The organism is Streptomyces pyxinicus (assembly GCF_024753135.1).
In the GTDB taxonomy this organism is placed as follows: domain Bacteria; phylum Actinomycetota; class Actinomycetes; order Streptomycetales; family Streptomycetaceae; genus Streptomyces; species Streptomyces pyxinicus.
Genome location: NZ_JANUGP010000044.1, coordinates 1 through 47,752, shown reverse-complemented (window position 1 = coordinate 47,752; position 47,752 = coordinate 1). Strand labels below are relative to the sequence as shown.

At 72.0% G+C, this 47,752-nt stretch carries 42 protein-coding genes; 19 read left to right on the top strand and 23 right to left on the bottom strand.

Going from position 1 to position 47,752, the window contains the following annotated elements; genetic code table 11:
• From NX794_RS33655 to mce, 8 genes are all read right to left on the bottom strand, one after another.
• The coding region (locus NX794_RS33655; RefSeq protein WP_258783474.1) for an ABC transporter ATP-binding protein at positions 1–1,362 on the bottom strand (1,362 nt) is incomplete at its 3' end.
• A gap of 134 nt (positions 1,363–1,496) precedes the next feature.
• On the bottom strand, positions 1,497–2,270 hold the full coding sequence (locus NX794_RS33650; RefSeq protein WP_258783473.1) for an ABC transporter permease: 774 nt from the start codon (positions 2,268–2,270) through the stop codon (positions 1,497–1,499).
• Between the two features lie 2 nt (positions 2,271–2,272).
• Complete coding sequence (locus NX794_RS33645; RefSeq protein WP_258783472.1) at positions 2,273–3,226, bottom strand: ATP-binding cassette domain-containing protein; 954 nt, start codon at positions 3,224–3,226, stop codon at positions 2,273–2,275.
• An 84-nt stretch (positions 3,227–3,310) separates the two neighbouring features.
• On the bottom strand, positions 3,311–3,571 hold the full coding sequence (locus NX794_RS33640) for a DUF3253 domain-containing protein (protein ID WP_258783471.1): 261 nt from the start codon (positions 3,569–3,571) through the stop codon (positions 3,311–3,313).
• 437 nt (positions 3,572–4,008) lie between these two features.
• Positions 4,009–4,407, bottom strand: a complete 399-nt coding sequence (locus NX794_RS33635) for a DUF6193 family natural product biosynthesis protein (RefSeq protein WP_258783470.1) — start codon at positions 4,405–4,407, stop codon at positions 4,009–4,011.
• A gap of 107 nt (positions 4,408–4,514) precedes the next feature.
• Positions 4,515–5,450, bottom strand: a complete 936-nt coding sequence (locus NX794_RS33630; protein ID WP_258783469.1) for a coiled-coil domain-containing protein — start codon at positions 5,448–5,450, stop codon at positions 4,515–4,517.
• A gap of 184 nt (positions 5,451–5,634) precedes the next feature.
• A complete protein-coding gene (scy, locus tag NX794_RS33625) occupies positions 5,635–9,648 on the bottom strand; it encodes a polarized growth protein Scy (protein ID WP_258783468.1) in 4,014 nt (1,337 codons plus the stop codon).
• Positions 9,649–9,854: 206 nt separating this feature from the next.
• On the bottom strand, positions 9,855–10,295 hold the full coding sequence (gene mce / locus NX794_RS33620) for a methylmalonyl-CoA epimerase (protein ID WP_037656464.1): 441 nt from the start codon (positions 10,293–10,295) through the stop codon (positions 9,855–9,857).
• A 146-nt stretch (positions 10,296–10,441) separates the two neighbouring features.
• On the opposite strand from mce, the gene NX794_RS33615 reads away from it, so the two are divergent.
• The 3 genes from NX794_RS33615 (at position 10,442) to NX794_RS33605 (ending at position 14,019) form a co-directional block, all read left to right on the top strand.
• Entirely contained in the window at positions 10,442–11,641 is a 1,200-nt protein-coding gene (locus tag NX794_RS33615) for an acetyl-CoA C-acetyltransferase (RefSeq protein ID WP_258783467.1), read from the top strand.
• Positions 11,642–11,673: 32 nt separating this feature from the next.
• Positions 11,674–12,630, top strand: coding sequence for a methylmalonyl Co-A mutase-associated GTPase MeaB (gene meaB / locus NX794_RS33610; protein ID WP_258783466.1), 957 nt, complete (start codon positions 11,674–11,676; stop codon positions 12,628–12,630).
• A 147-nt stretch (positions 12,631–12,777) separates the two neighbouring features.
• Positions 12,778–14,019, top strand: a complete 1,242-nt coding sequence (locus NX794_RS33605; protein ID WP_258783465.1) for an MFS transporter — start codon at positions 12,778–12,780, stop codon at positions 14,017–14,019.
• On the opposite strand, the gene NX794_RS33600 is transcribed toward NX794_RS33605, so the two are convergent.
• From NX794_RS33600 to NX794_RS33585, 4 genes are all read right to left on the bottom strand, one after another.
• Positions 14,020–14,496: a MarR family winged helix-turn-helix transcriptional regulator gene (locus tag NX794_RS33600; protein WP_258783464.1), complete on the bottom strand. Its 477-nt coding sequence runs from the start codon at positions 14,494–14,496 to the stop codon at positions 14,020–14,022.
• Positions 14,497–14,588: 92 nt separating this feature from the next.
• Positions 14,589–15,395, bottom strand: coding sequence for an AIM24 family protein (locus tag NX794_RS33595; protein ID WP_258783463.1), 807 nt, complete (start codon positions 15,393–15,395; stop codon positions 14,589–14,591).
• Positions 15,392–16,042 (bottom strand): AIM24 family protein, encoded by a 651-nt coding sequence (locus tag NX794_RS33590; RefSeq protein WP_258783462.1) that lies wholly within the window; start codon positions 16,040–16,042, stop codon positions 15,392–15,394. Before NX794_RS33590 ends, NX794_RS33595 begins: the two co-directional genes overlap by 4 nt.
• 1 nt (position 16,043) lies before the next feature.
• Positions 16,044–16,676: an AIM24 family protein gene (locus tag NX794_RS33585; protein ID WP_258783479.1), complete on the bottom strand. Its 633-nt coding sequence runs from the start codon at positions 16,674–16,676 to the stop codon at positions 16,044–16,046.
• Between the two features lie 182 nt (positions 16,677–16,858).
• Here NX794_RS33585 and NX794_RS33580 point away from each other — a divergent pair, with 182 nt between their 5' ends.
• From NX794_RS33580 to icmA, 5 genes are all read left to right on the top strand, one after another.
• Positions 16,859–17,209, top strand: a complete 351-nt coding sequence (locus NX794_RS33580) for a DUF3817 domain-containing protein (RefSeq protein ID WP_258783461.1) — start codon at positions 16,859–16,861, stop codon at positions 17,207–17,209.
• A complete protein-coding gene (locus NX794_RS33575) occupies positions 17,206–17,505 on the top strand; it encodes an MTH1187 family thiamine-binding protein (RefSeq protein ID WP_258783460.1) in 300 nt (99 codons plus the stop codon). Before NX794_RS33580 ends, NX794_RS33575 begins: the two co-directional genes overlap by 4 nt.
• Positions 17,506–17,609: 104 nt before the next feature.
• The gene (locus NX794_RS33570; RefSeq protein WP_258783459.1) at positions 17,610–18,119 is read left to right on the top strand and encodes a MarR family winged helix-turn-helix transcriptional regulator; all 510 of its coding nucleotides are present in this window, start codon (positions 17,610–17,612) and stop codon (positions 18,117–18,119) included.
• 57 nt (positions 18,120–18,176) lie between these two features.
• Positions 18,177–18,515: a DUF3817 domain-containing protein gene (locus tag NX794_RS33565; RefSeq protein WP_258783458.1), complete on the top strand. Its 339-nt coding sequence runs from the start codon at positions 18,177–18,179 to the stop codon at positions 18,513–18,515.
• A gap of 75 nt (positions 18,516–18,590) precedes the next feature.
• Positions 18,591–20,291: a coenzyme B12-dependent isobutyryl-CoA mutase large subunit gene (gene icmA / locus NX794_RS33560; protein WP_258783457.1), complete on the top strand. Its 1,701-nt coding sequence runs from the start codon at positions 18,591–18,593 to the stop codon at positions 20,289–20,291.
• Between the two features lie 606 nt (positions 20,292–20,897).
• On the opposite strand, the gene NX794_RS33555 is transcribed toward icmA, so the two are convergent.
• The gene (locus tag NX794_RS33555) at positions 20,898–21,530 is read right to left on the bottom strand and encodes a TetR/AcrR family transcriptional regulator (protein ID WP_258783456.1); all 633 of its coding nucleotides are present in this window, start codon (positions 21,528–21,530) and stop codon (positions 20,898–20,900) included.
• Positions 21,531–21,739: 209 nt separating this feature from the next.
• Between NX794_RS33555 and NX794_RS33550 the strand changes: the two genes are divergently transcribed.
• The 4 genes from NX794_RS33550 to NX794_RS33535 all read left to right on the top strand — a co-directional run bounded on the left by NX794_RS33550 (position 21,740) and on the right by NX794_RS33535 (position 26,029).
• Positions 21,740–22,711 carry a tetratricopeptide repeat protein gene (locus NX794_RS33550; RefSeq protein WP_258783455.1) on the top strand — a complete coding sequence of 324 codons (972 nt, stop codon included), beginning with the start codon at positions 21,740–21,742 and terminating at the stop codon, positions 22,709–22,711.
• A gap of 624 nt (positions 22,712–23,335) precedes the next feature.
• Positions 23,336–23,986, top strand: a complete 651-nt coding sequence (locus NX794_RS33545) for a DUF6230 family protein (RefSeq protein ID WP_258783454.1) — start codon at positions 23,336–23,338, stop codon at positions 23,984–23,986.
• Positions 23,987–24,102: 116 nt separating this feature from the next.
• Positions 24,103–24,660 (top strand): DUF6114 domain-containing protein, encoded by a 558-nt coding sequence (locus NX794_RS33540; protein WP_258783453.1) that lies wholly within the window; start codon positions 24,103–24,105, stop codon positions 24,658–24,660.
• A complete protein-coding gene (locus NX794_RS33535; RefSeq protein ID WP_258783452.1) occupies positions 24,650–26,029 on the top strand; it encodes a hypothetical protein in 1,380 nt (459 codons plus the stop codon). Before NX794_RS33540 ends, NX794_RS33535 begins: the two co-directional genes overlap by 11 nt.
• A gap of 88 nt (positions 26,030–26,117) precedes the next feature.
• Here NX794_RS33535 and pyk read toward each other — a convergent pair whose 3' ends face one another.
• From pyk to pta, 3 genes are all read right to left on the bottom strand, one after another.
• The gene (gene pyk, locus NX794_RS33530) at positions 26,118–27,545 is read right to left on the bottom strand and encodes a pyruvate kinase (RefSeq protein ID WP_258783451.1); all 1,428 of its coding nucleotides are present in this window, start codon (positions 27,543–27,545) and stop codon (positions 26,118–26,120) included.
• Positions 27,546–27,629: 84 nt separating this feature from the next.
• Positions 27,630–28,841, bottom strand: coding sequence for an acetate kinase (locus NX794_RS33525; protein WP_258783450.1), 1,212 nt, complete (start codon positions 28,839–28,841; stop codon positions 27,630–27,632).
• The gene (gene pta, locus NX794_RS33520) at positions 28,838–30,931 is read right to left on the bottom strand and encodes a phosphate acetyltransferase (RefSeq protein WP_258783449.1); all 2,094 of its coding nucleotides are present in this window, start codon (positions 30,929–30,931) and stop codon (positions 28,838–28,840) included. Before pta ends, NX794_RS33525 begins: the two co-directional genes overlap by 4 nt.
• A gap of 220 nt (positions 30,932–31,151) precedes the next feature.
• On the opposite strand from pta, the gene NX794_RS33515 reads away from it, so the two are divergent.
• Positions 31,152–32,177, top strand: a complete 1,026-nt coding sequence (locus NX794_RS33515) for an ATP-dependent 6-phosphofructokinase (RefSeq protein WP_258783448.1) — start codon at positions 31,152–31,154, stop codon at positions 32,175–32,177.
• Here NX794_RS33515 and NX794_RS33510 read toward each other — a convergent pair.
• The 3 genes from NX794_RS33510 to NX794_RS33500 all read right to left on the bottom strand — a co-directional run bounded on the left by NX794_RS33510 (position 32,174) and on the right by NX794_RS33500 (position 35,354).
• Entirely contained in the window at positions 32,174–32,881 is a 708-nt protein-coding gene (locus tag NX794_RS33510; RefSeq protein WP_428986011.1) for a helix-turn-helix domain-containing protein, read from the bottom strand. The two genes, NX794_RS33515 and NX794_RS33510, sit on opposite strands and share 4 nt — an antisense overlap.
• Positions 32,882–33,021: 140 nt before the next feature.
• A complete protein-coding gene (locus tag NX794_RS33505) occupies positions 33,022–33,711 on the bottom strand; it encodes a response regulator (RefSeq protein WP_258783446.1) in 690 nt (229 codons plus the stop codon).
• On the bottom strand, positions 33,708–35,354 hold the full coding sequence (locus NX794_RS33500; protein ID WP_258783445.1) for a sensor histidine kinase: 1,647 nt from the start codon (positions 35,352–35,354) through the stop codon (positions 33,708–33,710). The genes NX794_RS33505 and NX794_RS33500 overlap by 4 nt, the downstream gene beginning before the upstream one ends.
• Before the next feature lie 151 nt (positions 35,355–35,505).
• Between NX794_RS33500 and NX794_RS33495 the strand changes: the two genes are divergently transcribed.
• Positions 35,506–36,882 (top strand): cation:dicarboxylate symporter family transporter, encoded by a 1,377-nt coding sequence (locus tag NX794_RS33495; protein ID WP_309506060.1) that lies wholly within the window; start codon positions 35,506–35,508, stop codon positions 36,880–36,882.
• A gap of 158 nt (positions 36,883–37,040) precedes the next feature.
• Here NX794_RS33495 and NX794_RS33490 read toward each other — a convergent pair whose 3' ends face one another.
• Positions 37,041–37,667, bottom strand: coding sequence for a TetR/AcrR family transcriptional regulator (locus NX794_RS33490; RefSeq protein WP_258783444.1), 627 nt, complete (start codon positions 37,665–37,667; stop codon positions 37,041–37,043).
• Positions 37,668–37,782: 115 nt separating this feature from the next.
• Here NX794_RS33490 and NX794_RS33485 point away from each other — a divergent pair, with 115 nt between their 5' ends.
• The 5 genes from NX794_RS33485 to NX794_RS33465 all read left to right on the top strand — a co-directional run bounded on the left by NX794_RS33485 (position 37,783) and on the right by NX794_RS33465 (position 43,520).
• On the top strand, positions 37,783–39,456 hold the full coding sequence (locus NX794_RS33485; protein WP_258783443.1) for an MFS transporter: 1,674 nt from the start codon (positions 37,783–37,785) through the stop codon (positions 39,454–39,456).
• 94 nt (positions 39,457–39,550) lie between these two features.
• A complete protein-coding gene (locus tag NX794_RS33480) occupies positions 39,551–40,321 on the top strand; it encodes a DUF2127 domain-containing protein (RefSeq protein ID WP_258783442.1) in 771 nt (256 codons plus the stop codon).
• Between the two features lie 29 nt (positions 40,322–40,350).
• Positions 40,351–40,779, top strand: a complete 429-nt coding sequence (locus tag NX794_RS33475) for a MerR family transcriptional regulator (RefSeq protein ID WP_258783441.1) — start codon at positions 40,351–40,353, stop codon at positions 40,777–40,779.
• Positions 40,776–41,108 (top strand): thioredoxin family protein, encoded by a 333-nt coding sequence (locus tag NX794_RS33470; protein WP_309506059.1) that lies wholly within the window; start codon positions 40,776–40,778, stop codon positions 41,106–41,108. The genes NX794_RS33475 and NX794_RS33470 overlap by 4 nt, the downstream gene beginning before the upstream one ends.
• A 180-nt stretch (positions 41,109–41,288) precedes the next feature.
• Positions 41,289–43,520: a HelD family protein gene (locus NX794_RS33465; protein WP_258783476.1), complete on the top strand. Its 2,232-nt coding sequence runs from the start codon at positions 41,289–41,291 to the stop codon at positions 43,518–43,520.
• Here the strand turns inward: NX794_RS33465 and glgB are convergent.
• The 3 genes from glgB to NX794_RS33450 all read right to left on the bottom strand — a co-directional run.
• Positions 43,495–45,837: a 1,4-alpha-glucan branching enzyme gene (gene glgB, locus NX794_RS33460; RefSeq protein ID WP_428986010.1), complete on the bottom strand. Its 2,343-nt coding sequence runs from the start codon at positions 45,835–45,837 to the stop codon at positions 43,495–43,497. The genes NX794_RS33465 and glgB overlap by 26 nt on opposite strands.
• Before the next feature lie 21 nt (positions 45,838–45,858).
• The gene (locus tag NX794_RS33455; RefSeq protein ID WP_258783440.1) at positions 45,859–47,253 is read right to left on the bottom strand and encodes a maltokinase N-terminal cap-like domain-containing protein; all 1,395 of its coding nucleotides are present in this window, start codon (positions 47,251–47,253) and stop codon (positions 45,859–45,861) included.
• A gap of 279 nt (positions 47,254–47,532) precedes the next feature.
• A partial coding sequence (locus tag NX794_RS33450) for an alpha-glucosidase C-terminal domain-containing protein (RefSeq protein WP_258783439.1) occupies positions 47,533–47,752 on the bottom strand: 220 nt, incomplete at its 5' end.

The following is a 47,752-nucleotide window of genomic DNA, read 5'->3' as shown; positions in this document are numbered from 1 at the left end:
CGCGGGCTGGGTGGGGGCGGCGGGGGAGGCGGTGGGTGCCGGGGGAGCGGCGGGGGTCGCCGGCGTGGCGGGGGTGGGGGCGGGGGCGGGCGGCTGGTCCTGCGGTGCCTTCGTGGTGGCCGGCGTCGGCTGCTTGGTCAGCTGGGCGGTCGGGGCCGACGGGGCCTGCGGGGCCGCTGCGGGCGCCGGGGTGTGGGCCGGCTGGTGGGCGTACGGGTTGGCCGCCGGGGCGCCGGGAGCGCCGTAGGGGGCCGCCTGAGTGCTCCCGTAGGGGCCTGCCTGGACGTGACCCTGGCTCTGACCCGGGCCCTGCGGCATCGCGAAGGGCTGCCCGCCGTGCTGGGGCGACGGCGGGGCGTACCAGCCGGGCTGGCCCTGGCCGGGCACCGGCATGGGCGGCTGGGCACCGGCCGGCAGCGGCTGCTGGAGGCCGGCCTTCTGGTCGACGGTCGAGCGGTAGTCGACGGCGCCCTGCGTCATCCGCATGTACGCCTCCTCCAGCGACGCCTGGTGCGGGGACAGCTCCCACAGCCGGACGTCCGCCCCGTGCGCGAGGTCGCTGATCCGGGGCAGCGGCAGCCCGGTCACCCGCAGCGCGCCGTCCTGCTCCGGCAGCACATGGCCGCCGGCCTCGGTGAGCACGCCGGAGAGCTTCTCGCGCAGCTGCGGCTCGGCGTCCGGGGTGCGCACCCGCGCGAAGTCGGCGGAGTTGGCCGAGATGAACTGCGTCACGCTCATGTCGGCGAGCAGCTGGCCGCGCCCGATCACGATGAGGTGGTCGGCGGTCAGCGCCATCTCGCTCATCAGGTGCGAGGAGACGAAGACCGTACGTCCCTCGGCCGCGAGCGCCTTCATCAGGTTGCGGACCCAGAGGATGCCCTCGGGGTCGAGGCCGTTGACCGGCTCGTCGAACAGCAGCACCTGCGGGTCGCCGAGCAGCGCGGCGGCGATGCCGAGCCGCTGGCCCATACCGAGCGAGAAGCCCTTGGAGCGCCGCTTCGCCACCTCGTGGAGGCCGACCACGCCGAGCACCTCGTCCACCCGGCGGGCCGGGATGCCGGAGAGCTGGGCGAGGCTCAGCAGATGGCTGCGGGCGCTGCGGCCGCCGTGCACGGCCTTCGCGTCCAGCAGCGCGCCCACCTGGCGGGGGGCATTGGGCAGCCTGCGGTACGGGTAGCCGCCGATGGTCACGGAGCCGGACGTGGGGTTGTCCAGGCCGAGGATCATCCGCATCGTCGTGGACTTGCCCGAGCCGTTCGGCCCGAGGAAGCCGGTGACGGCCCCGGGCCGTACCTGGAAGGAAAGGTTGTACACGGCGGTCTTGTCGCCGTAGCGCTTGGTCAGGCCGACAGCCTCGATCATGCTCCGCACCCATCGAAAGGTTCAGGACAGCGGGGCACACGCCCCCGTAAGGGTTAGGAGGATATCGAGGCGCTGACGGTTCCGCCCAAAAGAAGGTAAAGGCAGGGCGGTGCGATGCGGTGGTGCTCCCGCCGCTACTGGGCGTCCCGGCGTTTGAGGAGCAGGTAGCCGCCCGCCAGCGCGGCGAGCACCCACAGCGCCATGATCCCGAGCCCGCCCCAGGGCCCGTAGGGGGTGTCGTCGGCGGCCCTCGGCACCACCTCCATGATCCGGCTGCCGGCCTGGTCGGGCAGGAAGCGGCCGATCTTCTTGGTGGCGTCGACGTTGCCGAGGATGTTGGAGACCAGGAAGAAGAACGGCATCAGGATGCCGAGGGAGAGCATCGGGGAGCGCAGCATCGCGGCGACGCCCATGGAGAACATCGCGATCAGGGTCATGTACAGGCCGCCGCCCAGCACCGCGCGCAGCACCCCGGGGTCGCCGATGGACGCCCGGTAGGGGCCCAGCATCGTCTGGCCCAGGAAGAAGGCGGCGAAGCTCGTCACCATCCCGACCGCCAGCGCCAGCGCGGTCGCCACCGCGATCTTGCCGGCCAGGAAGGTGCCGCGCCGCGGTACGGCGGCCAGCGACACCCGGATCATGCCGGTGCTGTACTCGTTCGAGACGACCAGCACCCCGAACACGATCATGGCGAGCTGGCCCAGGGTCATGCCCGCGAAGCTGATGACCGTCGGGTCGAAGGACAGCTGCTCCCGGGCCGGCATGCCGTCGTACTGGTTCCTCGACAGCGCGGAGATCAGCATCCCGAGGGCCACCGTGACGACCACGGCCAGCGACAGTGTCCACAGCGTGGACGACACCGACCGGATCTTGGTCCACTCGGAGCGGATGACCTGTACGGCCGCCATGCTCAGGCCTCCTTCCAGCCGGCGCCCCAGTCCTGGGGTTCGGCATCCTGGCCGGTGTGCGCGTGGTACTCCACCGCCCCGGCGGTCAACCGCATGAACGCCTCTTCCAGGGAGGCCTGCTGCGGGCTCAGCTCGTGCAGGACGAGGCCGTTGCGGGCCGCCAGTTCGCCGATCTGCTCGGCCTTGCCGCCCTCCACCTCCAGCGCCCCGCCGCCCGCCTCGACGACGGTGATCCCGGCCTGGTGCAGCACGTCGAGCAGCCGCTCGCGCTGGGGGGAGCGCAGCCGGACGTAGGAGCGCGAGTTCTGCCGGATGAAGTCGGACATGGACAGGTCCGCGAGCAGCCGGCCCTGGCCGATGACCACCAGGTGCTCCGCCGTCAGCGCCATCTCGCTCATCAGGTGGCTGGAGACGAACACCGTGCGGCCCTGCGCGGCCAGCGATTTCATCAGGGTCCGGATCCAGTGGATGCCCTCGGGGTCGAGGCCGTTGACCGGCTCGTCGAACATCAGGATCCGGGGGTCGCCGAGCAGCGCGGCGGCGATGCCGAGCCGCTGCCCCATGCCGAGCGAGAACCCCTTGGTCTTCTTCCGGGCGACGGCCGTGAGTCCGACCGTGTCCAGCACCTCGGCCACCCGGCGCCGGGGAATCCCGTTGCTCTGCGCGAGGCAGAGGAGATGGTGGTAGGCGCTCCGGCCGCCGTGCACGGCCTTGGCGTCCAGCAGCGCGCCGACGTACGTCAGCGGGTCCTTCAGCCGGTCGTAGTGCGTGCCGTCGATACGGACGTCGCCCTCGGTGGGATGGTCGAGCCCGAGGATCATCCGCATCGTCGTGGACTTCCCGGCGCCGTTGGGCCCGAGGAACCCGGTCACGACGCCGGGCCGCACGGAGAACGTCAGCCGGTCGACCGCCACCTTGTCGCCGTACCGCTTGGTCAGCCCCTCCACCTCGATCATGCGGCCACGCTAGGTCCGCCCCCGGGGGCCTGCCACTCGGGCGGGCGGCCGGGGTGAGGACACTCCGGCAGACGGTACGGGTGTTCAGACCGGCCGGCGGATGCGGATCGGGCCGCGGGCCTGGGCGGGGTCGACGGGCTTCCCGTGCTGCGTGACCTCCACCTGCCCCCGGGCCGCGAGCCGCCCCGCCGCCCGCCGCACCGGCTCCATCAACTCCCGCCACCCCTCGTCCCCGGACCCGTGCACCGCGCGCGCCACGTCCGAGGGACAGACCGAGGCGCCGTCCGCCCTGCTGTCGAGCAGATCGAGCACGGCGGCTTCGAGGGACCGGTCAGTGACTGCCATGGGACCACTTCCTCCACCGGGGCCGCACACACCGGCCCCCACCACACTGCTCCCACCAGGCTACGGGCCACCGGGAAGGCCCGGGGCCCGAGGCCTTCAGCGGCCGCGGAGGGCCTCGGGCCCCGGCCCGGAAGGGACAGCGGGGGCAGGGCGGGAGCACTTCCTCGCGCGGGACCTTCCGGGGTACACCGACGTGGCCGGGCCGGCGGGGCGGCCCGGTCCGGCCCGCCGGAGGACGGACCGCCACGAGGGGGACGCCGACGGTCAGATCCGTCGGGCCCCGGCCGCCCCTAGGGGGCGCCGGCAGGTGGGCGAGCGCCGCGCCGGCTGTCGCCTTGCGCGCGGCTCGAACGGGGGCGACTCCTGGCCCTGCTCCGCCGACTCCGCCCAGGCAGGCGGCGCGTTGCCGGACAGGGCGTCAGCCGACGGGCCGGGTGTCACAGCTCCATGGCGGCCGGCCCGTCGGCGGCGTCACGGGCGGCGAGCTCCTCGCGGGTGCCGGCGAAGGCGGGGCCGCAGCCGGCGGGGAGCCGTTCCAGCACCATCGCGACGGCCTGTTCCGCGGTCGCGGCCGGCCCCACGGTCTCGTTTCGTGACGGGCCGGAAACCCAGTACCGGCCCTCCGCGGCGGGCTGGATGTAGGGAATGTCCCACGTCCCGGGCCACCCCGTGCAGCGGCTGAAGTGCAGCTCTCCCATCCCGGTCCAGGGGAACAGCCGGCGCAGGCGTGGTGCGGCGTAGGCGAGGTCGAGCAGTTCCGGACGGACGCGGCCGTCGGCGCGAACCTGCTGCCAGCCCGCTTCGACGAGGGCGTGACTCGGGGATGGTGTGTCCATGGCGGCACATCATGCCCGGCGGGGTGCCATCGGGGCATGCCCATACGTCGAAAGGGGCGGCGGGACCCCGTCCCGCCGCCCCTCGCGGCACTGTTCGACTGCCCGGACTACCGGGACTGCTGCGCCGGAACCCCCCGGGAGACCGGCTCGTCGTCCGTGGTCGTGCCGGCCGCGGCCACCGCGGCGCCGGTCAGCGTGGCGAGCATCTCGCGGACGTTCGTCAGCTGGGCGTTGATGGAGTCGCGGCGGTTGGTGAGCGCCGCCAGCTCGCGCTCGGATTCCGAACGGATGCGGTCCGCCTTGGCGTTGGCGTCGGCCACGATGTCCTCGGCCTGGCGCTGGGCCGTCTCCACCGTCTGGCGGGCGCGGCGCTCGGCGTCGGTGCGCAGCTTCTCCGCCTCCAGACGCAGCTGCTCGGCGCGGTGCTCGATCTCCGCCAGCCGCTTCTCGGCCTTCTGCTGACGCGAGGCCAGGTCACGCTCGGACTGCTCGCGCCGCTTGGCCAGGTTCGTCTCGAAGTCGGCGGCGGCCTGCGCGGCCTTCGCGCGGGTCTCCTCGAAGAGGGCGTCCGCCTCCTCGCGCTTGGACTGCGCGTCCTTCTGCGCCTCGGAACGCAGCTGGGAGGCCTCGCTCTTCGCCTTCTCGACGATCCGGACGCCCTCGTCCTCGGCCTTCGCCTTGCGCTCGGCGGCGTAGGTCTCGGCGTCGTTGCGCACCTGCTGGGCCGCCGACTCCGCGAGGTCCCGGTGCTGTTCCGCCGCGCGCCGGGCCTCCTCACGCAGCTCCTTGGCCTCTTCCTCGGCCAGGCGCAGGATCTTCTCGACGCGCGCGCCGAGACCGGCGTACGAGGGTTCGGCGTCACTGACCTGGGCCTGGGCGTTCTGCGTTTCGAGGTGCAGCTCCTCGATGCGCTTCTCCAGGGCGGTGATCCGGGCGAGAGCGCTGTCACGGTCGGAGACGAGCTTGGAGATTCGTTCGTCCACCTGAGCGCGGTCGTACCCACGCCGCACAAGCTCGAAGCCGTAGGGGGAAGTGTCGCTCATGGGGTTCCTGTCGAATGAGACCGGTGAGGTGATAGAGGGAATCCTAGGGGCCTAAGCGGTGTGTCATCGAGCGGATACGGTTTTGATCTGGAGAATGGCACCTCTTTTGAGTGGCTGACCACCGGAGGGCTTGCCAACGAGCCGGACAAAGCCACCCAGCAGACACCGGAACACACCTGGAAGGCTAGCCCTCTGACGACTTGCCACCCGATCGGGGGGCACCGATCGTCGCGCCGGCCTTCACCCCGCCGTCCTTGCCGCCGCCCGGCGCCTCGAAGGACTCCAGCGCCTCCAGCACGTCCTGGACCCGCGAGATCTCGGTGTTGATGTCCTCGCGCCGGCGCACCAGGACCTCCAGCTCCCGCTTGCCCTCTTCGACCGTGCGCCGGGCCTCGCGGATCGCCTCCGCCTTCAGCTCCTCGGCCTCCTTGACCAGCGAGGCCTTCTTCTGCTCGGCCTCCTTCAGCAGGCCCTCGGCCTTCTTGACGGCGGCGATCCGCACCTTGCCCGCCTCCGAGTCGGCCTCCGAGACCAGCTCCTTCGCCTTGGCCTGCGCCTTGGCCAACTGCTCCTCGGCGGCCTTGATGAGCGCGTCGCAGCGGTCGCCGGCCGTCTTCATCGTCTCGGCGGCCTCCCGGCGGGCCCGCTCGTGCAGCTCCTCGATCTCGGTGGTGAGGCGCTCGCGCAGCTCCTCCGCCCGCTCCCTTATGGCGGTGGCGTCCCGGCGGGCCCCGACCAGCAGCTCGTCGGCGTCGGTACGGGCCTTCTCCACCGCGGAGTTGCCCTCGACGGTCGCCTCGGCCACGATCCGCTCGGCCTCGCTGCGGGCCGCCCCGACCATCGTGTCGGCCTGCGCCTCCGCGTCCGCGGTGGCCTTCAGCGCCTGCTGCTGCGCCTCGGTGAGCAGCTTGTCGGCCTCGGCCGTGGTCTCCGTGATGAGCGTGTCGACCTGCTCGGCCGCCTCCGAACGCCGCTTGTTGGCGTCCTGGCGTGCCTCGTCCAGGGTCCGCTCGGCCTCCTCGCGCGCGGAGTTGACGAGCCGTTCGGCCTCCGCCTCCGCGTCCGCCTTGACCCGCGCGGCCTCGGTGCGCAGCCGCTCCGCGTGCTGCTGGGCGGAGCCCACGGTCTCGGCGGCCTCGGCGCGCAGTCGCTCGGCGTCGCCGGTCGCCTCCCCGACGAGCTGCTCGGCGGCGGCCCGTGCCTCCGCGCGCACCCGCTCGGCCTCGGCCGCGGTCTCCGTCTGGAGCCGCTCCGCCTCGGTGAGCGCCTCGGTGCGCACCCGGTCGGCCTCCGCGGCCGTCTCGTTCTGCAGCAGCTCCGCCTCGGCGCGGGCCTCGGTGATGAGGGTGTCCGCCTGGGTGGCCGCGTCGGAGCGGATCCGGTTGGCGTCCTCGCGGGCGTCCGCCCGGGTACGGGAGGCGGCCTGGTCGGCCTCGGCCAGCTTGTCGGAGGCCTCGGTGCGGGTCCGCTGGGCGTACTCGGAGGCGTCCGAGCGCAGCCGCTCGGCCTCCGTGATGGCCTCCGCGACCGTACGCTCGGCCAGCGCCTTGGCGGCCTCCGTCTCCGCGTCGGCCTCCTGGCGAAGGCGCGAGACGTCCTCGCTCGCCTCCTGCCGCAGCCGCGAGGTCTCCTCGTTCGCCTCCTGCCGCAGCCGGGTGGCGTCCTCGGTCGCCTCCTGCCGCAGGCGTGCGGCGTCCTCGCCGGCCCGGTCCCGCTCGGCGTAGGCGTCGGAGCGGACCCGGTCCGCCTCCTCCTCGGCCTCCCGCTTCGTGCGGTCGGCGGCGTGCTCGGCGGCCGAGCGCAGTCCGGCGATCTCCTCCTGCGCCTGCTCGTGCAGCCCGGCGACGGAGTCCCGCACCTGCTGGGCGTGCTGCTCGGCGGCGGCAACCATCTCGGTGGCGCGCCGGTCGGCCTCCTCCACCAGCCGGGTGGCCTCGGCCTGCGCCTCCTCCACCCGGGTGCGGGCCGCGGCCAGCAGCTCCTCGCTCTGCTCGCGGGCCCGCTGCCGCTCCTGGCCGGCCTCCTCGCGGGCGGCGCCGAGCAGTTCCTCGGCCTCGCGGCGGCGCCGGGCGGCCTCCTCCTGGGCGGCGGCCAGCGTCTCGGACGCCTCGGTGCCCAGCCGCTCGGCGGCGGCCTGCGCCTCCGCGCGCACCCGGTCGGCGGTCTCCTGGGCCTCGGTCTTCAGCCGCTCCGCCTCGGCGGCGGCCTCGGACCGCAGCCGTACGGCGACGGCCTCGCCCTCGGCGCGGGAGGCGGACGCGTCGGACGCGGCCTCGTCCCGCAGCCGCTCGGCCTCGGTCTCGGCCTGCTGCTGGAGGGCGCGGACGCGTTCGGCGGCCTCCGTGCGCAGCCGCTCGGTCTCCTCGGCGGCCTCCTTGCGGATCCGGGCCGCTTCCTCGCGGGCGTCGGTCAGCGCCTGCTCGGCCGACTCCAGCCGCTCCCGGGCCTCGGCCTGGAGCCGGGTCAGCTCCTCGGCGGCCTCGGTACGGCGGCTCTCGACGGCCCGCTCGGTCTCCTCGCGCAGCTCGCGCGCGGCCCGCTCGGCGTCGTTCTGGACCCGCTCGGCCTCCTCGGCGGCCTCGGCGCGCAGCCCCTCGGCCTCCGTACGGGTGCGCTCCAGGGTCTCCTCGGCCTGCCGGCGCAGCGAGGTGGCGCGCTCGATGGCCTCGGTGCGGACCTTCTCGCTGTCCGCGGTGGCCTTCCGGCGCAGCTCGTCCGCGTCCGCCTTGGCCTTGGCGAGCAGTTCCTCGGCGGACTTGGCCGCCTCCTCGATCTGCGTGACCGCCTCACGGCGGGCCTCGGCCCGGATCGACTCGCCCTCGGCGACCGCGTCGGCGCGCAGCTGCTCGGCCTCGCCGCGCAGCCGGCGGGCCTCCTCCTGGAGTTCGACCGTCTTGGCGCGGTACTCCTTGGTGTCGTCCTTGGCCGCGCCCTTGAGCTGTTCGGCGATGTCGTGCGCCTCGGCGCGCAGCCGGTCCGCCTCGGTCTCGGCCTCCGAGCGGATCCGCTCGGCCTCCTCGGCGGCGGCCTTGGTGGTCCGGCGGGCGTCCTCGGAGGCCTTGTTCAGGACCTCCTCGGCGGTCCGGGCGGCCTTCGAGAGCTGGGTGGCCGTCTCCTCGGCGGTGATCGTACGGGCCTTCTCGGCGGCCTCCGCGACGATCTTCTCGGCCTCGGCGCGGGCGTCCGCGACCAGCTGTTCGGCGTCCGACTTGGTGCTCTCGGCCTCCTTGGTGGCCTCCTGGACCAGCCGGGCGACCTGCTCCTTCGCGGTGCGCGTCCGCGTCTCGTTGGCGGCCTCGGCACTGGACAGCGCCTTGGCGGCGGCCTCCTTCGCCTCCGCGACCACCTTGTCGGCCTCGGTCTGCGCCGTGCGCAGCGCCTCCTCGGCCGCGGTCATCCGCTCCTCGGCGGCCCGGCTCAGCTCGGCGGCCTGCCGGCGCGCCGCGTCCGCCTCGCCGGCGGTGCTGGTGCGCAGCCGCTCGGCGTGCTCGGTGGCCTCCTGGGCCTGCGTGGAGGCGGCGTTCAGCAGCCGCTCGGCGTCCGTGCGGGCGCGGCGCAGCAGCTGCTCGGCCTCCGACCGCGCCGACTCCGCCTCGCTCTGGAGCCGCTCCCGGGCCTCCCGGGTCAGCCGCTCGGCCTCCGCGCGGGCGGCGGCCATGGCCTGCTCGGCCTCGGCGCGGGACTCGTCCAGCAGCCGGCGGGCCTGCTGCTCGGTGCGGGCGCGCAGCTGCTCCGCCCAGGCCACGTTCTCGTTGACGTGCGACTCGACGGTGGCGCGGCGCTCGGCCAGCTCCTGGTCGAGCTGCTGGCGCCGGTTCACCGCCTCCTGGTGCAGCTCGGCCTGGAGCCGGGCGGCCTGCTCGGCGTGCTCCTGGAGGATGCGCTGGGTCTGCGCGCGGGCCTGGCTCAGCTCGCGCTCGGCGTCCTGACGCAGCTGCTCGGCCTGCATCTGGGCGTTGCGGAGCAACTGTTCGGCCTGGTAGCCGAGGTCACCGCCGTCGTAGGCGGGACGGGTCATGAGGGTGCGGCGCGCCTCGTGCAGCTTGGCGCGCAGCACCTCGACCTGGTAGCCGAGGTCCTCGGCGTGCTGGATCGCCTTTTCCCGCTCGGTCCTCAGCCGCTTCATCTCGGCCTCGAACCGAGAGAGGTGGTCGACGTCAGCCGCCGGCTCTCGCTCCTGGCTCTCGTAGCCCCGCACTGCGCGGTCCCATCCGTCCCCTGGTCAGCTTCTCCAACGAGCCACGTCCATCCGCCGGACGGGGCCCCCGGGGAATGGTGTCAGATCAACGGCGGAGCACGGGCGCTTGCCCCGACGCTCGTCCCCCGAAACCCGGACCCCGGCGTGCGGCCGCCCCGCTTTCGGGGACGACCGCCCCCAACCCTACCGGCCCTTATGTACGGGGGTCAGTGCTCGGGCGACTCAACAGGCGCCGAAGTCACCAGTTCTGTGAGAACGCCATGGCAGTCCTTGGGGTGCAGGAAGGTGATCCGGGACCCCATGGAACCGCGCCGGGGCTCGTCGTACAGCACCCGTACGCCCTTGCCGCGGATGTCCTCGGAGTCGGCGTCGACGTCCGCCGTGCCGAAGGCGATGTGGTGGACGCCCTCCCCGTTCTTGGCCAGCCACTTGCCGACCGCGGAGTCCTCGCGGGTCGGTTCCAGCAGCTGGAGGTAGGAGGCACCGCCGTCCGAGGTCTCGTTGATCTTGAGCATGGCCTCCCGCACGCCCTGTTCCTCGTTGACCTCGGTGTGGAACACCTCGAAGCCGTACGTGGCCCGGTAGAACTCGACGGTCGCGTCGAGGTCGTGGCAGGCGATCCCGATGTGGTCGATTCGCGTCAGCATGGATTCAGTGCAGCGCTCGCGCGGTGGTTACGCAACGTGCGCGCGATCACACCGACGGCCCGATGACGGCACGGAGTGCCACTCAGTACATTCGAAGTAAACCCTCGTTCACTCCTCGGCTGTAGCCGGTAAGGGGATCGCAGCTCATGCCTTCAGGAACGACCAGCTCCGTGATCGTCGCGGGCGCGCGTACGCCCATGGGACGCCTGCTGGGCTCCCTCAAGTCCTTCTCCGGCGCCGACCTGGGCGGCTTCGCGATCAAGGCCGCCCTCGACCGCGCGGGGATCGGCGGCGACCAGGTGCAGTACGTGATCATGGGTCAGGTGCTCCAGGCCGGCGCGGGCCAGATCCCGGCCCGCCAGGCCGCGGTCAAGGCCGGCATCCCGATGAGCGTCCCGGCGCTCACCATCAACAAGGTGTGCCTGTCCGGCCTGGACGCCATCGCGCTGGCCGACCAGCTGATCCGCGCCGGCGAGTTCGACATCGTGGTGGCCGGCGGCCAGGAGTCCATGACCAACGCCCCGCACCTGCTGCCGAAGTCCCGCGAGGGCTTCAAGTACGGCGCCGTGCAGATGCTCGACGCGATGGCCTACGACGGCCTCACCGACTCCTTCGAGGGCATCGCCATGGGCGAGTCCACGGAGAAGCACAACACCCGCCTCGGCATCGGGCGCGCCGCGCAGGACGAGATCGCCGCCCTGTCCCACCAGCGGGCCGCCGCCGCGCAGAAGAACGGTCTCTTCGAGGCCGAGATCACCCCCGTGGAGATCCCGCAGCGCAAGGGCGACCCGGTCCTGTTCAGCAAGGACGAGGGCATCCGCGGCGACACCACCGCCGAGTCCCTGGGCAAGCTGCGCCCGGCCTTCGCCAAGGACGGCACCATCACCGCCGGCACCTCCTCGCAGATCTCCGACGGCGCCGCCGCCGTGGTCGTGATGAGCAAGGCCAAGGCGGAGGAGCTGGGCCTGGAGTGGCTCGCCGAGATCGGCGCGCACGGCAATGTGGCGGGGCCGGACAACTCGCTCCAGTCCCAGCCGTCCAACGCCATCGCGCACGCCCTGAAGAAGGACGGCCTGGAGGTCGCCGACCTGGATCTCATCGAGATCAACGAGGCCTTCGCCGCGGTCGCCGTGCAGTCGATGAAGGACCTCGGCGTGTCCACGGAAAAGGTGAACGTCAACGGCGGCGCGATCGCGCTGGGTCACCCGATCGGCATGTCCGGCGCCCGGCTCGTGCTCCACTTGGCGCTGGAGCTGAAGCGGCGCGGCGGCGGGACCGGCGCGGCGGCGCTGTGCGGTGGCGGCGGCCAGGGCGACGCGCTGATCGTGCGCGTGCCGCGGGCCTGACGCCGTAGTTTCCCTGAGCGAACGGAGCTGTGATGCAGGACGTCTCCTCTCTGGTGGCCCAGGCCAGGGACGGCCGGCCGCGGGCCGTGGCCCGGCTGATCTCCCTGGTGGAGGGGGCGTCCCCGCAGCTCAGGGAGGTCATGGCGGCCCTCGCGCCGCTCACCGGCAACGCGTATGTGGTGGGCCTGACCGGCTCGCCCGGGGTCGGCAAGTCGACCTCCACCTCGGCGCTCGTCACCGCCTACCGCAAACAGGGCAAACGGGTGGGCGTCCTGGCCGTCGACCCGTCCTCCCCGTTCTCCGGGGGTGCCCTGCTCGGTGACCGGGTGCGGATGTCCGACCACGCCTCCGACCCCGGCGTCTACATCCGCTCCATGGCCACCCGGGGCCACCTCGGGGGTCTCGCCTGGGCGGCGCCGCAGGCCATCCGGGTGCTGGACGCGGCGGGCTGCGACGTGGTCCTCGTCGAGACGGTCGGCGTCGGCCAGTCCGAGGTGGAGATCGCCTCCCAGGCCGACACCTCCGTGGTGCTGCTCGCGCCGGGCATGGGCGACGGCATCCAGGCGGCCAAGGCGGGCATCCTGGAGATCGGCGACGTGTACGTCGTCAACAAGGCGGACCGGGACGGCGCCGACGCCACCGCCCGCGAGCTGAACCACATGCTGAGCCTGGGCGAGTCCCGGGGCCCCGGCGACTGGCGTCCCCCGATCGTGAAGACGGTCGCCGCGCGCGCCGAGGGCGTGGACGAGGTGGTGGAGGCGCTGGAGAAGCACCGCGCGTGGATGGAGGAGCGCGGGGTGCTCGCCGAGCGGCGCCGGGCCCGCGCGGCCCGCGAGGTGGAGACCATCGCGGTCACCACGCTGCGCGAACGCATCGGGGACCTGCACGGCGACCGCCGCCTCAGCGCCCTCGCCGGGCGCATCGTCGCCGGCGAACTGGACCCCTACCGGGCGGCGGACGAGCTGGTCGCGGGCCTCACCGAGGGCTGACGGTCTATCGGTGTCCCGGTCCCGCTGCTAGCGTGACCGGCATGTTCCTCTCCCTGGCGTAGAGCGCACACCGCGACGCGGGGCCGGCACCCGGCCACCGCGCCGCCTCGGTGTCCCCTCTTCCGCCTGACCCAGAGGAACGTCAGCGTGTCCACGCCTGCCTGCCCGCGGCCCTCGTACGCCGCCGTCCTGCGCGTCCCCCACGCGCGCCGCACCTTCGCCGCCGCCCTCGCCGGCCGGCTGTCCTACGGCACGGTCTCCCTGGCCGTGCTGCTCTCCGTCACCCGCGCCACCGGCTCGTACGCCGTCTCGGGCGCGGTGATGTCCCTGTACGGCGCGGCGGCGGTCTTCCTGATGCCGCTGCGGGCGTCCCTGGTCGACCGCCACGGCCCGCGCCGCGCCCTGCTGCCCATGTCCCTGCTCTACGGCGCCCTGCTGTGCGCCCTGGCCGCCCTGACCTGGCGCCCCGGGGCACCGCCCGCCGCCGTCGCGGTCGCCGCGGCCCTCGCCGGCGCCTGCGCGCCGCCGCTGGGCCCGGCGATGCGCGCCCTGTGGGCCGAACTCGTCCCGGACCGGGACCTGCTGACGCGCGCCTACAGCCTCGACGGGGTCGCGGAGGAACTGCTCTTCGTCACCGGCCCGGTGCTGGTCGGGGCGCTGACGAGCGTCGCGCGCCCGGCGACCGGCATCCTGCTGAGCGCGTTCCTGGTGGTGGCCGGCACCTGTGCCTTCGTCGCGTCACCGGTCCTGCCGGGCCCGCGCACCGCGACCGGGGCGACACGGCCCGGGGGACCGCGGGGGCTGCTGGCGCCGGTGGCGGTGGCGCTCGGCGTGGGGCTTGCCCTGAGCGGGGCCGATCTCCTGGCGCTGGCCTTCGCGACGGAGCACTCCTACGACCCCGCTCTGGTGCCGTGGGTGCTGGGCGCGCTCTCGGCGGGCAGCGCGGTGGGGGGTCTGGTGAACGGGGCGGTGCCGTGGCGCGTGCCGGCCCGCGCGCGGCTGCCCTGGTTCGCCATCGCCCTGGGCCTGGCGGTGGCGGCGGCCGGTCCGGCGCCGGACCTGTGGGTGCTCACGGCGGCGCTGGCGGTCGCCGGCGCCTTCCTCGCTCCGGCGCTGACGACGGCGTATCTGCTGGCCGACGAGACGGTGGCCGCGGACGCCCGCACCCGGGCCGGGGCCTGGGTGAACATGGCGGTGAACACCGGGAGTTCCGGGGGAGCGCTGCTCGCGGGGCTGCTGATCGGACGGCTGCCGCTGACCGCCTGCTTCGCCCTGGCGGGCGGCGCGGCCCTGCTGCCGGCGCTGACCGTGCTGGTCGCGCCGAGCGCTTCGCCCGCGAGGGGCCGCGCCGCCGACGGCGGAACGGCCCCCCACGACTCCCGCGTGTGATCAGGGACGCCCCCGCTGCCCCCGCAGGTGCTCGGCGATCGGCTTCAGGGCCTTGTCCAGCTCCGTCAGCGCCTCGGGTGCCAGCAGGTCGATGAAGTGCCGCCGCACCGACGCCACATGGTGCGGCGACACCTTCTTCATCGTCTCCATGCCGTGCTCGGTCAGCACGGCGTACAGTCCGCGCCGGTCGGACTCGCAGTTCTCCCGGCGCACCAGGTTCGCGTTCTCCATCCGCGTGATCTGGTGCGACAGCCGGCTCTTGGACTGCAACGTCGCCGAGGCGAGATCGCTCATCCGCATCCGTACGTCGTCCGACTCGGACAGGTTCACAAGAATCTCGTAGTCGTTCATCGTCAGTCCGAACGGTTGGAGATCCTTTTCGAGTTGGTACGTCAACAGCCGGTTGACCTCCAGGTGGGTGCGCCAGGCGCACTGCTCCGCATCGGTCAGCCAGCGCGTGGCCGTCTCGGTCTCCATGAATGAAGTCTACCTAAGAAGTTGAAAGACGAACTACTCCGGGTGGTGTGACTGTGCGCACGCGTTCGACGTCACACTCCGCAGACTACCGCTCACAGCCCGAAGCGACGCTGGAGGTCCCCCAGCTGTCCGGGAAGACGCGGTGCGCCCGACGATTGCGGACCGTGTCCGACCGGACCCGTTCCGCCACCGCCCGGCACCCCCACCTCGGGCGGAACCGCACCCGTCGCCACCTCGGCCATGAGGGCCTCCGACGACTGCAGCAGGACCGTCCCGGCGCCCACGAACTCGAACTGGTGCTCCTCGCCGGAAGCCCCGCCGAGGCCTGTCATCGCACGTAGACCGCCCAGTACACCCGTCAGGTACCCGTGGTCGTAGTGATGGCACGGGGAGGGGCAGTCGGCCCACCCGACGAGGGCCTGCGGGTCAACCCGGATCGGGGGTTCCAGGAACACCACCGGACCGTTGGACGCGGCCACGAACTTCCCGGTTCCGATCAGGGTCAGAAAACCCGGCACGATCGATTGTTTGAGTGCGAGAGTTGGCTGAAAAGCGAGCAGGTTGCCCGCGCGAATGGTCAGGTTCCCGTCGTCCAGGTCATACGAGTTGACGTCGAAGGCCCGGTCTGCCAGCAGCATCTTGCCGGAGCCCGCCGCCACGACCCAGTCGCTCGCGTGCAGTGGCGAATGGAACGCGGTACGGACAAGTCGGTCGAGCCGGCCGTGCCCGACGCCGTTGAACTCGATCGCCCCGTAGTAGGCGATCATCTTCCCCTTCTGGAGGAACCACTGGCCGCCCTTCAGTTCGACACAGAACGTGTACGCGTTCACGTTGTCGTCGGCCGGCAGGGTCGTCGGGTCGTGCACCACCGGGCCGCCCGGGGCTCCGTACGCGCTCACAGCTTCTCCTCCGAGGCCTGGACGTACACCGTGCCGCTGCCGCTCAGCTCCAGCTGGAAGGCCTCGCCGGAACCCCGGCCCACCATGTCCCGCCAGCCGAGTGCCGTCGACAGTTTGTTGCGGAGCTCGCCGTGGTGGGCGACGTAGGCCTGGGGGTCGACGTGCACCGGGCGCTGCGGGGTGACCGGGATCTCGAAGACGCCGCCGTGCGCCATCACGGCGACCGCGCCCTGCCCCTGGAGCGTGGTGGTGAACAGCCCCTGCCCCGTGACCTGGCCCCGGACCAGGCCCATCACCCCGCCCTGCGAGCCCATGAACATCGTGCCCTGCCGCAGGGTGCCCTCGAAGGCGAGCAGCCGGTCCGCCTCGACGTACAGCGTGTCGCCGGAAAGGGTGATGACCTGCACATGGTGCCCGCCGTGCCCGAAGAAGACGGTGCCGCTGCCCTCGACCGACATCAGCGGTGTCGCCTCCCCGGCCACCCGGCGCCCCAGCATGGACATCAGCCCGCCCTGACCGCCCTGCACGTTCGGCGTGAAGGACACCTCGCCCCGGTAGGCGAGCATCGCCCCGCGCTGGCTGTAGAGCCGCTGCCCGGGCCCCACGGTCGCCTCGACCATCTTGGAGTTGATCTCCCGGAAGGCCATGTCACACCTCCCCCGCGATCGTGTTCCGCTCGCTCGGCTGCACGTACACCAGTCCGTCACCCTCGAAACGGATCTGGAAAGCCTCGCCGCCGCCCTCGCCGAGCAGCGTGCGGAACGTCACACCGGACTGGAAGGACTGCCGCACGCTCCCCTGGTGGGCGATGTACGCCCCCGGGTCCACGGTCAGCGGGTACTGCGGACTGACCCGCAGCACCACCGCCGGCCCGTCGGACAGGATCGCCGCCTGGCCGTGCCCCTCGACGGTCGTCGTGAACAGTCCGTTGCCCTGCGAGGCGCCGCGCAGGCCCGTGAACGTCGTGCCCGTGCGCAGCCCCGCGTCGGTCGCCAGCAGGTTGCTGGACTCGACGTGGAGCGTGTCACCCCGCAGGGAGACCAGGTTGATCTCCGAGGCCCGGTCCGCGAACCAGCACGTGCCCTGGCCTCTCACCTCCATCACCGTCATCTGCTCGCCCGTGAGCCGCCGGGTTACCATCCCGCGCAGCCCCTCGCCGCCACCGCTCAGCTTCTTGAAGGCCATCTGCCCGTCGTACGCGACCATCGAGCCGTTCTTCGCCTTCACGGCGTCCCCGGTCATGTCGACGGCGAGGACCTTGCTCCCTTGGAGCCGGAACATCGCCACGCTGCGAAAGTAGCGGTCCCGAGGGTGGACGGAACAGGGCCCACGGGTGGAGAGCGACCCTGAGCGCACCCCTACGGGCATCGTTTGCCACAATGGCCGAGCGCTTGTGCTCGCGTTCACAAAGCCGATCACCGAGTGCCCGCGCCCCGCGTCGAAACTCCCACCGAAGGTGACCAGTGGACCTCAAGACAGCCTCCGCCATCCGCCGCCTCCGACTGATCTCCGTGCCGGAAGGCATCTCCTGGATCGTCCTGGCGGTCTGCACCGTCATCAAGTACACGGTCGCCGACGGCTTCAACGCCGCGCCCGTGCTGGGCCCCATCCACGGCGTGCTGTTCGTCCTCTACGTGATCTTCTGGGCGGACGCCTGGAACCGCGCCAGGTGGAACTTCGGGAAGGCCGCCCTGTACTTCGCGTACTCGATCATCCCCGGCGGCGGCTTCATCATCGAGCGCGCGCTGCGCCGCGAGTCCGAGGACGCGGTCATCGCCGCCCGCGCCCGCAAGGAAGGGGTCGTGAACGCGTGATCGTCGCCTTCTCCGTGACCCCGCTGGGCGTCGGCGAGGACGTCGGCGAGTACGTCGCCGACGCCGTGCGCGTCGTCCGCGAGTCGGGGCTGCCGAACCGCACCGACGCCATGTTCACCTCGGTCGAGGGCGAGTGGGACGAGGTGATGGACGTCGTCCGGCGTGCCGTCGCCGTCGTCGAGGAGCGCGCTCCCCGGGTCTCGCTCGTACTGAAGGCGGACATCCGCCCCGGTGTCACCGACGGACTCACCTCCAAGGTGGAGACGGTCGAACGGCATCTGGGGCAGCGGCCGTAGCCCCTGGGCGTGCTGTGCTGCCGCGGGCTCGCGCGGGCGGCCCGGGCGACCGAAAGGCGAGACGGGGCTGCCCGGCATATGACCGGCCGGTAGGGTCTGATGACGTGCCGAAGCCACTCAGCCTCTCGTTCGACCCCATCGCCCGCGCCGACGAACTCTGGAAGCAGCGCTGGGGCAGCGTGCCGTCCATGTCCGCGATCACCTCGATCATGCGGGCCCAGCAGATCCTGCTCGCCGAGGTGGACGCGGTGGTCAAGCCGTACGGGCTGACGTTCGCCCGCTACGAGGCCCTGGTGCTGCTCACCTTCTCCAAGTCCGGCGAGCTGCCCATGTCCAAGATCGGCGAACGGCTGATGGTCCATCCCACCTCCGTGACCAACACCGTGGACCGCCTGGTCAGGTCGGGCCTGGTGGCCAAGCGCCCCAACCCGAACGACGGCCGCGGCACCCTCGCGGTGATCACCGCCAAGGGCCGCGAGGTGGTCGAGGCCGCCACCGGCGACCTCATGGCCATGGACTTCGGCCTCGGCGCGTACGACGCCGAGGAATGCCAGGAGATCTTCGCGATGCTCCGGCCGCTGCGGGTGGCGGCACGGGACTTCGACGAGGCCTGACCGGCCGGGGCCGACCCGGGCCAAGATCTCCCGGAACGGGTGGTTACGCTCGACCGCATGAAGAAAAGCGTGCTGACCCGCTACCGCGTCATGGCCTACACCACCGGTGTCCTGCTGGTGCTGCTGTGCCTGAGCATGATCGCGAAGTACGGGCTGAACCTGGCCGGCGCGGACGCGTTCACCAAGGTCGTCGCCATCGCCCACGGCTGGCTGTACGTCGTCTACCTGGTCTTCGCCTTCGACCTGGGCTCCAAGGCGAAGTGGCCGGTCGGCAAGCAGCTGTGGGTGCTGATCGCCGGCACGATCCCCACGGCCGCCTTCTTCGTCGAGCGGAAGATCAGCCACGAGCTGGAGGCCAGGGTCGCCGACCAGACCCCGGCCGTCGCCAAGGTGTAACGCTTCACCGCCGTACCGACCCGTACGGCGGTCTGCCATCGACATTTACTAGGACGTCCAAGTAAATTCGAGGGTATGGACGCTCACGCCATCGAGGAGGGCCGCCGACGCTGGCAGGCCCGGTACGACGCCGCGCGGAAGCGCGACGCTGACTTCACCACGCTCTCTGGGGACCCCGTGGAGCCGGTGTACGGGCCCCGCGCGGGCGACACGTACAAGGGATTCGAGCGGATCGGCTGGCCGGGGGAGTACCCCTTCACCCGCGGCCTGCATCCGACCGGCTACCGCGGGCGTACCTGGACCATCCGCCAGTTCGCCGGGTTCGGCAACGCCGAGCAGACCAACGAGCGGTACAAGATGATCCTCGCTGCCGGCGGCGGGGGCCTCTCCGTCGCCTTCGACATGCCGACGCTGATGGGCCGCGACTCCGACGACCCGCGCTCCCTCGGCGAGGTCGGGCACTGCGGCGTCGCCATCGACTCGGCCGCCGACATGGAGGTCCTGTTCAAGGACATCCCGCTCGGCGACGTCACCACCTCCATGACCATCAGCGGGCCCGCCGTACCCGTCTTCTGCATGTACCTGGTCGCCGCCGAGCGGCAGGGCGTCGACCCGTCGGTCCTCAACGGCACCCTCCAGACCGACATCTTCAAGGAGTACATCGCGCAGAAGGAGTGGCTCTTCCAGCCCGAGCCGCACCTGCGCCTGATCGGCGACCTGATGGAGTACTGCGCCGCCGGCATCCCCGCCTACAAGCCGCTGTCCGTCTCCGGCTACCACATCCGCGAGGCCGGGGCGACGGCCGCGCAGGAGCTGGCGTACACGCTGGCGGACGGCTTCGGGTACGTCGAGCTGGGGCTCAGCCGCGGCCTCGACGTGGACGTCTTCGCGCCGGGCCTGTCCTTCTTCTTCGACGCGCACGTCGACTTCTTCGAGGAGATCGCCAAGTTCCGCGCCGCCCGCCGCATCTGGGCCCGCTGGATGCGGGAGGTGTACGGCGCCACGAGCGACAAGGCGCAGTGGCTGCGCTTCCACACCCAGACCGCCGGCGTCTCGCTCACCGCGCAGCAGCCGTACAACAACGTGGTCCGCACCGCCGTCGAGGCCCTCGCGGCCGTGCTCGGCGGCACCAACTCGCTGCACACCAACGCCCTGGACGAGACCCTGGCGCTGCCCAGCGAGCAGGCCGCCGAGATCGCGCTGCGCACCCAGCAGGTGCTGATGGAGGAGACCGGCGTCGCCAACGTCGCCGACCCGCTGGGCGGTTCCTGGTACGTCGAGCAGCTGACGGACCGGATCGAGGCCGACGCGGAGAAGATCTTCGAGCAGATCCGGGAGCGGGGCCTCAGGGCGCACCCGGACGGGCAGCACCCCATCGGCCCCATCACCTCCGGCATCCTGCGCGGCATCGAGGACGGCTGGTTCACCGGCGAGATCGCCGAGTCGGCCTTCCGGTACCAGCAGGGTCTGGAGAAGGGCGACAAGCGGGTCGTCGGCGTCAACGTCGCCACCGGCTCGGTCACCGGCGACCTGGAGATCCTCCGGGTCAGCCACGAGGTGGAGCGCGAGCAGGTGCGGGCGCTGGCCGGCCGCAGGACCGCCCGGGACGATCAGACGGTGCGCACCGCCCTCGACGGCATGCTCGCCGCCGCGCGGGACGGCTCCAACATGATCGGCCCGATGCTGGACGCGGTCCGCGCGGAGGCCACACTCGGCGAGATCTGCGGGGTGCTGCGCGACGAGTGGGGCGTGTACACGGAGCCGGCCGGGTTCTGACGACGGGTCGCGCCGTGGCCCGGGACGACGACGCCGGGCCACGGCCGGACCGGCCGGACTCCCGCTCCCGTACCGATGCACGGCGGCTCCCGCTGGCGCCGTCGTTGTCCTGGCTGGTGGGGGGCAGGGTCGGTGGGTTCTGAGGGTGGGTCGCGTCGTGGTCCGGGGACGGCGACGTCGGGCCATGGGCGGAGCGGTCGGACTCCCGCTCTCGTACCGGTGCGCGGCGGTTCCTGCTGGCGGCGTCGTTGTCCTAACTGGTGGGGGGCGGGCAGGGTCGGTGGGTTCTGAGGGTGGGTCGCGTCGGGGTCCGGGGGCGACGACGCCGGGCCATGGCTGGAGCGGTCGGACTCTCGCTCTCGTACCGGTGCGCGGCCGCTCCCGCAAGTGCTGTCGTGGCCCTGGCCGGTGGGGGGGGAGGGTCAGCGGGTTGTGACGGCGGGTCGCGTCGGGGTCCGGCGGCGACTCGCCGGGCCTCGGTCGCGCCGGTCGGGCTCTCGCGCCGAGTCGTTGCCGGCCGTCCGGCTTCCGGTTACGGGGCGTCCGTGGGCCGGTGCGCCGATGCCGCCCCGCGGACGAGAAGCCCGACGGGACTCCGCCCGCCCGTCAACCCCCCGCCACCGCCAGGCCGTCCAGCAGTACCGTCGTGAAGCGGGCGGCCCAGTCGGTGTCCACCGGCTCGCAGGAGACCAGGGTCCGGTGCACGACCGCGCCGGCGATCACGTCGAAGATGAGGTCGATCTGCGGTCCCGGGTCCGTGCTGTCGTCCGGGATCTCGCCGCGCTGCTGGGCGCGCCTGCGGCCCTCGACCACCAGCCGCTTCTGTCGGCCGACGATCTTCTCGCGGATCCGCCCGCGCAGCGCCTCGTCATGCGTGGCCTCGGCCACCACCGCCATCAGGGCCGTCTTGGTGGCGGGTTGCTCCAGCAGCCGCGCGAACTGGAGCACCACGCCCTCGATATCGGCGCGCAGGCTGCCCCGGTCCGGCAGGACCAGTTCGTCGAAGAGGGTGGCGAGGGCGTCGGTCACCAGCTCGCTCTTGCCCTGCCAGCGGCGGTAGACGGTCGTCTTCGCGACCCCGGCCCGCAGTGCCACGTCCCCCAGCGTCAGCCCGGACCAGCCCAGCTCCACCAGCGCCTCCCGGGTCGCGGCCAGGATCGCGGCGTCTGCGGCGGCGCTGCGCGGGCGTCCGGTGCGCCCGGCGGGGGTGCGGCCCCCGGCGGGGGTGCGGCTCTGCATTCCATGACCATAACCGCCGGGTCCTGTGGTGCCGTGAGGGAGATCACCGGGCAGTGGTGTCGCGCGGGCCCCCGATGGCATTACGCTACGGGTCGTAGCGAAAGCCCGCGCCGGACGTACGCGGGCGACCGGCACGGCGTGGGTGGGGACCCGGCGCCGACTCGGACCACTTTTTTCCTTCAGAGGCGGGAACGGGGGAGGATAGACGCATGCAGCCACGGAACATGTCCATGAGCGGCGTCGTCGACCTCGCCGCGGTCAAGGCGGCCCAGGAGGCCAAGGCCAAGGCCGAACAGACGCGCGCCGAAACCGCCCGGCAGGGCGGGACGGGGGCCGTCTCCCCGGCCGATCTCGTCATCGATGTCGATGAGGCCGGATTCGAGCGGGACGTCCTCCAGCGGTCCGCCGAAGTGCCCGTCGTCATCGACTTCTGGGCCGAGTGGTGTCAGCCCTGCAAGCAGCTGAGCCCGGTCCTGGAGCGGCTTGCCGTCGAGTACGGCGGACGCATCCTGCTCGCCAAGATCGACGTCGACGCCAACCAGATGCTGATGCAGCAGTTCGGCGTGCAGGGCATCCCGGCCGTCTTCGCCGTCGTCGCCGGGCAGGCGCTGCCGCTGTTCCAGGGCGTCACCGGCGAGGAGGAGATCCGGCAGACGCTCGACCAGCTGGTACAGGTCGCCGAGCAGCGCTTCGGCCTGACCGGTCTCACCGTCGACCCGGACGCCGAGCCGGGCGGTGCCCCCGACGCCGGCCTGGCCGAGGGCCCGTACGACGCGGCGCTGAACGCCGCCGCCCAGGCGCTGGACGCCGGTGACCTCGGCGGCGCTGTCCGCGCGTACCAGAACGTTCTCGCCGACGACCCGGCCCACCCGGAGGCCAAGCTGGGCCTCGCGCAGGCCGAGTTGCTCCAGCGGGTGCAGGGCTTCGACCCGCAGCAGGTCCGCCGGGAGGCCGCCGAGAAGCCGGCCGACGCGGACGCCCAGATCGCCGCCGCCGACCTGGACCTGGTGGGCGGTCATGTCGAGGACGCCTTCGGCCGGTTGATCGAGACGGTGCGCCGCACGGCGGGCGACGACCGGGACGCGGTACGGCGCCGGCTGCTGGAGCTGTTCGAGGTCGTGGGCCCCGAGGACCCGCGCGTGGTGGTGGCGCGACGGGCGCTTGCCCGCGCTCTGTTCTGACCAGTCGCTGACGGCCTCGGCTCGCGGTGCCGAGGTGAAAAGTTGGCCGACAAACCCGTCAGAGCCGCCTCGCTTTACCAAAACTTGGTAATCGAGACCGCTGTTACTCCGAGTAAGTCAAAGCCGTTGATCTGTCTGGTTTCGTCCAGGGATCAACGGCTTTGCTCTGGCCTGAAATGCGACCGAGGGTCGCCCTCCGAGACCGGCCGGTCGTCCTCCGGTTATCCGGCCGTTACTAGCCAGTAACGAACCCCCTTGTGCCCGGGCCGAGAATGCACCACGATCGGCGACGCTCGGTCCATTCCCACACCCCGGCAGCCGGCCGGGTCGCGGGAGACTCTGGGTCCCCACCGAGCAGGACCGGCGGCAGTGGCGCCGGTCCTGGGACAGGGGGGTCTTCGCCGGCCGGCGAAGCCTGTCCAGCAAGGTTGTGCGTGATGTGCGTCAGGCGCGACCAGTGGTTGTCGCTCGGGGGTGATCGCCGGTGATTCGGGCGCGGACAGCGCCTCCGAGTACGGGCGCTCTCCTTCCCGAGGACGTAGCACTTCTCCCATCCCTGCCCGGCTGAGCCGCCGTCTGGGGCCAGACCGGGAACAGGAGATGTACGTCCGAGAAGGAGGAAATATGGAGTCCCAGGTGCGTGGCGGGACCAGATGGAAGCGGTTCGCTGTGGTCATGGTGCCCAGCGTCGCCGCTACGGCAGCGATAGGCGTCGCCCTGGCCCAGGGTGCCCTCGCGGCTTCGTTCAGCGTGTCGGGTCAGTCGTTCAAGGTGACGGCGAAGTCGCTCCACGGTAACGGCTTCGCGCAGTACGGGGCGATCGACCAGGGCTACACCCTGACCGGCGACAAGGCGACCCACCCGGTCGCGGTGTCCTCGTTCAAGACGGCGACGATCCAGAAGATGTGCCAGTCGGTCGTCACCCCGGTGCCGGTCCTCGGCAACATCACGCTGCGGCTGGAAGCCGGCAACAGCTCCGACAAGGACAAGCAGGTCCAGGCGGAGCGTCTGTACATCGACGTCGAGGATCTCAACGCCGACGCCACCTTCAACAACATCGACATCGGTGTTGCCGCCAAGGACGCCAGCCAGGGTCCGGGTATGAAGGGCGGCAGCGAGCAGGCCAACCCGTACGGCTTCGCACAGCAGGCGGAGTCCGCGGACCTGACCGATGTGAAGCAGACGGCGTGGGCGACCACCGCCGGAACCTTCAAGCTCAGCGGCCTGCACATGTCGCTGGTCAAGGGTTCCGGCCCCGACAAGGAGTGCTACTAGGCACTCGCTGACAGGCGGGGGAGCCTCGGCGCCCCCGCCTGTCCACATACCGGCCGCGTCGCCACGCGCGGCTCGCATCACCACCACAGCAACGCCGCACCAGGGAGCTGTTTTCCATGAGCGCCGAGACTCCTGCCGCCGCACCCGGTCAGTTCACCCACCGGAGGTCGCAGTTCCGGGCCTGGCGGGGGACCCGACCGTTCTGGGCCGGCCTGTTCGTCCTGCTCAGCGGCTTTCCGATCATGTACTTCCCGTACGCCCATCTCCAGCTCGGTCATCTGACCCTGGCGATGTCGACGACCGCGGGAGCCGGATCGCTGATCATCGGAGTGCTGCTCGTCGTCCTCGGCATCAGCCTCTGGTTCCAGAAGCACGTACGGGTGTTCGCGGGTGTCGCGGCGATCCTGCTGGGCCTGGTGTCCCTCCCCGTGTCCAACTTCGGCGGCTTCGTCGTGGGCTTCCTGTTCGCCCTCGTCGGCGGTGCGATGGCCGTGTCCTGGGCGCCGGGTGTGCCGGAGCAGTCGGAGCCGGCGGCCGTGGCCGGCCCTGGAGAGGGCGGCGACTTCGGGACCGCTCCGCTGCCGCCGCAGGGGACGGAGCCGGCGATCGAGTCGAACGATCTGTCAGGAACGAGCCCGGCCAACGGGGCGAACGGGAGGCACAGTGCCGGCTGACGAGGTGACCCGCGGGGCCGATGTGAACGGGTCCCGCGCGAGAACCGGGCCCCGCCACGCGGCCCCCAGGAAGCCGCTGTTCACCAGGTTCCACATGCCGGCCGGCAAGGCGATAGCCTCCGTGGCGATGCCGACGGCCGTCATCGTGGGCATGGGCTTCACATCCACACTCGCCCTCGCCGACAACAGCGGCACCCCGTCACCGACGACCTCGGCCAAGAGCCTGACGGCCGACGAGTACAAGGACTGCGTCAAGGCGCTGGACGACTCCAAGGACGGAAAGGACGACAAGGACCCCTCGGACTCGCCGTCGCCGTCCGCCTCCGAGAGCACGTCGGAGACCGCCACGCCTTCCGAGGGGACCGAGAAGGCGGAAACGGCCGAGAAGGACGACAAGAGCGGGAAGCAGGATACGAAGGGCTCCGGGGACTCGGACCAGCCCTCCCCGTCGGATTCAGGTTCCGACGACGAGGTCACGCCCAAGCCCTCCCCGTCCGCCGGGTCCGGCTCTTCCGAATCCACGCCCAGCCCGTCCCCGTCGAGGAGCTCCGGTGGCCTGCTGGACACCATCGGCGACACGATCGGCGACATTCTCACCGGTGGCAAGAAGCACTCGGACACCTCCACGACGCCGACGCCGACCGCGTCCGCGTCGGCTGACGACAACACCGCGTCGTCCGGTTCCAAGGCTTCCGACCCCGTGAAGGACACCGCGTCCAAGGCCGGCAAGACGGTCGAGGACACGGTGAAGAACACCACCGACACGGCGAAGAACACCACCGACACGGCGAAGAAGACCACGGACGACGCCAGCAAGACGGCAGACGACGCCACCGCCTCCGCGACCTCGTCCCCGTCTCCTACTCCCTCCGCGAGCGAGTCCGATGCCGCCAAGGACTGCCCGAAGGCCACGGACGCCGAGGGTGGCGTCGACAACAAGGTGCTGGTCGCGGACGACCCCTGGTACCTGAACGCCAGCTCGCTGCTGCTCAAGGCTGCCGACTACCAGGGCGTCGTCGAGGTGAAGACGGCCGGCGGCACCACCAAGAAGGTGCTGAAGTACGTCATCTCCGGCGGCACCGACATCGGGGACCTGCACCAGACGGTGAAGGACAAGCAGGCCGGCAAGACGTACCATGTCCAGGCATCCAAGGGCTCCTCGTCCAAGATCACCGGCGGCGACACGGTGATGTACACCGAGAGCATCTCGGGCAACCTCTTCGGCCTGATCCCGGTGACGTTCAGCCCCGACAGCCCGCCCCCGCTGAACATCCCGCTGATCTACTTCACCAACGTCAAGGTGGTCCAGGCCGCCCAGTTCGGCGGCAATCTGACCATCCCCGGCATGCACGTGTACACGACCGACTGACCGGCCTGCCCTGAACTTTTCGGGAGCCGCACACGCCGAGGGCGCCCCCTGCGCAACAGGGGGCGCCCTCGGTGTCGTACAGGATGGGTCAGCCGGTTTCGCCGCCCAGGTGGTGCACCCGCACCATGTTCGTGGTGCCCGGCACGCCGGGAGGCGAGCCGGCGGTGATGATGACCGTGTCGCCGGTGTTGAAGCGGTTCAGCTTGGCCAGTTCCTGGTCCACCATGTCGACCATCTCGTCCGTGGTGTTGACGAACGGCACGACGTGCGACTCCACGCCCCAGCTCAGGGTGAGCTGGTTGCGGGTGCCCTCGTCGGTGGTGAAGGCCAGGATCGGCTGGGCCGCGCGGTAGCGGGACAGCCGGCGGGCGGTGTCGCCGGACTTGGTGAAGGCGATCAGGCCCTTGCCGCCGAGGAAGTCGGCGATCTCGGCGGCGGCACGGGCCACCGAACCGCCCTGCGTGCGCGGCTTCTTGCCCGGCACCAGCGGCTGGAGGCCCTTGGCGAGCAACTCCTGCTCGGCCGCCGTGACGATCTTCGACATGGTCTTGACGGTCTCGACCGGGTAGGCGCCCACCGAGGACTCGGCGGAGAGCATGACCGCGTCCGCGCCGTCCAGGATCGCGTTGGCCACGTCGGAGGCCTCGGCGCGGGTCGGCCGGGAGTTGGTGATCATCGACTCCATCATCTGGGTCGCCACGATCACCGGCTTGGCGTTGCGCCGGCACAGCTCGATCAGGCGCTTCTGCACCATCGGGACCTTTTCGAGCGGGTACTCGACGGCCAGGTCGCCCCGGGCCACCATGACGGCGTCGAACGCCGCGACGACGTCCGCCATGTTCTCCACCGCCTGCGGCTTCTCCACCTTGGCGATGACCGGGACGCGGCGCCCCTCCTCGTCCATGACCTTGTGGACGTCGTTGACGTCCTTGGCGTCGCGGACGAAGGACAGGGCGACCATGTCGCAGCCCATGCGGAGGGCGAAGCGCAGGTCCTCGACGTCCTTCTCGCTCAGCGCGGGCACGTTGACGGCCGCGCCGGGCAGGTTGATGCCCTTGTGGTCGGAGACGACACCGCCCTCGATCACGATCGTCTTCACCCGGGGGCCCTCGACGTCCACGACCCGCAGCTCGACGTTGCCGTCGTTGATCAGGACCTGGTCGCCGCGCGAGACGTCGCCCGGCAGTCCCTTGTACGTCGTACCGCAGATCTGCTTGTCGCCCGGCACGTCCTCGGTCGTGATGACGAACTCGTCACCGCGCTCCAGCTCGACCGGACCCTCCGCGAAGGTCTCCAGGCGGATCTTCGGGCCCTGGAGGTCGGCGAGGACGCCGATGGCCCGGCCGGTCTCCTTGGCGGCGGCCCGGACGCGGTCGTACCGCGCCTGGTGCTCGGCGTGGGTGCCGTGGCTGAAGTTGAAACGGGCCACGTTCATGCCCGCCTCGATCATGGCGACGAGCATCTCGTGGGAGTCGACCGCGGGGCCGAGAGTACAGACGATTTTCGAACGGCGCATAGGGCGATCCTATCGGTTTGTTTCGCTACGGAATATTCCGTCTGGCGGAATGTACAAATGAGTGGCACACCGCTCAGGTGCTCTTCAGTTGTTCTTTCCGACCAGCGCGTAAGTCTGCGTCGCGATCTCCAGTTCCTCGTCCGTCGGCACCACGGCCACGGCCACCCGCGCGGAGTCCGGAGAGACCAGCCGCGCCTCCCCGGAGCGCACGGCGTTGCGCTCCGGGTCGATTGCGAGGCCCAGGCCCTCCAGGCCCGCGATCGCCGCCTCCCGCACGGGCGCCGCGTTCTCGCCGACCCCGGCCGTGAACACGACCGCGTCCACCGTCCCGAGCACGGCGTAATAGGCGCCGATGTACTTCCGCAGCCGGTGAATGTAAATAGCGAAGGCGAGCGCCGCCTCTTCGTCGCCCTCGTCGATCCGGCGGCGGATCTCGCGCATGTCGTTGTCCCCGCACAGACCGAACAGCCCGCTCCTCTTGTTGAGGAGAGTGTCGATCTCGTCCATGGACATTTTGCCAACCCGGGCCAAATGGAAGATGACGGCCGGATCCAGGTCGCCGGATCGCGTACCCATCACGAGCCCCTCCAAAGGCGTGAGCCCCATGGAGGTGTCCACGCAGCGGCCCTTCTCGACCGCGGACGCGGAGGCGCCGTTGCCCAGGTGCAGCACGATCACGTTGACCTCGGCCGGGTCCTTGCCCAGCAGCCGGGCGGTCTCGCGGGAGACGTAGGCGTGCGAGGTGCCGTGGAAGCCGTAGCGGCGGATGCGGTGCCGGTCGGCGGTCTTCGGGTCGATCGCGTAGCGCGCCGCCGACTCCGGCATGGTGGTGTGGAAGGCGGTGTCGAAGACGGCGACCTGGGGCAGGTCGGGGCGCAGCGCCCGGGCGGTGCGGATGCCGGTGAGGTTGGCCGGGTTGTGCAGCGGGGCGACCGGGATCAGCCGCTCGATCTCGGTGAGCACCTCGTCGTCCACGACGGTCGGCTCGGTGAAGAACATCCCGCCGTGCACCACCCGGTGCCCGATCGCGGCCAGTTCGGGGGAGTCCAGGCCGATGCCGTCGCGGGACAGCTCGTCGGCGACGGCCTTCAAGGCGGCCTCGTGGTCGGCGATCGGACCGTTCTGCTCGCGGGTGTCGCCGCTGCCGACGCAGGTGTGCTTGAGCCGGGAGGTCTGCTCACCGATCCGCTCCACCAGGCCGACGGCGAGCCGGCTCGCGTCGCGCATGTCGAGGAGCTGGTACTTCAGCGACGAGGAGCCGGAGTTGAGGACGAGGACACGGGTGGGCGTGGTCACTGCTGGGTCGCCTTCTGGGTCGCGGGCGTCTGGGCCTGGATCGCCGTGATGGCGACGGTGTTGACGATGTCCTGGACGAGCGCGCCCCGGGACAGGTCGTTGACCGGCTTGCGCAGGCCCTGGAGGACCGGGCCGACGGCGATCGCGCCGGCCGAGCGCTGCACGGCCTTGTAGGTGTTGTTGCCGGTGTTGAGGTCGGGGAAGATCAGCACGCTGGCCTGGCCGGCCACCTCGGAGCCGGGCAGCTTGGTCGCGGCGACCGAGGGCTCCACGGCGGCGTCGTACTGGATCGGGCCCTCGATCTTGAGGTCGGTGCGGCGCGAGCGGGCCAGTTCGGTGGCCTCGCGCACCTTGTCGACGTCGGCGCCGGAGCCGGAGGTGCCGGTGGAGTACGACAGCATCGCGATCCGCGGCTCGACCCCGAACCGCGCGGCGGTGGCGGCGGACTGGATGGCGATGTCCGCGAGCTGCTCGGCGTCCGGGTCCGGGTTGACCGCGCAGTCGCCGTAGACCAGTACCTTGTCGGCCAGGCACATGAAGAACACCGAGGAGACGATCGAGGCGTCCGGCCGGGTCTTGATGATCTCGAAGGCGGGGCGGATGGTGGCCGCCGTGGAGTGCACCGAGCCGGACACCATGCCGTCGGCCAGGCCCTCCTGGACCATCAGGGTGCCGAAGTAGTTCACGTCGGAGACGACGTCGTGGGCCAGCTCGACGGTGACGCCCTTGTGGGCGCGCAGCGCCGCGTACCGCTCGGCGAAGGAGTCGCGCAGGTCGGAGGTGGCCGGGTCGATCACCTGGGTGTCGCCGAGGTCGATGCCGAGGTCCGCGGCCTTCTTGCGGATCTGCTCGACCGGCCCCAGCAGGGTCAGGTCGCACACGCCCCGGCGCAGCAGCACCTCGGCCGCGTGCAGCACCCGCGCCTCGGTGCCCTCCGGCAGCACCACCCGGCGCTTGTCGGCGCGGGCCTGTTCCAGCAGCTTGTGCTCGAACATCATCGGGGTGACCCGGTCGCCGCTCGGCGCCGAGACCCGGCGGGCCAGGTCGGCGGTGTCGGCGTACCGCTCGAACAGGCCGAGCGCGGTCTCCGCCTTGCGCGGGGTGGCCGCGGTCATCTTCCCCTCCAGGGAGAAGAGCTGCTCGGCGGTGGGGAAGCTGTTGCCGGCCACCGAGAGCACCGGGGTGCCGGGGGCGAGGCGGGCGGCCAGGGTGAGGATCTCCTGGCTCGGCACCTCGTTCAGGGTCAGCAGCACGCCGGCGATCGGCGGGGTGCCGGCGCTGTGCGCGGCCAGCGTGCCGACGACCAGGTCGGCGCGGTCGCCCGGGGTCACCACCAGGCAGCCCGGGGTCAGGGCGGCCAGGAAGTTGGGCAGCATCGCGCCGCCGAAGACGAAGCCGAGCGCGTCCCGGGCGAGCCCGGAGTCGTCGCCGAGCAGCACCCTGGCGCCGAGCGCCTGGCCGATCTGGGCGACCGTGGGCGCGGACAGCGCGGGCTCGTCGGGGACGACGTAGCAGGGCACCGGCAACCGGTTCGCGAGCCGCTCGGCCATCTCGTCGCGGTCCTCGCGGGCGACCCGGTTGGTGACCATGGCGAGCACGTCGCAGCCGAGGCCGTCGTAGGCGCGGTAGGCGTTGCGGGTCTCGGCGAGCACGGACTCCGCGCTCTGCCGCCGGCCGCCGACCACCGGGATCACGGAGGCGCCGAACTCGTTGGCGAGGCGGGCGTTGAGGGACAGCTCGTCCGGGAGCTGGGTGTCGGCGAAGTCGGTGCCGAGGACGAGGACCACGTCGTAGTCGCGGGCCACCAGGTGGAAGCGGTCGACGAGGGCGGAGACCAGTTCGTCGGTGCCCTGCTCGGCCTGGAGCGCGGACGCCTCGTGGTAGTCCATGCCGTAGACCGTCGCCGGGTCCTGCGAGAGGCGGTAGCGGGCCCGCAGCAACTCGAACAGCCGGTCCGGACCGTCGTGCACGAGCGGGCGGAAGACCCCCACCCGGTCGACCTGACGGGTCAGGAGTTCCATGACTCCCAGCTCCACGACCTGGCGGCCGTCACCGCGGTCGATCCCGGTGACGTACACGCTGCGCGTCACGTGTCCACTCCGTTCCTGATGCCCTGAAACATTCCCGATATTCTGAAACGCCGCGAATGGCGCACTCTCGCACAAAAATCGCCCACCGAGGTGAGCAGAACCCTCTTGACAATACCCCTGCTGCCGGATAAGGCGCCCGTCAGGATCTCAGCCCTCCGGCGGACGTGAAACAATCGTGACTGGCTCACCGGCACCGACAGCGAGCAGGAGACACAGCACGATGCGCATCGGAGTTCTCACCGCAGGCGGCGACTGCCCCGGCCTGAACGCCGTGATCCGGTCGGTCGTGCACCGGGCGGTGGCGCAGTACGGCGACGAGGTCATCGGCTTCGAGGACGGCTACCGGGGTCTGCTCGACCGCCACTACCGCGCCCTCGACCTGGACGCGGTCAGCGGCATCCTGGCCCGCGGCGGCACCATCCTCGGCTCCTCCCGGCTGGAGCGCGACCGGCTGCGCGAGGCCTGCGAGGGCGCCGCCGACATGGTCGAGGAGTTCGGCATCGACGCGCTGATCCCGATCGGCGGCGAGGGCACGCTGACCGCGGCCCGGATGCTGTCCGACGCCGGGCTCCCGGTCGTCGGCGTGCCGAAGACCATCGACAACGACATCTCCTCCACCGATCGCACGTTCGGTTTCGACACCGCCGTCGGGGTCGCCACCGAGGCGATGGACCGGCTGAAGACCACCGCCGAGTCCCACCAGCGGGTGATGGTCGTGGAGGTCATGGGCCGGCACGCCGGCTGGATCGCCCTGGAGTCCGGCATGGCCGCCGGCGCCCACGGCATCTGCCTGCCCGAGCGCCCCTTCGACCCGGCCGACCTGGTCAAGATGGTCGAGGAACGCTTCGCGCGCGGCAAGAAGTTCGCCGTGGTCTGCGTCGCCGAGGGCGCCCACCCGTCCGACGGCACGATGGACTACGGCAAGGGCGAGATCGACCAGTACGGCCACGAGCGCTTCCAGGGCATCGGCACCGCGCTCGCCTACGAGCTGGAGCGGCGCCTGGGCAAGGAGGCCAAGCCGGTCATCCTCGGCCATGTCCAGCGCGGCGGCGTCCCCACCCCCTACGACCGCGTCCTCGCCACCCGCTTCGGCTGGCACGCCGTCGAGGCCGCCCACCGCGGCGAGTTCGGCCGGATGACCGCGCTGCGCGGCACCGACATCGTGATGGTGCCGCTCGCCGAGGCGGTCACCGAACTGAAGACGGTCCCGAAGGACCGCATGGACGAGGCCGAGTCGGTCTTCTAACGCCGCCGGGACTCCACGGCCGCCCAGAAGTGGTCCACGATCCGGTCGAGGAACTCCCGGCCGGATTCGCTGGCGCTCCTGCTGCCGCCGCCCCAGCTCAGGGTGGCGGCCATGTGCCCCTGGTAGTCCTGGTGCAGCCCCTGGAGCACCTCCTCCAGGACGGCCCGCTCCAGCGGGGCCAGCTTGAGCACCGGGCGGACGTACGCCTGCCAGCGGGTGGCGACCGCGCTGTGCAGCAGTTCGGCGAGCCGGGCCTCGCGGCCGGTGACGGCGACGAAGTCGGGCAGGTCCAGGCCGAGCACCCGGGCGAGCGCCGACGACTGGCGCTCGTCGCCGCGCCACTGCCCGCTCTCCTCCATCCGCAGGTACCCGCGCAGCTCCACGCCGACGGCCCGCGCGACGTCCTCGGGCGCCATGCCCCGGGCGATCCGGTGCTCGCGCAGGGTCCGCGGCCGGCCGATCAGCTCACCGGGCGCACACCACAACACCCCGGCCAGCGCCGTCAGTTCGGGGCTGCTCGGGGCGGCGGTGCCGCGCTCCCAGGCGACCACGAGGTCGGGGGTGACGTACGGCAGCCCGTACGAGACCCGCATCCCGTGGGCGACGTGCTCGGGTCCCATGCCGAGGGCGGCGCGGAGACGGCGGGCGGCCGGGGCGTTGAACGGCGGGGCCGCGGGGCCCGGCGGCGGAGAGGGTGGGCGCACCCCGCACAAGCTAGGGGCCCGGCGGGGCGGCGGCTACGGTCGGTTCCACCGAGATCACGGATCGTAGGAAGCTACGGCTTGATCGCAGACGCGGCCCTGGCACCGGGTGTCATACGGCCATGATCTGCCGGTGTCGCGTGTCACCGCCCCTGCGGCGCCCACCGGTACACCAGCTCCGGCCGCCCCACCTGTCCGTACAGCGGACTGCGGCCCGCCCGGCCCGCGTCGACCAGGTGCTCCAGATAGCGCCGGGCGGTGATGCGGGAGATGCCGACCGCCTCTCCGACACCGGCCGCGGTGAGCCCCTCGGGGGCCTCGCGCAGCACCGCGGTGACCCGCTCCAGGGTGGGGGCGCTCAGCCCCTTGGGGAGGGCCGCCGGGGCCGGGGCGCGCAGTGCCGCGAGGGCGCGGTCGACCTCGTCCTGGCCGCCCGCCTCGCCGGCCGCCGCGCGGAACTCGGCGTAGCGGACCAGCCGGTCGCGCAGGGTGGCGAAGGTGAAGGGCTTCAGGACGTACTGGACGACACCCAGCGAGACGCCCTCGCGGACCACCGCGAGATCCCGCGCCGAGGTCACCGCTATCACGTCCGCGTGATGCCCGGCCGCGCGCAGCGAGCGGGCGAACTGCAACCCGTGCACGTCCGGCAGATGCAGGTCGAGGAGCAGCAGGTCCACCGGGACCCGGTCGAGGAGCCGGCGGGCCTCGGCGCCGGTGTGCGCCTTGCCGACGGCCGTGAACCCGGGCACCCGGCCGACGTACAGCACATGCGCGTCGGCGGCCACCGGGTCGTCCTCGACCACCAGCACTCTGATGGGTTCCGGGCCCGTCACGGCGCGCCGCCTCCCGGCGCCGGGGCGGCACCCGTCGTCGCCGTGTCCAACGGCAGCCGTACCTCGAACACCGCTCCGCCTCCGTCGTCGTCCGACTCCACCGTCAGCACGCCCGCGTGGCGGTGCACCGCCTGCCGGGCCAGGGCCAGCCCGAGCCCCCGGCCGGCGGGCCCGGCCGGCTTCGTGGAGAACCCCCGCTGGAATACCAGGTCGGCGTGGGCGGGGTCGACCCCCGGGCCGGTGTCGGTCACCCGCAGCACGAGTCCGGCCTCCGCGGCGTACGCCGTCACGGTCACCCGCGCCCCCGCGCTGCCCTGCGCCGCGTCCACCGCGTTGTCGATCAGGTTGCCGAGGATGGTCACCAGGTCCCGCGCCGGGATGTCCTCGGGGAGCAGTCCGTCGTCCAGCCGGCTGTCCGGGGAGACCACCAGCTCCACGCCCCGCTCGTTGGCCTGCGCGGTCTTGCCCAGCAGCAGCGCGGCCAGCACCGGCTCGCCGACCGCCGCGACCACCCGGTCGGTCAGCGCCTGCGCCAGCTCCAGCTCGGCCGTCGCGAACTCCACGGCCTCCTCGGACCGGCCCAGCTCGATCAGCGACACCACGGTGTGCAGCCGGTTCGCCGCCTCGTGCGCCTGAGAGCGCAGCGCCTGGGTGAACCCGCGCTCGGAGTCCAGCTCACCCGTCAGCGACTGGAGTTCGGTCACGTCCCGGAGTGTCGCGACCGTGCCGCGCCGCTCCCCGCCGGAGACCGGGGAGGTGTTGACGACGAGTATCCGGGACGCCGTCGCGTGCACCTCGTCCACCCTCGGCTCGGACGCCAGCAGCGCCCCGGTCAGCGCGGCCGGCAGCCCCAGGTCCGCCACCGAGCGGCCGACGACGTCCTCCTCGGCGCCGACGCCGAGCAGCTCCCGCCCGCCGTCGTTGATCAGCGCCACCCGGTACTGCCCGTCCAGCATCAGCAGGCCCTCGCGGACGGCGTGCAGGGCGGCCTGGTGGTAGTCGTGCATCCGGCTCAGTTCGGCGGCGTTCATGTTGTGCGTGTGCCGGCGCAGCCGGGCGTTGACGACGTAGGTGCCGACCGCGCCCAGCAGCAGGGCCACCCCGGCCACCCCGAGCAGCGCCGCCACCTGGTCCTGGACCCGGGCGCTGATCGCCTCCACCTTGATGCCGGCGCTGACCAGGCCGGTGATCCGGCCGTCGTCCTCGATCGGCGTGACCGCGCGCACCGAGGGGCCGAGCGTGCCGGTGTAGGTCTCGGTGAAGGTGTGGCCGTGCCGGGCCGGGTCGATCCGGCCGAGGAAGCGTCTGCCGATCTGCTCCCGGTCGGGGTGGGTCCAGCGGATGCCCTCCGGGTTCATGATCGTCACGAAGTCGACGCCGGAGTCCCGGCCGACCCGGAGGGCGTACGGCTCCAGGGCGGCGGACGGGTCGGGGGTGCGGATCGCCGCCCGGACCGAGGGCGCGTCCGCGATCGACCGGGCCACCGCCGTGACCTGGCGTACGGCCGCGTCCTCGGCCTGCCGCCGGTCGCTGACGTAGGTGAACAGCGCGCACCCCGCCACGACGGCCGCGATCAGCACGGCCTGCATGGCGAACAGCTGTCCCGCCAGGCTGCGGGGCCGGGGGAGGACGGGGAGGCGCATGCCAGCAGTGTGCCTCTCCGCCGAAGCGTGAACTAAATGAACGGAAGGGTGACCGCCCTCACACGGCGGGAGATAGTCACGGCATCCCCCCACGCCCGGACGTGAGCCGCACGCCGGTTGTTCGCCGACGAAGACGTCAAGGAGGGCAGTCGTGGCCGCCAGCACCCCCGATACGGCACCTGCCGCACCCCGTGTGCAACGGGACCGCACCCATTACCTGTACATCGCCGTCATCGTGGCGGTCGCGCTCGGCATCGCCGTGGGGCTGATCTGGCCCGACGCCGCCGTCGAGCTGAAGCCGCTGGGCACCGGCTTCGTCAACCTGATCAAGATGATGATCTCGCCGATCATCTTCTGCACGATCGTGCTCGGCATCGGTTCGGTGCGCAAGGCCGCGAAGGTCGGCGCGGTCGGCGGTATCGCCCTCGGCTACTTCCTGGTGATGTCGCTGGTGGCCCTCGCCATCGGCCTCGTCGTCGGCAACGTGCTGCACCCCGGGGACGGGCTGCAGCTGACCGACGCGCTCAAGCAGACCGGGCACGCGCAGGTCGAGAGCGACGCGCTGCCGCCGGTGGACTTCGTGCTGTCGATCATCCCGACCACGTTCGTCTCCGCGTTCACCGAGGGCCAGGTGCTCCAGACGCTGCTGGTGGCGCTGCTCGCCGGGTTCGCGCTCCAGGCGATGGGCTCCGCCGGGCAGCCGGTGCTGCGGGGTGTCGAGCACATCCAGCGGCTGGTCTTCCGCATCCTGGCCATGGTCATGTGGGTGGCGCCGATCGGCGCGTTCGGAGCCATCGCCGCGGTGGTGGGCTCGGCCGGCGTCGACGCGCTCAAGAGCCTCGCGGTGCTGATGCTGGGCTTCTACCTCACCTGCTTCCTGTTCGTCTTCGTGGTCCTCGGCGCGCTGCTGCGGATCGTCTCGGGCGTGAACGTCCTCCTGCTGTTCAAGTACCTCGCCCGGGAGTTCCTGCTGATCCTCTCCACGTCCTCCTCCGAGTCGGCGCTGCCCCGGCTGATCGCGAAGATGGAGCACCTGGGCGTCAGCAAGCCGGTCGTGGGCATCACCGTGCCGACCGGGTACTCCTTCAACCTCGACGGCACGATGATCTACATGACCATGGCGTCGCTGTACATCGCGGACGCGCTGGGCACGCCGATGTCGGTGGGTGAGCAGATTCCGCTGCTGCTGTTCCTGCTGCTGGCGTCCAAGGGCGCGGCGGGGGTCAGCGGGGCGGGGCTCGCGACGCTGGCCGGCGGTCTCCAGTCGCACAAGCCGGCGCTGGTCGACGGGGTCGGGCTGATCGTGGGCATCGACCGGTTCATGAGCGAGGCGCGGGCGCTGACGAACTTCGCGGGCAACGCGGTGGCCACGGTGCTCGTGGGGACGTGGACCAAGGAGATCGACGGTGAGCGGGTGCAGAGGGTTTTGCGGGGGGAGCTGCCGTTCGATGAGACGACGTTGTCGGAGGAGGGGCGTGCGGTGACGGATCTTTCGGAGCCGCGGGAAGAGGAATTGGCCAAGGCCTAGGCGTCTGCCGGGTGCTGCTTCGTGGGCGGCTGGCGGTTCGTCGTGGTTGTTCGCGCAGTTCCCCGCGCCCCTCTTAAGGCCCACCCCCTCGAAAAGTCACCCCTATTCTCCGGACGTCCGGCCCCGCCTGAACCGGGGCCGGGCGTCCGGGCTTTCTGTCATTCCGGGGTGTCGCTCAGGCGGGTCACCAGGTCCGCCGCCCTCGTCGCCGGGACGCCCGCCGCCGTCAGGACCGCGACCGTGGCGGAGTGGCCCGCCTCGGCGGCCGGGAGGAGGCCGTCGTTGACGGCCTCCATCACCGCGAACAGCATCTGCTCGTGCACGTAGGCCAGCGCGGGCGCGGGCAGCGGGGAGGTGAAGACACCCTCGGCCAGACCCTCCCGCAGGACCCGCACCTTGGCCTCGCGCAGCGGGGCGAGGCGTTCGCGGATGCCCTGGACGGTGACCGTGCGCTGGGCGAGGGCGACCAGGAGGCGGTAGCGGTCGGCGATCTCCCAGATGGCGAGGACCGAGCGGGCCACCGCCTCGGCCGGGTCGCCCACCGTCCGCCGGGCCCGCGCGTCGGCGTCCCCGAGGGTGGCCACGGCCTCGTCCACCAGCGTGCTGATCAGCGCGTCCCGGTTGGGGAAGTGGCCGTACACGGTCCGCCGTACGACGCCCGCGGCGCGCGCGATCTGGTCCATCGAGGCGTCGGGGTCGCGCAGCAGCTCGGCGAGGGCGACGTCGAGGATGCGGCGCCGGTTGGTGTCGGCGCGGCTGGTGTTACCCGTGGTCATGGCCGTCATTGTGCCTCCCCGGCTCGACTTGCACAGCAATGTGCAACGACGTACATTGCACATGGTTGTGCATTTGCACGCCGCTGTGCAAGTCCGTCGCGATCCGAGGAAGGCAGTCCCAGCCATGCGACTCGTCATGACCGAACCGGTCGAGAAGATGGAGCGCCCGTACGCGCGGCGCTGGTGGGCACTGCTGGTGCTCTGCCTGAGCCTGCTGATCATCGTGATGGCGAACACCGCCCTCACGGTCGCGGCGCCCGACATGACGAGGGATCTCGGGCTCTCCAGCGCCGATCTCCAGTGGGTGATCGACGGCTACACCGTGCCGTACGCCGCGCTGATGCTGCTGCTCGGCGCGATCGGCGACAAGTACAGCCGGCGCGGGGCGCTCGTGCTCGGTCTCGTCGTCTTCGGCGGGGGAGCGGTCTTCGGCTACCTCGCCGACAGCTCCGCCACCGTCATCGCCGCCCGCGCCGTGATGGGCGTCGGCGCCGCGCTGATCATGCCGGCCACGCTCTCGCTGCTCGCCGCGACCTTCCCGCGCGCGGAGCGGGCCAAGGCCATCACGCTGTGGACCGCGACGGCCGGCCTCGCCATCGCCGCCGGACCGGTGGTCGCCGGCGCCCTGCTGCGCGACCACGGCTGGTCCTCCACCTTCCTGATCAACGTGCCGATCGCCGCCGTCGCGATCGTCGGCGCCCTCGTCCTCGTCCCGCCGTCCAAGGCCGGGCACCACGACCGCATCGACTACGTCGGCGGCCTGCTGTCGGTGATCTGGACCGGCGCGCTCGTCTACATGATCATCCAGGGCCCGCACTTCGGCTGGGGCGTCAAGGCCGTCACCGCCGCCGTGGTCGCCGGTGTCGCGCTGGTCGCCTTCGTCCTGTGGGAGCTGCGCCACCCGCGCCCGATCCTGGACGTCCGCCGCTTCGCGCACCGCCGCTTCGCGGGCTCCAACCTCGCCGTCGCCCTGTTCTTCCTGGCCGTCTTCGGCGCCTTCTACTTCCTCACCCAGCAGCTCCAGTTCGTCCTCGGCTACGACGCCCTGGAGACCGGTGTCCGCATGCTGCCGCTGGCCGGCGCGGTCTTCGTCGGCTCGGCGCTGACCGGCTGGCTCACCCCGCGCATCGGCATGAAGATCACCGTGACCGCGGGCATGGTCGGCGGCACCACCGCCCTCGCCCTGCTCACCCGCGTCGACGGCGGTTCGGGCTACGGCGACTTCCTCGCCCCGCTGATCATCCTGGGCCTCGCCATCGGCCTCGCCCTCTCGCCCTGCACCGACGCCATCATGGGCGCCTTCCCGGAGTCCGAGCTGGGTGTCGGCGGCGCCGTCAACGACACCTCGCTGGAACTGGGCGGCTCGCTCGGCATCGCGCTCCTCGGCTCGCTGCTCGCCACCTCCTACGGCGACCACCTCACCGACGCCACCGCCGGCTCCAAGCTCCCCGCGAGCGCCCTGGACACCGCGCAGGACTCGGTCGGCGCCGGGTACGCCGTGGCGCAGGGCATCGGCGACAAGGCGCACCAGGCCGCCGCCAAGGCCGCCGCCGCGCAGGACCCCCAGCAGGCCGCGCAGCTCAAGCAGCAGGCCGGTGAACTCGCCTCCGGCGCCCGGCAGATGGCCGACGCGGTCGGTTCCGCCTTCTCCGACGCGGTGGCCCACACCAGCCTGGTCGGCGCGGTGATCCTGGGCATCGGCACCGTGCTGGTCGCCTTCCTGCTGCCGCGCCGCGCCGAGACCGCCGCCGAGGTCGAGCAGGAGGACCGCGAGTACGCCGAGAGCGCGGCCGGCTGAGCCTCCTCGCCCACGTCCGCTAACGTGCCGCTCCGGGACCGACCGGAACGGCACGTCGGCGTACGGCGTCCCTGAACACATGGAGGCACGGGGCATGACGATCGACTGGGACCGGCGGACCTGCGCGCGCAAGGGCCATGTCACCTACGCGCCGGACGACCCCCGGCTGCGGGTACGGCTGCACGCGCGCACCGCGCTCGGCGACGCCTGGCGCTGCCTGCGCTGCGGGGACTTCGCGCTCGGTGAGCCGCACGGCACGGGCCCGGCGGACGACGCACCGCTCGTCCCGCGCGGCAAGGTGCTGCGGGACCTGTTCATCCTGCGCTTCCTCGCGGTCGAGCGGGCGGTGCGCGGGGTGTTCATCGTGCTGGTCGCGGTGGCCGTCTGGAAGTTCAGCAACAGCCAGGACGCGGTGCGCCGGCTCTTCGACGAGTACCTGGACGTCTTCCGCCCGGTCTTCCGGCACTTCCACTACGACCTGGACCACTCCCCGGTCGTCGGCTCCGTCCAGAAGGTCTTCGGGTACAAGCACTCCACCCTCCTGCTGGTGGCGGCCCTGCTGCTGGCCTACGCCCTGGTCGAACTGGTCGAGGCGGTCGGCCTCTGGTACGCCAAGCGCTGGGCGGAGTACCTGACGGTCGTCGCGACCGCCGCCTTCCTTCCGCTGGAGATCTACGAGCTGACCGAGCACGTGAGCTGGCTGAAGATCGCCACCCTGGTGCTCAACATCCTCGCCGTCCTCTACATCGCCCTGGCCAAACGGCTCTTCGGCCTGCGCGGGGGCCGCCGCAAGTTCGAGGAGGAACGCCACAGCGCCTCGCTGCTGGAGGTGGAGGAGTCGGCGGGCGTCGCGGCCTTGTCCTGACGTCGACGTCAACACCTACGGTCGGGGTCATGCGAATCGGCGAGCTGGCCGCGCGGGCCGGGACCACGACCCGGGCGCTGCGGTACTACGAGGCACGGGGGCTGCTGCCGGCCCGGCGGGACGGCAACGGACACCGCACGTACGACGAGGGCGATCTGCGCCTGCTGCGGCAGATCCGGACGCTCCAGGACTTCGGCTTCGAACTGGAGGAGACGCGTCCGTTCGTGGAGTGCCTGCGGGCCGGCCATCCGGAGGGCGACGCCTGCCCGGCCTCGCTCGTGGTCTACCGGCGCAAGCTGGCCGAGCTGGACGCGCTCGTCGGAGAGCTGACCGCGGTGCGGGAGACGGTCGCGGGGCAGCTGGAGCGGGCCGAGCGGGCCCGGGACGCGCTGGCCGCCGACGCGCTGGTTCCGGGAGGTCCGGAACCCGGGTGCGAACTGGGAGGGTCCTCGACATGAGTGTGCTGAGCGGACTGACCGAGGTGACGGACGCGGACTTCGCGGACGAGGTGCTGGGCGCGGAGCTGCCGGTGCTGGTGCAGTTCACAGCCGACTGGTGCGGACCGTGCCGGCAACTGGGGCCGGTGCTGAGGGACATCGCCGCCGAGGAGGACGGCCGGCTGAAGGTCGTCCAGCTCGACGTGGACCGCAATCCGGGGACCACCGTGGCCTACGGCGTGCTGGCGACGCCGACGCTGCTGGTCTTCCGGGGCGGTGAGCCGGTGCGCTCGCTGGTGGGGGCGCGGCCCAAGCGGCGGCTGCTCACCGAGCTGGCCGAGGTGATCTGAGAGCCGTCACCAGCCGTTTCCGGCCGACAGAAAATCCCCCGGGCAATTGCGCTCGGGGGATTTCTGTGCGTATATTCAGGGGTTCACGATTTCCGACAGGAATACCGTGAAGAAGTTCAGTAAGCACAGTATATCCGGGCGGGAGCGGAATTGTCAAACACCGAATTTCCGGACGATGAATTGCGGCACGAGCAGGAATTCATCGACGGACTGTACGCGCGCGTGGACGTCCTGCTGGGCGAGGCGGAGACCTCGGTCGCGGACGCCCTCGCCCAGGGCGACAAGCCCCTGCAGGCCCGGCTGGAGCGGGACATCCTGGTCGCCGAGCGCTCGGGGCTGCTGGCCGCGCTGAACGCCGTGGACGGCTCGCTCTGCTTCGGCCGGATCGACCTGGCCGGCGGCACCACCCACCACATCGGCCGGATCGGGCTGCGCGAGGACGACACCGAGCGCACCCCGGTGCTGATCGACTGGCGGGCCGACGTCGCCCGCCCCTTCTACCTGGCCACCGGGCACACCCCGATGGGCCTGCGCCGCCGCCGGCACATCGGCACCGACGGCCGCACCGTGACCGCGCTGCACGACGAGATCCTCGACCTCGGCGACACCACCCGCACCGGCCACGAGGACCACAACGGCGACGCCGTCCTGCTGGCCGCGCTGAACTCGGCCCGCACCGGCCGGATGAGCGACATCGTGCGGACCATCCAGGCCGAGCAGGACGAGATCATCCGGGCCCCGCACCGAGGTGTCCTGGTGGTCGAGGGCGGCCCCGGCACCGGCAAGACCGCGGTGGCCCTGCACCGGGCCGCCTACCTGCTCTACGAGCACCGGGACCTGCTGGCCCGCCGGGCCGTGCTGATCGTCGGCCCCAACCCGGCCTTCCTCGGCTACATCGGCGAGGTGCTGCCCTCCCTCGGCGAGACCGGCGTCCTGCTGGCCACCGTCGGCGAGCTGTTCCCCGGTGTGAAGGCCACCGCGACCGACACCCCCGAGGCCGCCGCCGTGAAGGGGAGCGCCGCCATGGCCGACGTGCTCGCCGAGGTCGTCCGCGACCGGCAGGCGCTGCCCGACCCGGTCATCGCGATCGAGCACGAGCGGGAGGTGCTGATGCTGGACGACGGCCTGGTGAACGTCGCCCGCGAACGCGCCCGCGCGGCCGAGCTGCCGCACAACGCGGCCCGCGAGCACTTCGAGGGCCACATCCTCAACACCCTCACCGAGCTGTACGCCGAGCGCGTCGGCACCGACCCCTACGACGGCTCCAGCCTGCTCGACCCTTCCGACCTCACCCAGATCCGCGACGAACTCGCCGAGAACCCCGAGGTCTGGTCGGCCGTCGACCGGCTGTGGCCCCGGGTCACCCCGCGCCGGCTCGTCGCGGACTTCCTCGCCGAGCCCGACGGCTACCTCGCCGAGGAGGACGCGGCGGCGATCCGCCGCCCGGTGACCCGCGCCTGGACCGTCGCCGACGTGCCCCTGCTGGACGAGGCCGCCGAACTCCTCGGCGAGGACGACCGGGTGGCCCGCGCCCGCGCCGACCGCGAGCGCGAGACCCAGGTCGCCTACGCGCAGGGCGTGCTCGACGTGTCGTACGCCTCCCGCACCTACGAGTTCGACGACAGGCACGACGACGACAGCGAGGTGCTGTCCGCGCACGACATCATCGACGCCGAGCGGTTCGCGGAGCGGCAGGAGGAGGCGGACCACCGCAGCGCGGCCGAGCGGGCCGCCGCCGACCGCACCTGGGCGTTCGGCCACATCATCGTGGACGAGGCGCAGGAACTGTCCCCGATGGCCTGGCGGCTGCTGATGCGGCGCAGCCCGACCCGCTCCATGACCCTGGTCGGCGACCCGGCGCAGACCGCCGAGGCGGCCGGTGTCGGCTCCTGGTCGGACATCCTCGCCCCCTACGTCGAGGACCGCTGGGAGCACACCCGGCTCGGGGTCAACTACCGCACCCCGGCCGAGATCATGGACCTGGCCGCGGCCGTGCTCCGCCAGGCGCACCCGGACTTCGAGCCGCCCAGCTCGGTCCGCTCCACCGGCACCCGCCCCTGGGTGCGGCAGGCCACCGGCGACCTGCCCGGCGCGGTCGCCGCGGCGGTCGCCGACCTCACCCCGGACGAGGGCCGGCTCGCGGTGATCGCGCCGCGCGCCCTGCACCGGTCGCTGGCCGCCCGCCTGGACGGCGTGACCGCCGGCGCGGAACCCGACCTGACCCGGACGGTCGTCCTCCTCGACCCCCGGGCGGCCAAGGGCCTGGAGTTCGACTCCGTGCTGGTGGTGGAGCCGGGCGCCTACGGCACCAGCGACCTGTACGTGGCCCTGACCCGGGCCACCCAGCGCCTCGGCGTCCTCTACACCGACGGCCTGCCCGAAGCGCTCAGGCCGGCCGCAGCCACACCGTAGCCAGCGGCGGCAGCGTCAGCCGGATGCTCGCGGGGCGGCCGTGCGCGCCCTGCGGCTCCGGCTTGACCGCGTCCGGGTTGGTCAGGTCCCCGCCGCCGTACCGCCCGGCGTCGGTGTTCAGCACCTCCACCCAGGCCGGCACGTCCTCCGGGACGCCGATCCGGTAGTCGTGCCGGACCACCGGCGCCAGATGGCAGACCGCCAGCAGCGGGGAGCCGTCGGCGGCCAGCCGCAGGAAGGCCACGACGTTGTCCTCGGCCGCGTCCCCCGAGATCCACCGGAAGCCCGCCGGATCGGTGTCCCGCTGCCACAGCGCCGGGCTCTCCCGGTACCGGGCGTTCAGGTCCCGCACCAGCTCCCGCACGCCCCGGTGGTCCGCCTCCGCGCCGTACGACGGGTCGAGCAGCCACCAGTCCGGGCCGTGCGCCTCGGACCACTCGGCGCCCTGCGCGAACTCCTGCCCCATGAAGAGCAGTTGCTTGCCCGGATGGGACCACATGTAGGCGAGGTACGCGCGGTGATTGGCGCGCTGCTGCCACCAGTCGCCGGGCATCTTCGACACCAGGGACCGCTTGCCGTGCACCACCTCGTCGTGCGAGATCGGCAGCACGTAGTTCTCGCTGTAGGCGTACACCATCGAGAAGGTCAGCCCGTGGTGGTGGTAGCGGCGGTGCACCGGGTCGTGGCCCATGTACTCCAGCGAGTCGTGCATCCAGCCCATGTTCCACTTCAGGCCGAAACCGAGCCCGCCGAAGCCGCTCGGGCCCACCTGGTCGGTGGCCCGGGTGACGCCGTCCCAGGCCGTGGACTCCTCGGCGATGGTGACGACCCCCGGGCAGCGCCGGTACACGGTGGCGTTCATCTCCTGGAGGAAGGCCACCGCGTCCAGGTTCTCCCGGCCGCCGTGCTCGTTCGGCGTCCACTGGCCCGGCTCGCGCGAGTAGTCCAGGTAGAGCATCGAGGCGACCGCGTCCACCCGCAGCCCGTCGATGTGGAACTCCTGGCACCAGTACACGGCGTTCGCCACCAGGAAGTTGCGCACCTCGCGGCGGCCGAAGTCGAACTCCAGCGTGCCCCAGTCGGGATGGGCGGCCCGCAGCGAATCGTGGTGCTCGTACAGCGGGCGCCCGTCGAACTCGGCGAGCGCCCACTCGTCGCGCGGGAAGTGCGCCGGCACCCAGTCCATCAGCACCCCGATGCCGGCCTGGTGCAGCCGGTCGACCAGGTACTTGAAGTCGTCCGGGGTGCCGAGCCGGGCCGTCGGGGCGTAGAAGCCGGTGACCTGGTAGCCCCAGGAACCGCCGAAGGGGTGCTCGGCGACCGGCATCAGCTCGACGTGCGTGAAGCCCATCTCCTGCACGTAGGCCGGGAGTTGCTCGGCGAGCTGGCGGTAGGTGAGGCCGGGCCGCCAGGACGGCAGGTGCACCTCGTAGACGGAGAACGGCGCCTCGTGGACCGGGGTGTCCGCGCGGTGGGCCATCCACTCCGCGTCCGCCCACTCGTGGTGCGAGACGTCCACGATCGAGGACGTCGCGGGCGGCACCTCGGTCCGGCGGGCCAGCGGGTCGGCGCGCTGGGTGCGCGAGCCGTCCGGGCGGGTGATCTCGAACTTGTACAGCTCGCCCTCGCCGATCCCCGGCACGAACAGCTCCCACACCCCGGTGGAGCCCAGCGAGCGCATCGGGAAGGCGGTGGCGTCCCAGAAGTTGAACGTGCCCGCGATCCGCACCCCCCGCGCGTTCGGCGCCCACACCGCGAACCGGGTGCCGGCCACGCCCTGCACGGTGGTGACGTGCGCGCCCAGCGCCCGCCACAGCTCCTCGTGCCGGCCCTCGCCGATCAGGTGCAGGTCGAGATCGCCGAGCGTGGGCAGGAAGCGGTAGGCGTCCTCGGTCTCGTGCACCGTGTCGTCGTACGTGACGAGCAGCCGGTGGACGGGGACCTCGGTGACCGGGACCAGCCCGGAGAAGAAGCCGTCGCCGTCGTCGTGCAGGTCCACACGGATGTCACCCGCGACCACGGTGACCGCGCGCGCGTACGGGCGCAGCGCCCGGAAGGCCACCCCGCCCGGCACCCGGTGGGCGCCGAGCACGGAGTGCGGGTCGTGGTGGGTGCCGTGCAGCAGCCGCTCCCGGTCGCCGGCGTCGACGGCCGGGGACACGGCGGTCTCCAGCACCGGCGCCGCCGCCTGCGGCGGCACCTGCGCGGGCTGCTTCTCGGGCTGCTTCTCCGGCTTCTTCGCGGCTTTCTTCGCGGGCTTGCCGTCGGTCTTGGTCTTGCCGGACTTGTGCGGGGTGAGTGGCTTCTTGGACGTCACGAGCGAGACTCCCGGCGAGGATCAGATCGGTTCGGACGCGGCGAGGCGACGGATCGCCGACAGGGGTACGGGCAGCCAGTCCGGGCGGTGCCGGGCCTCGTAGACGGCCTCGTACACCGCCTTGTCGGTCTCGTAGGCCCGCAGCAGCACCGGATCGGTGCGCGGGTCGCGACCGGCGGCCTCCGCGTACCCGGAGCAGTAGGCGGCCCGGCAGCGGTGCGCCCAGTCGGCGGCGGGCGCGCTCGCCGAGTGGGCCGCGTAGTCGAAGGAACGGAGCATCCCGGCGACGTCCCGCGCCACCGGCTGCGGCAGCCGCCGCTCGGCCAGCGGCCGGGCCGGCTCGCCCTCGAAGTCGATCAGCGACCAGTCGCCGGACGGCGCGCGCAGGCACTGCCCGAGGTGCAGGTCGCCGTGGACGCGCTGGGCGGTCCAGGTCCGCCCCTCGGCGGCCAGGTCGCCCAGCGCCTCGTACGCGGAGCGCAGCCCGGACTCGTACGGCAGCAGGGCCGGCACCGCCTGCACGGCCGCCGCCAGCCGCTCGGTCATGCCGTCCACCAGCAGCCCGAGCTGGGCCTGGCCGAGCGTGACCGTCGGCAGGGCGCGGGCCAGCGCGGTGTGCACCTCGGCCGTGGCCCGGCCCAGCGCCCGCGCCTCGGCGGTGAAGTCCTCGCCCTTGGCCAGCTCGCGCAGCGCCAGCTCCCAGCCGTCGGTGGCCCCGCTGACGAAGGGCTGGAGCACGGCCAGCACGTACGACTCGGTGTCCACGTCGGCATGCAGCCAGGCCGTCGGCGCCGGCACCCGGGGGCAGCCCTCGCGGGCCAGCGCCAGGGGCAGCTCCAGATCGGGATTGACGCCGGGCACGACCCGGCGCAGCACCTTGAGAATGAACGTATCTCCATAGACCACCGAGGAGTTGGACTGCTCGGCGGTCATCAGCCGGGCCACCAGACCCTCGCGGATCTCCTGGCCGGTGTCCCGCTCGAAACGCAGCCCGCCGACGCGCGCCTGGGAGCGCAGCGCCTCTAGGAGCACTTCGGCGGGCCGGGGGTCGTACAGGGCGTCGTACACCGTGCGTCCGGCGAACGGGCCCTCCTCCACATGGCCGATCAGCGCGGGCGCCAGCCGGGGCGGCAGCGCCTCGCGCACGCCTATCAGGAGCTGGTAGCAGTCGCCCGGGTGCGCGGGGCCGCCCAGCGTGGCCGGCTGGTGCACCTGGAGCAGTACGTGGTAGAGGCCCAGCCGGCCCTCGGGGCGCAGCAGCTCGGTGACGGCCACCGGGGTGAAGCCGGTGACCGGGCGGCCCTTGCCCGCGAACCAGCGCTGCCGGGGCAGCCAGGCGCGCAGCAACGGGTCCAGCGAGGCCAGGAGGTGACTCGTGGGACTGGTGGTACCGGATGGGATGACCGCTTCCGCCATGGGCGTCACGTCCTTTCCCCGGGTCGTCGGGGTGTTACTTGCCGGTGCCCCGGGTGCGGCGGTGGAAACGCCCCACCCGGGACACCCGGTGGTTTAGGGCCTCTCTTCCGGATCTTGCCGGGGTCGCGGGGCCTGGCACGCACATCTGCGGCGTTGTCGTCGGTTGCCAACGCTCCGCGTTGTCGCCCTCCTCCGCCTTGCAGCTGCACGCACCAGACCCCGCTCGGGTCGGCCACGAGGCGCTGTTGCCCAGGGCCGGCCAGATCCGGAAGAAAGGCCCTATGCGGCCTCTTGGCGCAACCGGAACCAGTAGAAGCCGTGCCCCGCGAGGGTGAGCAGGTACGGCAGTTCACCGATGGCCGGGAAGCGGACCCCGCCGAACAGCTCGACCGGGTGGCGTCCGCCGAACCGGCTCAGGTCCAGCTCCGTGGGCTGCGCGAACCGCGAGAAGTTGTGCACGCACAGGACGAGGTCGTCCTCGTACTCGCGCAGGAACGCC

What these genes read in the sequence shown, in the direction of transcription:
- NX794_RS33540 (WP_258783453.1), top strand. Translation starts at nt 24,103, where the DNA reads ATGAGCGCCGAGACTCCTGCCGCCGCACCCGGTCAGTTCACCCACCGG.
- NX794_RS33645 (WP_258783472.1), bottom strand. Translation starts at nt 3,226, where the DNA reads ATGATCGAGGTGGAGGGGCTGACCAAGCGGTACGGCGACAAGGTGGCG.
- icmA (WP_258783457.1), top strand. Translation starts at nt 18,591, where the DNA reads ATGGACGCTCACGCCATCGAGGAGGGCCGCCGACGCTGGCAGGCCCGG.
- pyk (WP_258783451.1), bottom strand. Translation starts at nt 27,545, where the DNA reads ATGCGCCGTTCGAAAATCGTCTGTACTCTCGGCCCCGCGGTCGACTCC.
- NX794_RS33550 (WP_258783455.1), top strand. Translation starts at nt 21,740, where the DNA reads ATGCAGCCACGGAACATGTCCATGAGCGGCGTCGTCGACCTCGCCGCG.
- NX794_RS33615 (WP_258783467.1), top strand. Translation starts at nt 10,442, where the DNA reads ATGCCTTCAGGAACGACCAGCTCCGTGATCGTCGCGGGCGCGCGTACG.
- meaB (WP_258783466.1), top strand. Translation starts at nt 11,674, where the DNA reads ATGCAGGACGTCTCCTCTCTGGTGGCCCAGGCCAGGGACGGCCGGCCG.
- NX794_RS33470 (WP_309506059.1), top strand. Translation starts at nt 40,776, where the DNA reads ATGAGTGTGCTGAGCGGACTGACCGAGGTGACGGACGCGGACTTCGCG.
- NX794_RS33590 (WP_258783462.1), bottom strand. Translation starts at nt 16,042, where the DNA reads ATGGCCTTCCGGGAGATCAACTCCAAGATGGTCGAGGCGACCGTGGGG.
- NX794_RS33635 (WP_258783470.1), bottom strand. Translation starts at nt 4,407, where the DNA reads ATGGACACACCATCCCCGAGTCACGCCCTCGTCGAAGCGGGCTGGCAG.
- NX794_RS33500 (WP_258783445.1), bottom strand. Translation starts at nt 35,354, where the DNA reads ATGCGCCTCCCCGTCCTCCCCCGGCCCCGCAGCCTGGCGGGACAGCTG.
- NX794_RS33630 (WP_258783469.1), bottom strand. Translation starts at nt 5,450, where the DNA reads ATGAGCGACACTTCCCCCTACGGCTTCGAGCTTGTGCGGCGTGGGTAC.
- NX794_RS33455 (WP_258783440.1), bottom strand. Translation starts at nt 47,253, where the DNA reads ATGGCGGAAGCGGTCATCCCATCCGGTACCACCAGTCCCACGAGTCAC.
- NX794_RS33475 (WP_258783441.1), top strand. Translation starts at nt 40,351, where the DNA reads ATGCGAATCGGCGAGCTGGCCGCGCGGGCCGGGACCACGACCCGGGCG.
- mce (WP_037656464.1), bottom strand. Translation starts at nt 10,295, where the DNA reads ATGCTGACGCGAATCGACCACATCGGGATCGCCTGCCACGACCTCGAC.
- NX794_RS33490 (WP_258783444.1), bottom strand. Translation starts at nt 37,667, where the DNA reads ATGACGGCCATGACCACGGGTAACACCAGCCGCGCCGACACCAACCGG.
- NX794_RS33485 (WP_258783443.1), top strand. Translation starts at nt 37,783, where the DNA reads ATGCGACTCGTCATGACCGAACCGGTCGAGAAGATGGAGCGCCCGTAC.
- NX794_RS33565 (WP_258783458.1), top strand. Translation starts at nt 18,177, where the DNA reads ATGAAGAAAAGCGTGCTGACCCGCTACCGCGTCATGGCCTACACCACC.
- NX794_RS33555 (WP_258783456.1), bottom strand. Translation starts at nt 21,530, where the DNA reads ATGCAGAGCCGCACCCCCGCCGGGGGCCGCACCCCCGCCGGGCGCACC.
- NX794_RS33545 (WP_258783454.1), top strand. Translation starts at nt 23,336, where the DNA reads ATGGAGTCCCAGGTGCGTGGCGGGACCAGATGGAAGCGGTTCGCTGTG.
- NX794_RS33640 (WP_258783471.1), bottom strand. Translation starts at nt 3,571, where the DNA reads ATGGCAGTCACTGACCGGTCCCTCGAAGCCGCCGTGCTCGATCTGCTC.
- NX794_RS33650 (WP_258783473.1), bottom strand. Translation starts at nt 2,270, where the DNA reads ATGGCGGCCGTACAGGTCATCCGCTCCGAGTGGACCAAGATCCGGTCG.
- NX794_RS33515 (WP_258783448.1), top strand. Translation starts at nt 31,152, where the DNA reads ATGCGCATCGGAGTTCTCACCGCAGGCGGCGACTGCCCCGGCCTGAAC.
- NX794_RS33585 (WP_258783479.1), bottom strand. Translation starts at nt 16,676, where the DNA reads ATGTTCCGGCTCCAAGGGAGCAAGGTCCTCGCCGTCGACATGACCGGG.
- NX794_RS33480 (WP_258783442.1), top strand. Translation starts at nt 39,551, where the DNA reads ATGACGATCGACTGGGACCGGCGGACCTGCGCGCGCAAGGGCCATGTC.
- NX794_RS33600 (WP_258783464.1), bottom strand. Translation starts at nt 14,496, where the DNA reads ATGGAGACCGAGACGGCCACGCGCTGGCTGACCGATGCGGAGCAGTGC.